The sequence below is a fragment of the Paenibacillus hemerocallicola genome (assembly GCF_006265175.1).
In the GTDB taxonomy this organism is placed as follows: Bacteria; Bacillota; Bacilli; order Paenibacillales; family NBRC-103111; genus Paenibacillus_AB; species Paenibacillus_AB hemerocallicola.
Window position 1 is genome coordinate 16,158 of the sequence record NZ_VDCQ01000039.1, and the last position, 57,671, is coordinate 73,828.

The 57,671-nt window shown below is 55.9% G+C and carries 44 protein-coding genes (1 of these 44 only partly in view); 31 read left to right on the top strand and 13 right to left on the bottom strand.

Features of this window, described 5'->3' with window-relative positions; genetic code table 11:
* Positions 1-64: 64 nt before the first annotated feature.
* Positions 65-1,465: an extracellular solute-binding protein gene (locus FE784_RS24080; protein WP_139604811.1), complete on the top strand. Its 1,401-nt coding sequence runs from the start codon at positions 65-67 to the stop codon at positions 1,463-1,465.
* Between the two features lie 294 nt (positions 1,466-1,759).
* The gene (locus FE784_RS24085; RefSeq protein WP_176706475.1) at positions 1,760-3,361 is read left to right on the top strand and encodes an extracellular solute-binding protein; all 1,602 of its coding nucleotides are present in this window, start codon (positions 1,760-1,762) and stop codon (positions 3,359-3,361) included.
* Positions 3,362-3,390: 29 nt separating this feature from the next.
* Here the strand turns inward: FE784_RS24085 and FE784_RS24090 are convergent, their stop codons facing one another.
* Entirely contained in the window at positions 3,391-5,658 is a 2,268-nt protein-coding gene (locus FE784_RS24090) for a helix-turn-helix transcriptional regulator (RefSeq protein ID WP_139604813.1), read from the bottom strand.
* Positions 5,659-5,801: 143 nt separating this feature from the next.
* Here FE784_RS24090 and FE784_RS24095 point away from each other — a divergent pair, with 143 nt between their 5' ends.
* From FE784_RS24095 to FE784_RS24140, 10 genes are all read left to right on the top strand, one after another.
* On the top strand, positions 5,802-7,139 hold the full coding sequence (locus tag FE784_RS24095; protein ID WP_139604814.1) for an ABC transporter substrate-binding protein: 1,338 nt from the start codon (positions 5,802-5,804) through the stop codon (positions 7,137-7,139).
* Between the two features lie 101 nt (positions 7,140-7,240).
* Complete coding sequence (locus FE784_RS24100; RefSeq protein WP_176706476.1) at positions 7,241-9,184, top strand: alpha/beta hydrolase family protein; 1,944 nt, start codon at positions 7,241-7,243, stop codon at positions 9,182-9,184.
* A 97-nt stretch (positions 9,185-9,281) separates the two neighbouring features.
* On the top strand, positions 9,282-11,147 hold the full coding sequence (locus FE784_RS24105; protein WP_139604816.1) for a DUF4838 domain-containing protein: 1,866 nt from the start codon (positions 9,282-9,284) through the stop codon (positions 11,145-11,147).
* Between the two features lie 1,053 nt (positions 11,148-12,200).
* The gene (locus FE784_RS24110; protein WP_139604817.1) at positions 12,201-13,817 is read left to right on the top strand and encodes an extracellular solute-binding protein; all 1,617 of its coding nucleotides are present in this window, start codon (positions 12,201-12,203) and stop codon (positions 13,815-13,817) included.
* A 100-nt stretch (positions 13,818-13,917) separates the two neighbouring features.
* Entirely contained in the window at positions 13,918-14,883 is a 966-nt protein-coding gene (locus FE784_RS24115; protein ID WP_139604818.1) for an ABC transporter permease, read from the top strand.
* Positions 14,877-15,752 (top strand): carbohydrate ABC transporter permease, encoded by an 876-nt coding sequence (locus FE784_RS24120; RefSeq protein WP_139604819.1) that lies wholly within the window; start codon positions 14,877-14,879, stop codon positions 15,750-15,752. The genes FE784_RS24115 and FE784_RS24120 overlap by 7 nt, the downstream gene beginning before the upstream one ends.
* 220 nt (positions 15,753-15,972) lie before the next feature.
* The gene (locus FE784_RS24125) at positions 15,973-18,255 is read left to right on the top strand and encodes a helix-turn-helix transcriptional regulator (RefSeq protein ID WP_139604820.1); all 2,283 of its coding nucleotides are present in this window, start codon (positions 15,973-15,975) and stop codon (positions 18,253-18,255) included.
* A gap of 67 nt (positions 18,256-18,322) precedes the next feature.
* Positions 18,323-18,529: a hypothetical protein gene (locus tag FE784_RS24130; RefSeq protein ID WP_139604821.1), complete on the top strand. Its 207-nt coding sequence runs from the start codon at positions 18,323-18,325 to the stop codon at positions 18,527-18,529.
* Between the two features lie 484 nt (positions 18,530-19,013).
* Positions 19,014-20,294, top strand: a complete 1,281-nt coding sequence (locus FE784_RS24135) for an FAD-dependent oxidoreductase (RefSeq protein ID WP_139604822.1) — start codon at positions 19,014-19,016, stop codon at positions 20,292-20,294.
* A 37-nt stretch (positions 20,295-20,331) separates the two neighbouring features.
* On the top strand, positions 20,332-21,648 hold the full coding sequence (locus FE784_RS24140) for an ABC transporter substrate-binding protein (protein WP_139604823.1): 1,317 nt from the start codon (positions 20,332-20,334) through the stop codon (positions 21,646-21,648).
* A gap of 8 nt (positions 21,649-21,656) precedes the next feature.
* Here the strand turns inward: FE784_RS24140 and FE784_RS24145 are convergent, their stop codons facing one another.
* A complete protein-coding gene (locus FE784_RS24145; protein ID WP_176706477.1) occupies positions 21,657-22,646 on the bottom strand; it encodes an AraC family transcriptional regulator in 990 nt (329 codons plus the stop codon).
* Between the two features lie 594 nt (positions 22,647-23,240).
* On the opposite strand from FE784_RS24145, the gene FE784_RS24150 reads away from it, so the two are divergent.
* Positions 23,241-26,027: an FIMAH domain-containing protein gene (locus FE784_RS24150; protein ID WP_139604825.1), complete on the top strand. Its 2,787-nt coding sequence runs from the start codon at positions 23,241-23,243 to the stop codon at positions 26,025-26,027.
* An 84-nt stretch (positions 26,028-26,111) separates the two neighbouring features.
* On the top strand, positions 26,112-26,840 hold the full coding sequence (locus tag FE784_RS24155) for a Fic family protein (protein ID WP_139604826.1): 729 nt from the start codon (positions 26,112-26,114) through the stop codon (positions 26,838-26,840).
* Between the two features lie 82 nt (positions 26,841-26,922).
* Here the strand turns inward: FE784_RS24155 and FE784_RS41620 are convergent, their stop codons facing one another.
* The gene (locus FE784_RS41620; RefSeq protein WP_139604827.1) at positions 26,923-27,300 is read right to left on the bottom strand and encodes a hypothetical protein; all 378 of its coding nucleotides are present in this window, start codon (positions 27,298-27,300) and stop codon (positions 26,923-26,925) included.
* Positions 27,301-27,460: 160 nt separating this feature from the next.
* On the opposite strand from FE784_RS41620, the gene FE784_RS24165 reads away from it, so the two are divergent.
* From FE784_RS24165 to cstA, 3 genes are all read left to right on the top strand, one after another.
* A complete protein-coding gene (locus FE784_RS24165) occupies positions 27,461-29,251 on the top strand; it encodes a sensor histidine kinase (RefSeq protein ID WP_139604860.1) in 1,791 nt (596 codons plus the stop codon).
* Positions 29,226-29,978 (top strand): LytR/AlgR family response regulator transcription factor, encoded by a 753-nt coding sequence (locus FE784_RS24170; protein ID WP_139604828.1) that lies wholly within the window; start codon positions 29,226-29,228, stop codon positions 29,976-29,978. The genes FE784_RS24165 and FE784_RS24170 overlap by 26 nt, the downstream gene beginning before the upstream one ends.
* A gap of 148 nt (positions 29,979-30,126) precedes the next feature.
* Entirely contained in the window at positions 30,127-31,920 is a 1,794-nt protein-coding gene (cstA, locus tag FE784_RS24175) for a carbon starvation protein CstA (protein WP_139604829.1), read from the top strand.
* Positions 31,921-32,328: 408 nt separating this feature from the next.
* Here the strand turns inward: cstA and FE784_RS24180 are convergent, their stop codons facing one another.
* Positions 32,329-33,180 carry an AraC family transcriptional regulator gene (locus tag FE784_RS24180; RefSeq protein WP_218103804.1) on the bottom strand — a complete coding sequence of 284 codons (852 nt, stop codon included), beginning with the start codon at positions 33,178-33,180 and terminating at the stop codon, positions 32,329-32,331.
* Positions 33,181-33,355: 175 nt separating this feature from the next.
* Between FE784_RS24180 and FE784_RS24185 the strand changes: the two genes are divergently transcribed.
* Positions 33,356-34,603 carry a DegT/DnrJ/EryC1/StrS family aminotransferase gene (locus FE784_RS24185; protein ID WP_139604831.1) on the top strand — a complete coding sequence of 416 codons (1,248 nt, stop codon included), beginning with the start codon at positions 33,356-33,358 and terminating at the stop codon, positions 34,601-34,603.
* Between the two features lie 116 nt (positions 34,604-34,719).
* On the opposite strand, the gene FE784_RS24190 is transcribed toward FE784_RS24185, so the two are convergent.
* Both FE784_RS24190 and FE784_RS24195 read right to left on the bottom strand, forming a co-directional pair.
* On the bottom strand, positions 34,720-35,493 hold the full coding sequence (locus FE784_RS24190; RefSeq protein WP_139604832.1) for an IclR family transcriptional regulator: 774 nt from the start codon (positions 35,491-35,493) through the stop codon (positions 34,720-34,722).
* Between the two features lie 305 nt (positions 35,494-35,798).
* Complete coding sequence (locus FE784_RS24195; RefSeq protein ID WP_139604833.1) at positions 35,799-37,031, bottom strand: aminopeptidase; 1,233 nt, start codon at positions 37,029-37,031, stop codon at positions 35,799-35,801.
* A 315-nt stretch (positions 37,032-37,346) separates the two neighbouring features.
* Here FE784_RS24195 and FE784_RS24200 point away from each other — a divergent pair, with 315 nt between their 5' ends.
* From FE784_RS24200 to FE784_RS24215, 4 genes are all read left to right on the top strand, one after another.
* Positions 37,347-38,213, top strand: a complete 867-nt coding sequence (locus FE784_RS24200; protein WP_139604834.1) for a helix-turn-helix transcriptional regulator — start codon at positions 37,347-37,349, stop codon at positions 38,211-38,213.
* 163 nt (positions 38,214-38,376) lie between these two features.
* Positions 38,377-39,729, top strand: coding sequence for an ABC transporter substrate-binding protein (locus tag FE784_RS24205; protein WP_139604835.1), 1,353 nt, complete (start codon positions 38,377-38,379; stop codon positions 39,727-39,729).
* A gap of 23 nt (positions 39,730-39,752) precedes the next feature.
* Complete coding sequence (locus tag FE784_RS24210) at positions 39,753-40,907, top strand: DUF2264 domain-containing protein (protein ID WP_139604836.1); 1,155 nt, start codon at positions 39,753-39,755, stop codon at positions 40,905-40,907.
* A gap of 8 nt (positions 40,908-40,915) precedes the next feature.
* On the top strand, positions 40,916-42,247 hold the full coding sequence (locus FE784_RS24215; protein WP_176706479.1) for a sulfatase-like hydrolase/transferase: 1,332 nt from the start codon (positions 40,916-40,918) through the stop codon (positions 42,245-42,247).
* Between the two features lie 90 nt (positions 42,248-42,337).
* Here FE784_RS24215 and FE784_RS41095 read toward each other — a convergent pair whose 3' ends face one another.
* A complete protein-coding gene (locus FE784_RS41095) occupies positions 42,338-42,484 on the bottom strand; it encodes a hypothetical protein (RefSeq protein ID WP_176706480.1) in 147 nt (48 codons plus the stop codon).
* Positions 42,485-42,590: 106 nt separating this feature from the next.
* Positions 42,591-43,517 (bottom strand): proline dehydrogenase family protein, encoded by a 927-nt coding sequence (locus FE784_RS24220; protein WP_139604838.1) that lies wholly within the window; start codon positions 43,515-43,517, stop codon positions 42,591-42,593.
* Between the two features lie 140 nt (positions 43,518-43,657).
* On the opposite strand from FE784_RS24220, the gene pruA reads away from it, so the two are divergent.
* Together pruA and rpoN are read left to right on the top strand one after the other, a co-directional pair.
* On the top strand, positions 43,658-45,205 hold the full coding sequence (gene pruA, locus FE784_RS24225) for an L-glutamate gamma-semialdehyde dehydrogenase (RefSeq protein ID WP_139604839.1): 1,548 nt from the start codon (positions 43,658-43,660) through the stop codon (positions 45,203-45,205).
* Between the two features lie 80 nt (positions 45,206-45,285).
* Positions 45,286-46,590, top strand: a complete 1,305-nt coding sequence (gene rpoN / locus FE784_RS24230; protein WP_176706481.1) for an RNA polymerase factor sigma-54 — start codon at positions 45,286-45,288, stop codon at positions 46,588-46,590.
* 480 nt (positions 46,591-47,070) lie between these two features.
* Here the strand turns inward: rpoN and FE784_RS24235 are convergent, their stop codons facing one another.
* Positions 47,071-48,450, bottom strand: coding sequence for an extracellular solute-binding protein (locus FE784_RS24235; RefSeq protein ID WP_139604841.1), 1,380 nt, complete (start codon positions 48,448-48,450; stop codon positions 47,071-47,073).
* A 163-nt stretch (positions 48,451-48,613) separates the two neighbouring features.
* On the opposite strand from FE784_RS24235, the gene FE784_RS24240 reads away from it, so the two are divergent.
* Positions 48,614-49,645 carry a zinc-dependent alcohol dehydrogenase gene (locus FE784_RS24240; protein ID WP_139604842.1) on the top strand — a complete coding sequence of 344 codons (1,032 nt, stop codon included), beginning with the start codon at positions 48,614-48,616 and terminating at the stop codon, positions 49,643-49,645.
* A 171-nt stretch (positions 49,646-49,816) separates the two neighbouring features.
* On the opposite strand, the gene gerQ is transcribed toward FE784_RS24240, so the two are convergent.
* Complete coding sequence (gerQ, locus tag FE784_RS24245; protein WP_425465564.1) at positions 49,817-50,347, bottom strand: spore coat protein GerQ; 531 nt, start codon at positions 50,345-50,347, stop codon at positions 49,817-49,819.
* A gap of 226 nt (positions 50,348-50,573) precedes the next feature.
* Here gerQ and cyoE point away from each other — a divergent pair, with 226 nt between their 5' ends.
* The 3 genes from cyoE to FE784_RS24260 all read left to right on the top strand — a co-directional run bounded on the left by cyoE (position 50,574) and on the right by FE784_RS24260 (position 53,262).
* A complete protein-coding gene (gene cyoE / locus FE784_RS24250; RefSeq protein WP_139604843.1) occupies positions 50,574-51,515 on the top strand; it encodes a heme o synthase in 942 nt (313 codons plus the stop codon).
* Between the two features lie 161 nt (positions 51,516-51,676).
* Positions 51,677-52,291, top strand: coding sequence for an SCO family protein (locus FE784_RS24255; protein ID WP_176706482.1), 615 nt, complete (start codon positions 51,677-51,679; stop codon positions 52,289-52,291).
* Positions 52,292-52,338: 47 nt separating this feature from the next.
* On the top strand, positions 52,339-53,262 hold the full coding sequence (locus FE784_RS24260) for an AEC family transporter (protein WP_139604845.1): 924 nt from the start codon (positions 52,339-52,341) through the stop codon (positions 53,260-53,262).
* A gap of 70 nt (positions 53,263-53,332) precedes the next feature.
* Here FE784_RS24260 and FE784_RS24265 read toward each other — a convergent pair whose 3' ends face one another.
* The 3 genes from FE784_RS24265 to FE784_RS24270 all read right to left on the bottom strand — a co-directional run bounded on the left by FE784_RS24265 (position 53,333) and on the right by FE784_RS24270 (position 55,476).
* A complete protein-coding gene (locus FE784_RS24265; RefSeq protein ID WP_139604846.1) occupies positions 53,333-53,683 on the bottom strand; it encodes a toprim domain-containing protein in 351 nt (116 codons plus the stop codon).
* A gap of 392 nt (positions 53,684-54,075) precedes the next feature.
* Positions 54,076-54,177: a sporulation protein YjcZ gene (locus FE784_RS41625; RefSeq protein ID WP_218103805.1), complete on the bottom strand. Its 102-nt coding sequence runs from the start codon at positions 54,175-54,177 to the stop codon at positions 54,076-54,078.
* A 111-nt stretch (positions 54,178-54,288) separates the two neighbouring features.
* On the bottom strand, positions 54,289-55,476 hold the full coding sequence (locus FE784_RS24270) for an MFS transporter (RefSeq protein WP_139604847.1): 1,188 nt from the start codon (positions 55,474-55,476) through the stop codon (positions 54,289-54,291).
* A 248-nt stretch (positions 55,477-55,724) separates the two neighbouring features.
* On the opposite strand from FE784_RS24270, the gene FE784_RS24275 reads away from it, so the two are divergent.
* The 3 genes from FE784_RS24275 to FE784_RS24285 all read left to right on the top strand — a co-directional run.
* Positions 55,725-56,156: a hypothetical protein gene (locus FE784_RS24275; RefSeq protein ID WP_139604848.1), complete on the top strand. Its 432-nt coding sequence runs from the start codon at positions 55,725-55,727 to the stop codon at positions 56,154-56,156.
* Positions 56,157-56,201: 45 nt separating this feature from the next.
* Complete coding sequence (locus FE784_RS24280; RefSeq protein WP_139604849.1) at positions 56,202-57,350, top strand: transglutaminase-like domain-containing protein; 1,149 nt, start codon at positions 56,202-56,204, stop codon at positions 57,348-57,350.
* A gap of 179 nt (positions 57,351-57,529) precedes the next feature.
* On the top strand, positions 57,530-57,671 hold the beginning of the coding sequence (locus FE784_RS24285) for an HAD-IA family hydrolase (RefSeq protein ID WP_139604850.1). It continues 563 nt past the right edge of the window; only the first 142 of its 705 coding nucleotides appear in the window; the start codon lies at positions 57,530-57,532; its stop codon lies beyond the right edge, outside the window.

Sequence of the window (57,671 nt, forward strand, 5' to 3'; positions counted from 1 at the left end):
ATTAAAACCTTTAGTTCAACTTATATAGAACATAGATTGAGACATCGGGCGGAAGGGTCATGCTATGGAAAAGTCGGAAAGAGCGAGCCGCAAAACGTTCCAGCTCAGGCTCGAAGCGATGGTGGAGGCGATTCGCGGCGATATTGCAAGCGGCTCGTTAAAGAAGGGGGACTTCCTTCCTTCGGAGAAGGTATATGCCGGTTCGTATCGATTAAGCAACAACACGGTGCGCAAAGGACTCGACGAGCTGGTGGCCGAAGGGCTGATCGAGAAAGTGCCGAGAGTCGGCAACAAAGTCGTCGGCCGCGAGTCTGAGCGGATGACCGTTCTGAGATTCGGCTGCCACGTATCGCTGCTTCAGGAAGCGGCGATGAAGACGCTGGTGGCCGAATTTCACAAGCGGAATCCGGATATCCGCATCGAGCTGATCGCCATGTCGCCGGAATTGAATTCGTATTCTTCGGTAAAGAAGCGGATCGACGAAGCGTCGTTGGACGTCTTTACGATGAACTATAACGGCTTCGACAGCTTCAGGGAAAACGAAGGATTCGGGCAGTTGGAGTCGTTCGAGTCCGATTCGCGCATTTACCCGTTCTTGAACGAGGCGTTTACGCACGACGGGCGGCTAAAGCTGATGCCTCTCGTATTCACTCCTCTCATCTTGTGCTACAACAAAGATCATTTTCGGGAAACGGGCTTGATGGAGCCGGACAGCGGCTGGCGCTGGGATACTTTGTTCGAGGCGGCGGACCGGCTGACCGTGGAGCGGGAGCGATTCGGCTTTTATTTCCATTTTCCGTCCAGCAACCGCTGGCCGGTGTTGTTCATGCAAAGCGGCCTTCGTTTCGAACGCAACGGAGACGGCGGATTCGTCGCGGACGAACGGAAATTGAAAGAGGCGTTGATGGCGTGCCGGACAATCTATTTGCGGAACCGGTTCCCGATGTTTTTGTCGGAGGAGGACAGCGACGCCGAGGAACTGTTCTTCAATGGGAAAGTCTCGATGATTTTGACCACCTATCTGGGACTGAACCGTCACGAACGCCGGGCGGAGTTCGAGTACGATATTGCCCCGCTGCCGTATCTGAACGAGCCGAAAACGCTGCTCATGCCGGTCGGGCTGGCGATAAGCGCCCATGGCCGAGAGAAGGAGAGCGCACGACGGTTCGTCGATTATCTCGTCTCCCACGAGGCGCAGATGCTCATTCGCCGGAAGACGTTGAGCATACCGAGCGAGAAGCCCGCCGCGGAGTGGACCGGAGAGGAGAGCATGTACCGTCCGTACCGGTTCCACATGTACCGTGAAATTATTCCCAGCTTTCGGTCGTTCCGGGAATTGAACATGCCCGTGGCACGGCTCGGATCGTTGTACAAGGAAGCGAAGCTGTACTGGTCCGGACTGGAGACGGAGGAGGAGGCCGTTCGGAGGCTGGCGCAGCTTCTGGCCGCTCCCGCCAAGCCATAGGCAACGGCCGAATCGCCAATATGCCGACCGTTCGTTTATATGCGGATCGTTGGAAAAAGCGACATTGCGACGATAATGCAACGAAAATGCGATATACAGCCGTTCCGGGGCCGGTTACATTTGATGTAGCCGGCCAAAGTCCGTTTGCGGGACGATAAGGACAGCCGCACTGGAGGAGAAGCCAGGCAAAGACGTTCGAGGAAAGGAGGAAAAAGAAGTCGCGAACCGTCCCGGGTTGTTGTACGATAAGGACAAATGAATCCGGGCGAACGACAGCCCGAGGGGGCTTTAAGGATGAGAAGAAAAAGGCTGATTGCTACCGCTGCAATCGTGGTCGGCATAAACTTGATTTTGTGCGGCTGCGAGAAGGAGTCGGACGCCGCCCTTGCCGGGTCCCCGCCCGCGCCGGACGACAGGCCTGCGCTCCGGATCGCGACCATCGACAATTACTTCGCCGCCAATAGCTACAAGGACGATTTGCCCGTATGGCGGGAGGTCGAGAAGCGGACCGGCGTCAAAATCGTCTGGGAAGTGCTTCCCAGGGAACAGTTTGGAGACGGGATGAGGCTGAGACTGTCGAAGGACACGGATTTGCCGGACATTTTCTATATTCCGGACAACGATCCCGTGAAATTGGCGGGCAAGGGGACGATCCTCCCTCTGGACGAGCTGATCTCTGCGAATGCTCCCAACATAGCAGGCTTTTTGCGGGAGCATCCGGACATCGACAAGAAGCTCCGGTTGGCGGACGGCAAACTGTATGCGCTTGCATCCGTGGTGACCGGCGTCGCCTACACCGATCCGTACGGGCTGATGCTCCGCAAAGATTGGCTCGATCGGCTCGGGCTTCGGGAACCGGCCACTTTGGACGAATGGTATGCCGTTTTGAAAGCGTTTAAGGAAAACGACCCGAACGGAAACGGGCTGCGGGACGAAATTCCGCTGCTGCCGGACATCGGCCTGAAAGGGTTGAAATTGTTCGGAAGCGCCGTCGGCGGACATTTTTTTTACAGCGACGGCTTTTATCCGGATGCCGGTGGCAACGTGAAGTACGAATGGCTCTCGCCGGAAGCGAAGGAGCTGGTGGAGTGGTGGCGCAAATTGTATAGCGAAGGGTTGCTGGCGTCCGATTTTTTGACGAAAACCGCGGATTCGTTTCTGTCCGAGGTGGCGGGGGGCCGCGTTGGCGCGCTTAACGGCTTCCTGAATTTGCGTCCGAAATACGAGTCGGGCAATCGCCAAGCCGGCGATTCGCGAGCCGAGTGGGTCATGACCGTACCGCCCGGAGGCGCGGGACGCAGCGGATTTTATGAAATATACGGGCCTGTCAGCTCGTGGTTCGGCATATCCCGGAGCAGTCCGAATCCGGAGCTGGCGATTCGTTGGCTCGATTTCATCTATGCAAGCGAGGAGGGCAGCCGGCTGGTCAATTTCGGAGTCGAAGGGTTGAGCTACACGATGGCGGACGGCAGACCGCAGTTTACCGAATATGCGGCCCGCAATCCCGACGGACTGGACTTGACCCGGCTGCTGCGATCGCTCGGGGCGATGCCGACGCTGCCGTGGATTCGCGCGGATAAAGGTCCGTTGTCGCTCCAGCCGCAGGCGATGCTCGACTCCGATCCGGTCGGGGCGGCGCAGGCCGCCAAAGTAAGGCCCTATTTGATCGGCGCAATTCAACTGGCGCTCCCCACTCCCGAGGAGAAGGATACGGAAGAGCTGTACGGCGCTCCGCTTCGCGCCTATGTCGAGACGACCTTGGCCCGCTACATTACCGGAGCGGAGGAGATCGACTGGGACCGGTTCGGCCGCACCGTCGCTTCGCTCGGACTGGATCGCGTACTGCAGGCGAAGCAGCGGCAGTATGATCGCTATAGAGGCGCTCCGTCTCCCTAAAGAGGCGATACGGCCGATGCGTGGACGATTTACCCTCGGCCGTTCATATGCTGCAGCGCCGTCCGGCGGTATTCTCCCGGCGTTACTCCGCATATTTTCTTGAACATGCGGATAAACGAATTGACGTTCCGATAGCCGATTTCCGCGGCCACTTCGCCTATGCGGATGTCCTCCCCGGAGCTGAGCAGGTCCTTGGCTTTGCTCATCCGGAGCGCGTTCAAATAGTCGGTGAAGGTCATGCCGGTTTTGTCCCGGAAATAGGTGGACAAATAACTGCGCGACATTTGCAGCTGGTCGGCGACCGTCTCCAGCGAAAGATCTTCGCGATAATGGGTGACGATATAGTCCAGCACGAAGTCTTTGACCGGATCCTGGCGCGCTTTTTTCTCCCGGACCAGCATGCAGACGTCCTCGATCATAAGAGTCAGCAGCCGCTCCAGCTGGCCGATCCCGGTGCACTTCCCGATATGGTCGGAGGGCGTGTGCCGTTCCATAAACGGCTTCGCATCCAATTGATAGAAGAGCAGCGATTTCTCGATTTTCGCCACGATTTCTTGGGCGAACAAAGCGAACCGATGGGCGCTGGCGTCCTTCTCCTCGAGACGGCGCATGCATTTGCCGAGCAGCTCCAGGGCGCGGTCCCTTTCCCCGGCCTGCAGTTGGATCGAAAGCTCCCGGTCGTCCGCGGGCACGATGAGCAGATCGGGTGCCGATGCAGAGAGCTTCGTGACGATCTGCGTTTCCGCGACCAGACGCCGCTCCAGGAGCATGGCGCACGCTTCCTCATAGGCGGAGGCGAGCTCGCCCGGCCGGCACGACTGCGGATGTACGGCTATCGTCAGAAGGAAAAGCTCTTTATCCCGGCCAGCTACTTCCTTAAGACGGTCCAATGCGGTCAAGATGCCGGCGGAGGAAGCTTCGCCGCTCAATAGGGAAAGCACTTGGTCGTGTTCCACCTGCAGCGTGGTCGATTCGGCAAAGCTTTCGCCGAGCTGCAGGGCGATCAGCTCGCGGATATAGTAGGACGCCTTCTCGCGTTCCGCGGCGGGCAGCCCGTCGAAGCGGTCCGTGAACGCGAGCCGGAACAAGATCAGCCGGAACGGTTTATCGGTATCGATCAGCTCGTTCAGGCTTTGCTGGTGCATCTTCTTCACCTTGCTCAAGTAGCCGTACGATTTGAGCAGGTCGTTCTTGTGATCGAGGTCGGTACGGATTTCCCGCTCGGAGCGCACGATGGCGTCTATTTTGTCGCTGATCCAATCCAGCTCGCGAATGTTGCTCCTCGATAATTGCGGAGAGCCGGGCTTCTGGAAGCCGGAAATCATTTTGCGGATCGGACGGTTGAATTTGAAGCTGAGCGCGACCGATAACACGAAGCCGATAAGGAGCGCACTCCCCAGCACGGAAGCGAGCACGGCGTTTAATCGCGATACTTGGGCGGTTATATTGGAGATCGGCACGATATTGACATAAGTGAAGCCGGTGTCGGCGCCTTTTCTGTAAAACAAATAGTTGTCGTCGATCTTCGCGTGGCCTTCTCCGGATTGGAAAGATAACGCCAGCATGTCGGTGTCCCATAGAGCTCCGTTTTGGAACAAAGGCTTTCCGTTCCGGTCCAGAATAAGAAAATGGTCGTTCGGGGCGACATGGAATCGATCGAACAGCAATCCCGCGTCGAGAAACGAAAGGATCGCATACGGTCCGGCTTTAACCGCTATCGGGAACAGCGTTCCTTTGTCGGAGACGCCGTTGACGGGCACATCGGAATAAAATCGGGCCGCCGGGTAGAAGCGGAAGGCGGAGGCGTTGTTCGACAGCTCCCGTGCCCAGAAGTCCGCATCGTAACGAGCGCTGGCGTATTGCTTGAAGAAAAGCTCCGATATGCCGCCGGTTCCGTTTTTCTCGAGAAAGTAGGGGCGGTCCGGAGCGTAGATCACGATGTTGTTCAGAAATAATAGCGGATTGCCGGTCAAGGTCCGAATTTGCTCTATCGTCTGGGCGGCGACGGTGTAGTCGTAAGCATCCGCGCTTTTGCCCAAGGCCGTGACGGGCCGGCTCATGCCGAGCTGCATCAGATTGAACTCGATCAGGTTGAAATGCTTCTCGTAGCTGTCGACCGATTTGGCCAAGCCCAGCATATTGTAGCTGACGATATCTTGATGGACGTTCGTTTTGAAGAAGGCAAACGAAAACAGATTGAAGGAGAGCAGCAGGACGATCAGCAGCAGGAAGGAAGAAAGCAGTCTGACAAATAAGGAATTCCACCTAATCGACAACGGAAGGCAGCGGTTCATCATGATCGTTTCCTCCTAAATGGTTTCAAGCGATGCAGTAATCGATTTCCATTCCATTTTATTATAGGGTCGCGCGTTTTGCCGGTCAACGGCGGAATTGGGCCGGCCCGAAATTATTCGACGACAAACGATAAGGGGTGCCAGCAATGAACAGCAAACTGTGGAAGACGGCGATCGGCTGTCTGGTAGGAGCAAGTCTGATGACGGCCTGTGGCGGCAATACGGGCAACGAAGGCCAAGCGAGCGGAGGCAAAGAGACGGCGAAAGCGCCTGCCGGAGAACAGGCAAGCAAAGAGCCGGTGGAGCTCGTCATCCAGGATCAGGGCGGGGCGTCCGAGGAAGTATTCAATCAATCGTACGGCTCCTTCATCAGGAAAAAATTTCCGAACTATACGATCAAATATATTCAATCGACGAAAGGCACGACGCTGCAAGACCTCATCGTGGCCGGGCAGCATGTGGACATTATCATCGCGGGCATTAACGGCATGCCGGACCCGTTGTTCGGACTGGATATGAAGTTCGACATGACGGAGCTTGCCAAGAAGCACGGCGTCGATCTGGCCAAGTTCGATTCCACGCTGATCGACGGGATCAAGACGATGGGCGACGGGAATTTGTATTTTTTGCCGGTGACCAATTTGGTGCAAGTGATGTTTTACAACAAAGGCATCTTCGACAAGTTCGGCGTTCCGTATCCGAAGGACGGCATGACATGGGACGAAACGGGCGAGCTGAACCGGAAGATGACCCGCAGCGAAGGCGGCGTATCGTACATGGGGTATTCGGCGTCGCCGGCGCACATTCTCAACATGAATCAGTACTCGATACCGCTGTACGATCCGAAGACGAAGAAGCCTATGCTGTCGGACGAACGGTGGGGCAAGGCTTTCGAGACGTATTTCCTGAACAATGCGACTGCGGGCTACAAGGAATGGGCGACGGCGAAGAAAAAGCTGCCGTATTATACGGAGATGACAGCCTCGCAGGAGCTGGCGATGATGGTGTTCAACTCGCAGTTTCCGTTCGACGGTCCTCAGTACGTGAAGGACATCAATTGGGACCTTGTCTCGCTGCCCGTGCTCAAAGACAAGCCGAAGCTCGGATCGCAGGCGAATCCGAAAACGTTCGCGATCACGAAGACGGCGAAAAACAAAGATGCCGCGATGGAAGTGATCAAGTATATGACGTCGGCCGAAATGCAGCTGGATTTCTCCAAGCAAGGCTATATGACCGTCCTGAACGACGACGGCATCAAGAAGGCGATCGGCTCGGAGAGCCAGCACAAAGGGAAAAACTGGAGCGCCGTCTATTACAACAACTTCGCCCCGATGGCGTACAAGAGCATTTACGACACGAAAATATTGTCGTTTCTGACGCCGAACGTGCTGAAGGTCGTAACGGGCGAAACGGATTTGAACAGCGCGATCCGCAGCGCGCAGGAGCAGGCGGAGAAATATTTGGAGAGCGAAATGAAGAAGTAAGCGAAGGGTGGCCCGGATATGAAGCGAAATATGCTCTAGACAACGACAATAGCGATAACGTCATAAGGTGAGCCGCGTTCATGCTACCGGGAGGGGATACGATGAAAGCAGCCGATTTGGAACATTACAAGCTGGACATCTACGATGTGAAGGATCAACTGAAGCGGCATATTTACGACCGATCGGCGGAAGCTATCGCCGCGGGAGACCGGGCCAGGGACGAGATAACGGACGTCGGGCAGCTGGAGCGGCGCAAAAGCTTGATGAGGAGCGAGTTTATCAAATCGCTTGGCGGTCTTCCGCCGAGCGATACCCCGCTCCATCCGCAAATTACCAGCATTTTGCGGGGCGACGGCTATACGATCGAGAAGGTGATGTTCGAGTCGCGGCCGAACCATTGGGTGACGGCGAACTTGTACATGCCCGATGGCATTTCCGCCCCGACGGCCGCGGTGCTGCACTTGTGCGGGCACAACCCGCTGGCCAAGCATGCCGACCTGTATCAGACCGTCTCGCAGCACCTTGTCCGCGCAGGGTTGATCGTGCTTACGACGGACCCGATCGGTCAAGGGGAGCGGCTAAGCTATTACGATCGCGACACGGCGAAAACCGATGTCGCCGCCTCCACGCGGGAGCACGAATACGCCGGCAGGCAAAGCTTGCCGCTCGGCGACAATATTGCCCGCTACTTTGTCCACGATGCGCTGCGCGCGGTCGATTATTTATGCTCCCGCCCGGAAGTCGATCCGGCGAAAATCGGCGTAACCGGCTGTTCCGGCGGAGGGACGCAGACTGGCATGATGATGCTGTGCGATCCCCGCATCGCCGCCGCCGCGCCGGCCGCCTTCATCATGAACCGGGAGTCGTACATGCATGCGGGCCAAGCGCAGGATGCGGAGCAAATATGGCCGGGGCTGACGAAGATCGGCTTCGATCACGAAGACATACTGATGGCGATGGCTCCGCGTCCTACGCTCGTATTGGCGGCCGAATACGATTTCTTCCCGATCGAAGGAACTCGCAGAACGGTAGAGAGAACGAAACGGTTCTGGGACATGTACGGCGGAGGAGCTCGTCTGGAATATTTCGAAGACGCGTGCGTACACGGTTATTCGCCTCCGATGGCGAAAGCGGCGGCCGTCTTTTTCAGCAGGCATCTGCTGGGCAAACTGCCCGACTGCTCGTGGGAGGGCATACAGCCGATCGCGCCGGAGCTGCTATGGTGCACGGCCAGCGGACAAGTGCGGGGCGACCGGGACGATGCGAGCGCGGTATACGAGGCGAACTGCGATCGGCTCGCCCGACTGGACGAAGCTGCATCCGAAGTGCCGGATTCGGCAAGAAAAGAGCGGGCGCTCGCTTGGCTGCGAGACCGGGTATACGACGGGCGCAAGCCGTGCCGCCTTAATCCGCGCCGGATTGCACTCGGCAAGCTGGGCGATGCTTTAACGGTTGAAAGCGTATTATGGTGGAGCCAGACGTCGCTGTTCAATCACGGTTTTATGTTCCGCTCGAGCGGAAGCGAGAGTAGCGAGTCGCCGGTCACGATCGCTCTTTGGGCGCGCGGCACTGCAAGCATCGAGCCGCATCTCGGCTGGATTCGCGAAACGTGCGGCACCGGTCGGGCCGTATTCGTCATAGACGTAACCGGCGACGGTGCGGTTGAGCCGAACAGCGTTACGACCAACGGCATGCACGATTTTTTCGGTACGCTTCATAAGTTTGCGGCCGATCTGTTTTGGCTCGACGACAGCCTGGCTGCGCTGCGAACGTTCGACGTCGTGCGAGCTCTCGATATCGTCGAATGGCTGAGCCGCGGAACGAACGGCGATATTCGGCTGTATACGGACGGGCGATTCGGCTTGTACGGACAATTGGCGGGACTATTGGATGACCGGCTGAAGCAAGTCGACGTTGTAAACGGCATCGGCAGCATCGCGGAGCTGGTACGCTCGCGCCATTACGAAACGTTGGATAGCGAAGGCATCATGATGCCCGGCATGCTGCGATATTTCGATTTGCCGGATTTACTTCGTTGGTATTAGAAATAGAGTTCGGAGGGATGCGAAATTGAGAAAAGCCGCGCGTGTCGCTATCTTAATATCGGTATTCCTCCTGTCATGCATCGGAGGCGCGATCGTATTGAAGGAACGAGAAAGCAACGGGTATTTGGTGTATAAAGGGGAGCCCAGGGCGGTCCTCGTCCGGCAGAACGGCGCGATCGGCAAAGAAGCTACGGACGAGCTGCGCGCCCGGATTCGCAAATCGACGGGAGCCGATCTGCCCATAGTCGACGCGGAGCGGCTGGAAAGCCTTCATTTGCCCGAATCGCATGTGCTTATCCTGATCGGACCCGGTCCGATGACGGAGGCGCTGGGCATTCGGGGAAGCGACCTGGAGAAGGAGGCTTACCGTGTCGCCGCGATCGGCAACCGGCTCGTACTGACGGGAGCGAGCAACGACGCCATTTTGTACGCGGTCAGCTACTTTCTCGACGAATACGTCGGTGTCCGCTATTTGTGGCCGGGCGAGCTCGGTACGTATGTTCCCAAGCGGGACACGATCGCGCTGCCCGTCGTCGACGCGACCCGACGGCCCGAGGCGGAGCAGCGGCGATTGAGGGCAACCGATACGAGGCCCGAGGTGGAGCGCTGGATGGGCGTCCATATGATGGGGAGCCGCAGCCGGTTTGCCTTCGGACACGCGTTCACGGGCTGGTACGACAAATACGGCAAGGAGCACCCGGACTATTTCGCCCAGCCGCCGGCCGGTCAGCAGCAGGTTCGATCCGACCGGGTCAAGCTGGACTTGAGCAACGAAGCGGTAGACGAGGCGATCATACGCGAATGGCAAGCGGCGGGTGCGCCGGACAATTGGAACGTCTCCCCCAATGACGGGAGCGGCTTCTGCGTCAGCGCCGGCTGTCTCGCGATGGATGAGCCGGCCGGGCAATCGATTGACGCGATCTGGGGAGCCGAGGGGAACTTGACCGCGCGTTACGTCAAGTTCTGGAACCGATTGCTGGCGAAGATGCGCGCCGTAAACCCGGAGGTGACCCTCTCGACCTATGCGTACAGCTCCTACAAGGAGCCCCCTCCTTCCCATCTCAAGCTGAAGGCGGGCATGGTGATCGGTTTCGTCCACACCTTCCAGGCATACGAGCAATGGCAAGGCTGGTACGATACCGGGGCGAAGCTGTTTCTGCGGCCGAACTGGTGGCATTCGGGGGCGATCGCTCCGAACTTGATGCTGCATGCGACCGGCGATTATTTCAAGTTTGCCCAGCGGAACGGCATGATCGGATTCGACTTCGACAGCATTATGGGATACTGGGGGACGCAAGGACTCAATTATTACTTGATAGCTCGCCTCTCCGTGCGTCCGGAGCTTTCCGTGGACGACGTCATAGCCGAATACGCCTCCGCGTTCGGCAAAGCGGGACCGGTCATCCGGGACTATATCCGGTATTGGGAAAGCTTCTCCGAGGAAACGGCCTACAACGTATCCGCGGGCAACGGTGTATCGATCGACCCGAACGGCCGGTTCGAAACAACAGTCAGGCAATACGGCCTCCCCGGCTCGCCATTGAACAGCGGATGGTACACGCTTCCGTATTTGTATACGGATCAAGTGCTGAACGAGGCTTATGCCATTCTCGACCGGGCGGACCGGGCTGCGGCGAACGGGGAAGACGACGCGAGGGAGCGCATCGCCTTTTTGCGCGATGGGTTGCGCCATCTGGAGCTGACCCGCGAGGTTGTCCGGTATGGCTACGAGAAGTCGCGTCCGGCCGGAGCGACGGCGGAGCAATTTCAAAGCATGAGCGAAGAGCTCGACCGATACCGGAAACAGATTTCCGAGAGGCATGTCATTTGGTACGACGCGTTGAAGGCATCCGAGAAGCAGAGAAGTATTCCGACCGAACGGAGCCGTACGACAGGCTGGGACAAAGGCGTGCCGGGAGGTCCGAGCGGCGCGGAGCTGGACGAGGCTTTCCGGGGCTTGTGAGCGTGATGTGACAATTGGAAGCCGATCATACCGCAATGACAAAAAAGCTTCGATTCCGAAGCCTGGGCTGTTGAGAAAGTCAAAAAATGAGAACGGTACCGTCTGTAAGGGGTTGGGGAAATGTAGGTAAAGCGGAGCGTCTGACTTTAAAATCGGGTTGTAACCGCTAATTATCATCCAAAATAACTCGATTTTAACGGAAGTGTAGTGCATTCCCCTACCCTTACCCCTACCCCCTTGCCTTCCTCGCTTCCTCTTTTTGTATACTTTCTCAACAACCTGAGCCGCGATTTACGCGGCTTTTTTTCTACGACAATATAATCCACTTACAACCTGGAGGCGTTTTGATGGACATGACATGACATGATATTGTCCGTGAATAGAGGAACTACATTCCGTTAGGGTCCCGAATTTCGTGACTCGCTTGAAGATAACGGAACAGGCTTCCTCTATATCGAGCTTTCGGGGTGAAAAGATTCGTGAAGAGCGGAATAGCGGAACGGTTTTCCTTTATTTTGCAATCAACACGAGGGCTTTGGTCAATAGCACACGCCGGTTCCGCTATTTGTTGGACTTCGCACCGCTCAGCTCCCAGCGCGCTGTGTTTCGCTGCATGACGTCGGTCTGTCTACCGCATGCGGCGCGCTCCCGCAAGTCGCCGCCCGCAGAGGCAGCGAGCTTTCACCGAAAATGCTCTATACCCCTTATCCACACCTGAACGCGAGTGCCGACGTAGTTTTTTTGCAATATATAGAACTTGCAAGGTTCGGGCTCCCCGCAAAACACCCGGATAAGCATCGGAGCAAAAGCCCCGCTTTGTGGGGTTGTTTTGCGTTCCGCCGACCCCGCCCTTTTGCTCATTTTCTACCGCTTTAGCATTTTCTACATGCGGGAAATCCGTTGTGCAGCAACGTTTTACGGGGATCGGGGTGGAAAAGGAAGAGAAATGCAACCGAAGTGAAAACGCTTTATTTACGAAGGGGGAACGGCTTTCTATACTAGGGTCTGAGCACGGAACTGACATGGCAAACGATATACAAGGAGGAAAAAGAAATGGGTCAAAGGAAGGTCAAATCGATATTGTTATCGCTTACCGTGTTGTCGGTAGTCGCAGCCGGATGCGGCGGAGGGTCGGGCGACGGCAAAAGCGGCAGCGCGGGAACGAACGGCACCCCGGAAGGAACGAAGGCGCCGGCGGCAGCCAACTATGGAGATACGGGAGGGCTCAAGCTGCCGCTCGTAGACAAGCCGACGACGCTTACGTGGATGCTGGTCAGCGACAACCCGAACCTGGGCGATTCGATGGTCGTGAAGGAAATCGAGAAACGGACCGGGATCAAGCTGGAGATCCAGGCGTACTCGTCGCAGACGTATAAAGATAAAATGAAGGTCGTCGTGGCCTCGGGCAAGCTTCCGGACATTTTCCACGGCTTGTCGATCCCGGAAATCAACAAAATGGGTGCACAAGGCGCGTTGACTCCGATCAATTCTTATTTGAACGAGCTTCCGAACTTCAAGAAGCTGTATGTCGACAATGCGGAAAACAACTGGGTGATGAAATCGTGGTCGGATGACAAAAACAATTTGTATTCGTGGCCGATCTACGGCTTGAACCGCGACGTCAATCACGGCTTCCTGTACCGGAAAGACATCTTCGACAAGCACGGCATCAAGGAATGGACGAATACGGACGAATTCTACGCGGCGCTCAAAAAGCTGAAGGAAGCTTACCCGCAGTCGTATCCGTACGCCTCCAAGACGAAGGAAAACATTTTCAAGGATTGGGCTTACGGATGGGGTATCGGCGGAGCGGACTACCCGGCTTACTACGACGAGAAGGCAAAAACCTGGAAGCAGGTCTACACGTCGGCCGAATACAAAGCCCAGCTCGATTTCATGAAAAAGCTGTACGAAGAAGGTTTGCTGGACCCCGAATTCATTACCGATACGGACGCCTCCTGGACGGCGAAAATGACGACGAACAACAAATCGTTCGTTACGTTCGATTGGATCGGCCGACTCGATTCGTTCGCCAGCCAAGTGAAGTCGCAGACGCCGGACTACAATCTGCGTTACGCCAACCCGGTCGGGCCTACCGGCAACATCCGTACGCTTCCGAAAATTTCCAACTTCGGCACCGTCGTGCCTAACGGCAAAAACAAGGAAATCGCCCTCAAGCTGCTCGATTACTTGACCAGCCCGTCCGGCTCCTCGCTCGTTACGATGGGCATCGAAGGGGAAACGTACAAGTTGGAGAACGGCAAGCCGGTTTACCCCGAGCTGAAGGACGTGGCGACCGTGGATATCAAGGCGCTGGAAACGAAATACGGCATGTGGCTGGAAGGCATGTATCTCCGTCCCGACAAGCGTAGCGTATACTTCAGCTATACGGAGAAAGAAAAGGAAGCCCAAGACAAAATCAACGGCGCGAAAAAATATGAGCCGGCCGATCCGATTTTGAAATTTACGGACGACGAGACGAAGACGATCGCCGATCTGAGAACCGCGCTCGATAAAGCCGCGAACGAATTTGCCACGAAATATGTGATGAAAAAAGAATTCGGTCAGGCGCAATGGACCGAATGGGTGCAAAACGCAGAGAAGCTGGGCGCGAGCAAATTTATCGACGCTTATAACGCGGCGCAAAAACGGTTCGACCAGCAAAAGTAAAAGATAGCCATATCGTTTCGGTACTCGGCACCCGGGCGGAAAACTCCCGGGTGTCCCGCATCGAAACCGAAGTGCGCTTTATTGAGATAGGAGGTAGCCCATGCATACGTCGCAACCCGAGCTTACCGAAGGGCGAAAGCAGCGCGTTCCCGGCTCCCGTCTCGTTTCGACCTTGCGTCATATGAAGCGGGACAGGCAGCTGTTGATCCTGTTTCTACCCTGTATCATTTTCTTCGTATTATTCCGTTACGGTCCCATTTACGGCCTCGTCATCGCGTTCAAGGACTACAACGTGTATCAGGGAATTCTGGGCAGCGAATGGGTCGGCTTCGAGCATTTCCGCCGTTTCTTCGAGAGCCCGGACTTTTGGCTCCTTTTTAAGAATACGTTTCTGCTAGGCTTGTTTACGCTAATGTGGGCGTTTCCGTTTCCGATTATTTTCGCCGTCATGCTTAACGAGGTACGGGGAATCCAATTCAAGAAAACGGTGCAAACGTTCAGCTATTTGCCGTCCTTCCTGTCGGTCGTCATCGTCAGCAGCATGATTATCGATTTTTTGTCGCCGACGCATGGGCTCGTCAACGAGTTGCTCAAAGCGGTCGGGCTGGAATCGAAATATTTTCTTGCCGCGCCCGAATGGTTCCGGACGATCTATGTTTCTACGGAAGTATGGCAGCATATGGGCTTCGAGGCGATCATTTATTTGGCCGCCATCGCGAGCATCGATCCCACCCTGTATGAAGCGGCCAAGGTGGACGGGGCCAGCCGGTTCCAGATGATGCGGTATATTACGATACCGAGCATCATGCCGACGATTCTGATCATGTTCATCATCAAGTCCGGCTCCATGTTCCGCATCGGTTACGAGAAGGTGCTCCTGCTCTACAACCCGATGACGTACGAGGTCGCCGACGTATTCTCCACCTATGTGTACCGGAAAGGCTTGCTCGAGACGAATTACAGCTATGCGGCCGCTGTCGGTCTGTTCGAATCGCTCATCGCTCTCGTCATGCTGCTCATCACGAACGTCATCAGCAAAAAAGCGGGAGGGAAAGGGCTATGGTAAAAGGCGGCGCATTACGTCAACGGTTTACTCTCTTCGATGCGGTGCTGGCCGTCATCTTATCATTGGTCGCGATCGCGACCGTTTATCCGGTCCTGTACATCGTGGCGGTTTCGTTCAGCGATACGGCCTACATCGTGCAGAACAAAGTGTTTTTGTGGCCGAAAGGATTCAATCTGGAGGCATATAAGCAAATATTGGAAAATCCGAGAATTCCGAGAGCTTACTGGAATACGATCCTATATACCGGCTTGGGGACGTTCATCAACCTGCTGATGACGGCGATTGCGGCGTATCCGTTGTCGAGACCGGGGTTTTTCGGCCGGAAGTTTTTTATGATCGCGATCGTCCTGACGATGTTTCTGAACGGGGGAATTATTCCCGCCTATTTGATTGTACAGAAGCTTCATATGATCGATACGATTTGGGCGATCGTGCTGCCGAATGCGATCTGGACGGTCGAGCTGCTTATTCTGAAAAGCTTCTACGAGTCCATGTCCGGCTCCCTTCGCGAATCGGCGCTGATCGACGGCGCATCCGAATACCGGATTTTGTTCCAAATCGTCATTCCGCTGTCGAAGCCGGCTCTTGCCTCCATCGGCTTGTTCTACTTCATGGGCCATTGGAACAGCTTCTTCATTCCGATGATTTATTTGAACGACGCGAAGCTGTATCCGCTGCAGGTCGTACTTCGCGATATGCTGTTTTTCGATTCGGCGAAGGAGACGAGTCTGATCGACAAGTCGACGATAACGCCGCAATCGATGAAAAACGCCACAATATTCGTTTCGATGATTCCGGTGCTGTTGATTTATCCGTTTGCCCAGAAATATTTTGCCAAAGGAATTATGCTTGGCTCCGAGAAGGGATAGTGTCCGCTTTTGTCGAATTATAGGGTTCGACATCATTTCTGAACGATTCAGAATGTTAAAGTTCGCTAAAGCAACACAGCTTCTAGGCAATACTTCGTTAAAGCGATCGACGACAGTCTGAACCAAGAAAAACTACCGCTGAACCGCGGTCGCTCATCCTCGTAATACGTCGATAGACGTTTTTCTTATTGATCTCACGGTCTCGGGTGGGGGTGGGGCGATGGTGCCCAAGATGAGGATGATTGCCAACAAAGGGCTGCTGCAAATCTTTTTTGCGCTCCTTTTGGTGGCAATCATTATGTTTGTATCCAACTATATGGTTTATCGCAATTCGATTTCGGGCATTTACAACCAGGTCAGCGAAAACAACAAGCTTGTCGTGAAAAACATGATCCGCACCTTCGACGACAGCTTCAAAAATATTAACGATATTATTTACACGATCCAGCTGCTCTCCTACAACGCGTGGAAAACGGGCGACGGAAACGTAGACATGTCCGATGCGTACATGACCTACTCGAATCTCCGGTCGCTCGCGTCTTCCAGCGAGTATATCGAGGAAGTGATCGTGTTTCATAACGGCTCGGACCTCGCCATTACGACTTCCGGTACGATCCAGCTGCCGGAGCTGCTGCGCAAAAAATACGTCAATCCTTCTTATAATTCCGAGTTTTGGAAAACGCTTGCCAAAACCAAACATCCGCTGAAGGTGTTTCCGGCCGAGGCCTACACCGACGATTCGCCGGTCGGTGTGTCGCGGAAGCTTATTCCGATTATCGGCAGCAACCAAATCTCCGAATTGAACGTGCTCGTTTTTTTGAACTATGATAAAATGCTGCGCCACGTCAACCAGGAGTCCATGATGAAGGGAACGTCGCTGATCGTCATGGACCAGAACCGGAACATGATCCTGAATACGGAGGACAAATGGAATCTGGTCGACATGCTGTACGATCTCAATCTCGGGACGAATCAGGAAGAGACGCTGAAAAACAAAGATTTCGAATACAACGTCTTCAAGTCGGACTATAACGGGTTTATGTATATTAACAAAACGCCGTACCAATTCGCCGATATGGAGTCGGTGTCCGGCGTCAACCGCCAGATCATGATGATCGCCATCGCCTGCGCCGTCCTTCTGTCCGCGCTGTTGAGCCTGTATTTGTACAGACCGGTGCGAACCCTCGTCAAGCTGATCGGCATTCGCGACGCCAAGGGGGCCGACTATCGGCAAATCCGGTCGGGCATCGCGAGAATGCAGGAAGAGAACGAGTCGTTCAAAACGCAGGTCGACGTGTTCCGCGCGGAAATGCGCAAAGCTGTGTTCCAGAACTCCCTTCTCGGCATCTCCTCGCCGAAGGAGACGGAGCAGCGGATGCAGCGTTATTTTCCGGAGTTTGCGCAAAGCGGTTATTTCGTCTTGGCCGAATTTCGTTTGCGGGAGAAAAACGAAGACGAGAAAGGCTCATCCGTATGGCTTGAAGAAATGGCCGTTTCGATTCATGGCGGTTTGCAGGGTACGGGGGAAACCGTGTCCGTATTTCCGACCGGGTACGGCAAATGCTATGTCCATATCGGCATTAGACGGGCCGCCGATCGCGAGCCGATCGTCAAGCAACTGCGCGCCTTCGTCAGGCAGGTCAAGGAAGAGGCGTGGAGCGGCCTGTCGTCGACGGTAGCGGTGAGCAGGGCATTTGCGGCCGAACCGGCCAATTGCCATAAAGCTTATCGGGATTTGACCGATTGCTTCGAGTACCGGAACATCGATTCGGACGATGCCGTCATCGACTTTCAGACGATTCGGTATACGTGGAAGGTGTACGCTCCTCTGGACGATATCGAGAAGGCGTCCCGTTTCCTCGTTATCGGCAACGTCGAGGAGTGCGTCAGCATCGTCCGGGATATTTTCGCCAAAAACGAAGAGCGGCACATTCACCGGTACCAGCTCGTATCCGTGGCCAAGACGATGCTCTATGACATGCTGAAGCATTTGGACGCAAGCGACGTGGAGCCGAAGCATATTGTCGCGCTGGAAGCGTCGTTCCATGTGGAAACGGAAGCGGCTACCGGATCGGACGATATCCGCGATGCGTTGATCCGTTCCATCCGCGCGATCGGCGAAACGGGCGGCAAAGCGGGTCAGAAGAGCAAGCTGGACCCGTCGTCGATAGCCCGTTATATCGCAACCCATTACTACAAAGACCTTCATTTGGATCATATGGCGGAGAAGCTTGAGACGTCCCCGAAATATTTTTCCAACTATTTCAAGAAAACGTTCGGCATCAATTTTATCGAATATTTGAACAAAGTTCGGCTGGCGAAGGCGAGCGAGCTGCTGAAGACGACGGAGCAAACGGTTGCCGAGATCGGCGAGAAGACCGGTTACCAAAATTCGTCCACGTTCACGAGCACCTTCAAAAAATATTACGGCATTTCGCCGAGCGATTACCGAAAAAACAGTCCTCCCGAAGCGCCGCCTTCGGAGGGCGGAATAAATAAATAAAGACGAGAAAGAGCCCCTGCCTGTTTCAGCTATTGGATTTGTCCAATACGATCGGCGCCGTATTTTTGTGGGAGCAAAAAGCGGATTTGGAGCATTTGCTTCAGAGGTTCCGGAAGAACAAGGGATTGAACAAGGAATCGAACGAGGTCTCGAGCAGGGACTTGTCCGGACGGCACAAAACTTGATCAACGAGGGCATGACCAACGCCTTCATTGTAAAGGTAACGGGATTGTCGGAAACGACGATCGAGCGGTTGAGGAACAATTTGCATTAAAACTAGAAAATTACAAAACGCACTTGGCCCATGCACGGGGCGGGTGCGTTTTTTGCGCAGCAGATGAGAAAAGTGTGTCTCGACAAAAAGAAGGCTAGAGATAGCGGCTATTGTCAGTTCTTATTGACGTTTGAATTCTTTCACGCACGCAGATAGGTGACGGCAGCAGCTCTTATTATACGACATTCTGCGCTCTTGTGAGGAAACAGTACCAATAACAGCCTCAAATCGCTCTTATTTTGCCGAAATCGCTAATATGGCCCTTTATAAGAGCGACAAACCACCCCTATTGTGCATATCGCTATCCGTCGGCACCTTCTCTCTGTCAACAAGCCAACATCGATCCTGCGCCGGATCGTTTTTCACAGCCCCATCAATTTTTGCATCTTCAACATGCCATTTATTCGCTAGAGCCGATCGTTTCTGCGCCTTACAATGGAATCGCGAGGTGTTGTTCGTTGGCAAAAAGAAAGGGGAGAGAACGATGCAGATGATTCAGGAGCCGGGACGCGCGCTGCCCGTAAGCGAACAGTGGGATGTTATGGTGTGCGGAGGCGGACCGGCCGGCGTAGCCGCGGCGATTGCTGCGGCAAGAGGCGGAGCCAAGACGTGCTTGGTGGAAGTTCACGGATGTTTGGGCGGAATATGGACGGCGGGTTCGCTCAGTTATATTTTGGATGGACGAGGCAAGGATGGTGTGCTGACGGAATTGTTGTCACGGCTTGATCGGTTGAACGCGCGGGAAGGCTATGTATGCGACGTCGAGTCGACAAAGCTTGTTCTGGAGCAAATGTGTGCGGAGGCAGGGGTGCGTATCCGGCTGCATACCCGCGTCGTGGCGGCGCTTTCGGACGAGAACAAGCGACTCACCCACGTCATTACGGAGTCCAAGTCGGGGCGCGAAGCGTGGGCGGCGGGCGTATTCGTGGATGCGACGGGGGATGGCGATTTGGCAGCCCGAGCGGGCTGCTCGTTCGCGATCGGAGAAGAGGGCACGGGAGCGACTCAGCCGATGAGCCTGATCGCTCTTGTGGCGGGATTGGACCCGGAGACATGCGGACATTTGACGAAAATCGAGAAACAGTCGCGCCTCAATTTGTTGGCGGAAATACGCAGAGGCGGGTTGGAGCCTTCCTATGACTCCCCGGGGTTGTGGCATATACGCAACGACTTGTACATCCTGATGGCGAACCACGAGTACAGGGCTTCCGCCTTAAGCGCGCTGGATATTACGCAGGCTACCGTAAACGCGCGGCAAGAGCTGCATCGGATCATCGATGCGCTTCGTTCGCTCGGAGGCATATGGAGCCATCTGCGGCTCGTCTCGACGGGAGCCCAGATCGGGGTGAGGGAAGGCCGGCGTATCCAAGGCAGGTACGAGGTGACGGTCGACGACGTACTGATGGGGAAAAAGCATGAGGACGCCGTCTGCCGGGTCCGCTTCGGCATCGACGTGCATTTGCCGGACCCGCAGCGGCAGGATGCTTTTCGCGAGCATCGCGCCCGGTATGCGGGTAAAGCGCAGGCATACGATATCCCGCTGCGCGCCTTGATCGCCCGGGACGTGGACGGCCTGCTTATGGCCGGGCGCTGCATCAGCGGCGATTTTCTGGCGCATGCCAGCTATCGCGTGACCGGCAATGCCGTCGCCCTGGGCCAGGCCGCCGGAACACTTGCAGCCGCGTCTGCCCTGCAAGACACCTTGCCCCAAGACGTTCCGTGGGAAGAGGTGAAGCCTATGCTCGATATGTATTCCCAGGTTTGAACGCAATGTTTATTCTATTTGAAGGGGGAGCGAATAGATGACAAGTAAATACATGATCAGGTTATTTCTCGCGACGGCGGCCCTTGCGGTCGTCGCTGCCGCCTGCAGCGGCAATGAAAAGGCCGGAATGGCCGGGGATAGCGGGGCCAAGCCGCCCGAGCCGGTGGAGCTCGTATTTTACTCGTGCGGCAATACGAGCGAAGCTTCGTTCAATATGCTGTACGGGGACGCGATCCGGCAAAAATATCCCCATTTCAAGCTGACTTACATTTCCGGCTTGAGCGCGTCGAAGGCGAATGAGCTTATTCCGAAAATGCTCGCCTCGAATACGGTCGATATCAATTTTGATTCGATCGGCAATATCCCGGCCTGCCTGCTGAAGTTCGAGCTGCAGAAAGATATGGGCGACCTGGTCGCGAAGACGAAGATGGATCTGAACCGGTTCGAGCCCACGGCGATCCAGGGCATACGGGAATTGGCGCAAGGCGGCGGCTTGTATGGGATTCCCGTCTTTAATAATACGCGGGTGCTTTATTACAACAAGGATTTGTTCGACAAGTTCGGAGTGCCTTACCCGACGGACAATATGTCATGGGACGAAGCGATCGCGCTCGGCAAGCGGATGACCCGGACGGACGGAGGCGTATCCTATTTGGGACTCGCCGCGAGCGAGGTTCACCAGATCAGATTGAATGCGCTTTCCATACCGATTGTCAATCCGTCGACCGGCAAGCCGACGATCAATACCGACGAGCGGTGGCGGACGGTTTTGACGAAAGGTTTTTATGAGCCGAACGACGATCAGACCGCCCGGCAAGTTATCGCCAAGGCTTTTACGGGAACGGGGCAATTTACGAAGGACAAAATCGTGGCGATGATGCCCGGGCTCGCCAATCAGGCTGCCGATCAGGCCGACCAGTTCGCCGAGGTAAACTGGGATATGGTGACCGAGCCGTACTACAAGGAGAGGCCCGGTTATTCCAGCCAAGTGTACCCGACCTACTTCAGCGTCACCTCGCAGAGCAAGCATAGGGACGAGGCGATGCAGGCCATCTCCGTGCTCGCGTCGGAGGAGCACCAGCTGTTCCTGTCCCGGATGGGGCAAATCCCGGTGCTCGAAAACGAAACGATCAAAAAGGCGCTCGGACAGGAATCGAAATTCAAGGATAAAAACTGGAAAGCCGTATTTCTCCACAAGCCGGCCCCGATTCCGTACAAGAGCAAGCATGACATCGATCTGGAAGTCATCTATCGCAAGCAAATACTAGCCTATTCCCAAGGCAAGGTCGATCTGAACACCTTGCTGCGCAGTGCGGAAGAGGAAGCGGTCAAATATTTGGAAGCGAACAAGTAGCCTTTTGTCTAGGTTAAGGCGAATTGCGAAAGAGATAGCGCTTTATCATCCGAATCGCCGTTATCGTCCGGGAGAGCCGCAAGCTCGCCCGGGCGGGCGGGGTTCGGATTTTTCCGTTTGTCGGCAGCTCTATATTCCGTAGGCGTACAGCCCGCGATCGCGCGGAAGGACCGGCTGAATTGGGACGATGAATGGAAGCCGAGCACAAGGGCTATTTCGGTTACGGACAGCTCCGGACTTATGCGAAGCAGCTTTTTGCTCGCCAATACGCGCTGAAGCAGCACGTATTGATAGAAGGTCATGCCTTTCTCGCGCTTAAACGAGCGGATCAGCTGCTCGGGGCTGATCGAGAACAGCTTAGCCACGGTAGGCAAGGACAAATCCTCATGCAGATGGGTCGCGATATAGTCGCAGCATCGGATTACGTAATGGGGAAGCTCCCGCTCATTCCGCGATTCGCGGTCATGGCGTTCCACCCAGCGATTGAGCAGCACGGAGATGCCGAGCAGATGGGAGAGGGCCATCGTCTCCCAGCCGCTTGCGCGCCGGTTCAGTTCCTCGCACATTTGACCGGATAACGATTTGATTTGCAGGAAAAGTCCCGATTCGGGCCGAAGCCGGTACAGTCCCGGATCCGCTGCCCAGGCGAAATCGAGCGCATTCGACTCCCCCAGCTGCAGCCGGTTGCGAAGCGTCCTGTCATCGAAGCAGATGACGGTTCGTCTGTAGGGCACGGAGAGATCCGGGTAAATTTGATGGGGCACATGTCCGGGAATAACGAACAAGCAGTCCGGAGATTGAACGAACGTCCGGTCGCCGATTACGACGATGGCTCTGCCATGGTGACAAATATCGATTTCGAAGCCGGGCTGTACGTGAAGCTTCCGGTGCGCATTCAGATTGTCCTGGCGCGAGTACACCGGCAAATCGTGCAAAAATCGGGCGACCTCGCGATTCCACAGCGGCGAATCGTTCAGCAGCGACGCATCTATTTTCATCAAAGGGAAGCTCCTTCCCATGAACGGATGTGAAACGCTTACATGCTACTATTATAACGGAAACTCGCTTCGGGTACATATTCCCGTTCAAGGTTGGAGCGTATTTTTTGCGATGATTGAACAGGAGGGCTTGTTGGCGCATGTTCGAAAACAGTCGATTGAAGCAATTGTGATTCCTTTCTTTGTATATATGAAAACCACATTTTCTTGCGATAAATAGTTTTCGATCTGTTTCATCGGATCGAAGGCGGTAGTCAATGCTTATAAACATTGATATTTATGGCTTTTTCGATTCATTTATTATAAAGTGTGTAAAAATGGAAATAAACCAGTTGACATAAATTAAAGCGCTTTCTACAATGTAGATGTACATCAATTGGGAACCAGTCGGTGCGGCGACACTATTTCATATGGACGAGGGGGTGAAATGAAGCGGTAATATCAGACGACGTTGGGCGAAGCGATACCGACACGGCCCATCGAATCAAGAGAAGCTTTGGCTGCAAGCCCGCAACATGCGCAGCGGAGCAAGATCCGGTCAGTCAGCGAGAGACGGCATCCTTACTTAATTCCACTAAGGAAAGGCGTGTTTCCATGTCCCCTACGACCAGTGTCCAAAAAATGTTGATCTGCTGCCTCGGCATGCTGATCTGCCTCGCTGCGGTTTTCGGCCCGTACCGAATCGGATCGGCCAATCCCGCAACGATCCCGGTAACGAATGCAGGCTTCGAACAGCCTGTCGTTGGAGGATCGATTCCAGGCTGGAAGCAAACGTACGGAGTCGGCGTATCGACCGTTACGTATGGAGTTACCAACGCGGCGAAAGCAAGCGGAGCCTACAGCATCCGGCTGGATGACGCTTCTGCGACTGCGTCGCTCGGCGTAGACAGCGACAAGTTCCCCATCGTGGCGGGGACCGCCTACTCCGCCTCGGCGATGTTCCAGGTAGAGCGCGGAACGTTGTCGATTTATTTGCAATTTTTCAATGAAGCCGGCGTACGCGTGGCGAATACTTCGGCCAGCGTCGATCCATCACCCGGATTCGTGAAGGGAAGCGTATCCGGAATCGCTCCGGCCGATGCGGTTACCGCATCTGTCCTGCTCTACTCAGCGTCGACGGTGCAAGGAGCCGGTTATATCGATGATGTCGAGGTGGAGGTGATCGAGATCGGTACTTTCGAAAACTTGGGACAGCCTATTACGAACTTCATTAACCAGGACGCCGCATTCGGCCGCGAGTCGGGCAAGGATGTTGCTTACACGGTAGTGAAGGGGGCCAATGACAGCACCGTATTCGCCGTAATCGACCTGAGTACGGCGAAAGTCGTCAAGACGATCCCGATGCCCGGCGTGACGGGGGCATGGGGCGTCAAAGCTGCCAGCGACGGAAAAATATATGCGGGCACCCACTACGACGGCCATTTATATCAATATACGCCCGGCGACAGCAGCTTGGTCGATTTGGGCCAATTGGGCGCCGAGACGCATATATGGGCGCTAGTAGCCGGAGCGGACGGAAAAATATACGCGGGCACTTACCCGAATGCCCATGTGTTCGAATACGATCCGGCGACGAGCCAGGTACGCGACCTCGGCCGGGTGCATCCGACCGAGAAATACGTCCATGCCCTCGCTTACGATTCGGACCGCAACGTACTGTATGCGGGCGTCGGCGGGTCGACGGCGGGCATCGTCAAGCTCGACTTGACGAACGGCGGCAGCCGGGAAATTTTGCAGCAGCTGCTCCCGCAAGCTTATGCGAATTACGATTTCGCCTTCAATATGGGCTATGCGCTGGGCAAGCTGTTCGTCAGACTGAACAAGCCGGATCATCTGCTCATCGTGGACGCGGCGACGGAAACCGTCGAATACTATAACCCGAACGGTCTCGGCATGGGGTCGAGAGTACTCGCGACAATGCCGGGAGACGACCATAAGATTTATTTCGGCGGCGCCATCTTGCGCTCGTACGATATAGCGACCCGAACGTTCGCCGTGGAATTTCCGGATTCTCAGACGAGGGCGTTCAATTTCTTCGACGGCCAGTTCGTCCAATTGAACGATCCCGCGTGGCCGGGCTATACGTTTATCGGCTTCAGCGAAAAAGGGCAAATTATGAAATTCAACAAGCAGACGGGAATGCTGGCTACTTCCAAGGTGGATAATTTCGGTTCGCCGATTCTAATTCAAAGCCTGCATACCGGCTACGACGGCAACGTGTACATCGGCGGATATTTGGGCGCTACCGGCTTCACTTCGTACCGGCCGTCGGACGGCACGTTTACGGAAGTGCAGCAGTTCGGCCAGGTCGAGTCTGTAGAAAGTGTAAACGGCAAGCTGTATATCGGCACCTACGGCAACGCGAGAGTATACGAGTACGATCCGGCAGCGCCTTGGACGTCCACCAATCCGCGGCGGGTGGCCGAGCTTGTGAGCCACGGTCAGGACCGTCCGTTCGCGATGGTCGGCGTAAATTCGCTTTCCAAGCTTTACGTCGGTTCGGTACCCGATTACGGTTCGCTTAGCGGGGCGTTGACGGTATATGATGTACCGACGCGGCAGACGCAAGTGCACAAGGACATCGTGCACAATCAGGGCGTCGTCTCTTTGACCTACAAGGATGGTCTCGTATACGGCGGAACTACGATATACGGGGGCTTGGGCACTAGCGGGCCGTCGGAGACGGAAGGCAAGCTGTTCGTATTCGATACGGCGACGAACGCCAAAGTATTCGAAATCGTCCCGGTTCCCGGGCGCAAAGTAGTAAGCGGCCTGCTGGCCGGACCGGACGGCATGATCTGGGGCGTGGCGGAGGATACGATATTCAAATTCGATCCGCAAACCCGGCAAATCGTCTACAAATCCGCGAAGCTCGGTCGTTACGGGACCGGAACGGTATGGGTCGACGCTTTTCTGGAGCTCGGGAAGGATGGCAATGTATACGGGACGAACCGGCAAAAAACGTTGTTCATGATCAAGCCGGATACGATGGATTTCATCAAAATCAAAAGCGGGGCGGGCAACTATTTGTCTCAGGACGCCTTCGGCAACCTTTATATGGCTAACGATGCCGATCTGTGGAAGTATACGCTGCCTGCCGACGATCAGGAGGCGAGCCTGGATTCGATGCAAGCGTCGATCGCTTCTTATGAAGCTTCGGGCGAAATCAACGCGACGTTCGCCGGAGAGCTCCGGTACAGGCTGAACATTATCGGTATATTGTCGGGCCAAGGAGCGGCGCAGCAGGCGGTGGCGTATCTTCAAGATTTTATAGCCCATATCGGGGATCAAGCCGTGTTGCAGCAAGGACTGTTGTCGCAATCGGCGTCCGATGCGCTGAGCTCGGAAGCTGCCGACCTGATCGGGCAATGGACGTCTTGATTCGCATGTCGGAATTTCTCCCGCGAGATGTATAATCGTAATGGCGATGGTAAAATGAGGGAAAGTGAACTAGGGGGGAGACGCATGCTCGAACAAATCGACCACAAGAAGAGCATGTTGGATCGGAAAAGACCTTTGCCGGTTCATACCCTCCGAAGCATTCGCGAGCATCTCATCGTCAGTTGGCCATACCACTCCAATGCAATTGAGGGAAACACGCTGACCTTATCCGAGACGAAGGTTGCTCTTGAAGGAATCACGGTCGGCGGCAAGACCATACAGGAGCATTTGGAGGCAATCAACCATAAGGAAGCGATTCTGTACGTGGAGGAAATCGTCCAGAGGCGCGAGCCGCTATCGGAGTGGCAGATCAAAAATATTCATCGTCTTATTCTGAAAGGGATTCATGATGAATATTCCGGAATCTATCGCAGAGAAAACGTCCTGATCAGCGGAGCCAGGCACATCCCGCCGGACGCTCTGCAGATTCCTTTATTGATGGAACAATTCGTAAGCCGGATAGAGAAGGAGTCGGCCGATCTGCACCCCGTCGCAGGTGCCTCAATCATTCATAGCGATTTCGTAAAGATTCACCCGTTTATTGAGGGAAACGGCAGAACGGCCCGGTTAATGCTTAACTTCGAACTGATGAAAAACGGGTATCCTCCGATCGTCATCGAGAAGGAGCAGAGAGCGGAGTATTATTCGGCATTGGATGAGGCTCACACGACAGGAGATCTTACCTCCTTCACGGAGCTCGTCCGAGATACGCTGGACCGGACGCTTGACCGATATTTAAAGCTTATAGGGTGATAAATTCTGCTTGATTTCCCGGGTGCGCTTCCTCGGGAGATCAGGCAGTTTTTTCTAAGACTGCATCATTCGCATACAGTCTTCATGCAAAAAACTTTCTGCACCGCTCGAAGCTGCCAATGCGCGGCGTTTCGCTGCATGCGGCACGGCGGTCGGTCGACCAGATGCGTACAAAACATGCATGTACCGCATGATCGGTGAAAGGCTGGCTGCCCTCGCCGACGCTTGCGGGACTCGAATCCGACATAGCGGATCTGGAGTACGCTATTGCCTCGAGTTCCCCTCTTGTTTGCAAAATAAAGGAAAACCGTTCCGCTATTCCGCTGTTCGCTCCCCATGTTCTCCCTGAAAGATCGAAATAACGTAAGCCTGTTCCGTTATCTTCGAGCATGCAGCGGAAATTGGGGTAATAGCGGAATATAGTTCCTCTATGTACGGCAGCACGTTGCTCCTGCTTCATCAAGAGGCCTCCAGGCCAGGATGTATGAGGAATACGCTGTCGTACTTTTTTGAGTTCCTTTTGACACAGGCGGACCGGGGTACTTAAAAATCATAAGGACGAGTATAATGGACGAGTATAAGGAGTGACGAGTTTTTTTCAAAAAGAAGGTGAGAACAACATGGTCGGCTTGCTGCCTCTCATGCTGGAACGGGTCGGCATTTTGCTCATCGTGGCGATTTTGCTGTCCCGGCTGAAGTCGTTCCGGAATATCGTCTACCACGAGCATGGCTATAAGGAAAAAACAAGATTGATTCTTATATTCGGGGCGTTCGGCGTCATCAGCAATTATACAGGCGTCGAGATCCGCGGCGGCAGCTGGATATCGCCACAAGCTTGGCAGACTTGGATCGGCACGGACGGGGCTATCGCCAATACGCGCATTATGGGCGTCGTTATCGGCGGATTGCTCGGCGGCCCTCTTGTGGGGACGGGCGTCGGGATCATCGCCGGCTTTCACCGGTTTACGCTCGGAGGTTTTACGGCTCTATCATGCGGCTTGTCCAGCGTGCTGGCCGGCATCGTAACCGGCTATATCGGCAAGCGGATCCGGATATGGGAGAAAAGGGCGCTCTGGCAAGCCGTCGCGATCGGCATTTTCATGGAATGCGCGCAGATGGGCATCATTTTGCTCGCCGCCCGTCCGTTCGAGGCGGCTCTGGCGCTCGTGGAAGTGATCGCGCTGCCGATGATCGCGGTCAACGGTTTCGGCACGCTGCTGTTTATGCTGATCATTCAATCGATTCTTCGCGAAGAATCGCGAACACGGGCGCTTCAAACGCAGCAGGCGTTCTCGATTGCGGATGAGACGCTGCCCTTCTTCCGGCAAGGGCTGAATCCGGAATCGTGCCGGGAAGCGGCCGAGGTCATCTTGAAATGGACGAACGCCGACGCGATCTCGATCACGGATCGGCATAGGGTGATGGCCCATATCGGTGAAGGTGCGGACCATCATATTCCGCTCCAGAGCATATCGACGCTGCTCACCCGGCAAGTGCTGGAGTCCGGCAAGACCGGGGAAGCCGCATCGCGCGGGCAAATCCAATGCAGCAGGCCGGACTGCGTGCTGCAGGCGGCGATCGTGCTGCCGCTCAAAGTGAAAGAGGAGACGGTCGGCACGCTCAAGCTGTATTTCAAGCGGCCGAGCAAGCTGGACCGGGCCGAAAGGCAGCTCGCCGAAGGCCTCGGCAAGCTGTTCTCCACGCAGCTCGAGCTCGCCGAGGCGGAGAAGCAGCGCAAGCTGCTGAAGGATGCCGAAATCAAGGCGCTGCAGGCTCAGGTGCATCCGCATTTTCTGTTTAACGCCTTCAATACGATATCCTCCTTATGCCGGACCGATCCGGAGAAGGCGCGGACGCTGCTTATTCAGCTTAGCGTGTTTTTTCGCAGCAATTTGCAGGGAGCCCGGCAAATCGTCATCCCGCTGTACAAAGAGCTGGAGCACGTCAAGGCGTATCTCGCCATCGAGAAGGCGCGCTTTCCGGATAAATATACGCTCGATATGGATATCGATCCGGCACTGGAGCCGATCGGAGTGCCGCCCTTTACTTTGCAGCCGCTCGTCGAGAATGCGCTGAAATACGCTTTTCCCGCCCGGTCGCACGCCGGACGGGCGCAAATCGTACTCCGCGCTTACCGCGAGGGGGACCGTCTCGTCCTTGTCGCCGAGGACAACGGCAGAGGAATACCCGCCGAGCTTCTTGCCGCGCTCGGCAGCAGGACGGTCGAGTCGCTGGAAGGCACCGGAACCGCGCTGTACAATATCCGCAAAAGAATAGACGAGATATACGGAGCCAAAGGAGAGTTTCGCATCGAAAGCCGTCCCGGGACGGGTACGACCGTAACGATTCGGCTGCCGATCCATCATTCGCAATGGGAGGATTCACATGCTGAAAGCTTTAATCGTGGATGACGAGCCGATCTCGCGGGACGAGCTTGCGTATTTGCTTCGCCGTACGGGGCAGGTCGACGTCGTCGGCGAAGCGGACCGGCTGGAGCGAGCCGTCGAATTGATTCGCGAGCTGCAGCCGGACGTCGTCTTCCTGGATATCCAGCTCGCGGACGAAAGCGGGATGGATATCGCCAGACTGCTGGCGGAAGAGGGCGGGGAGTTGCGTCCGGAAATCGTATTCGCCACCGCGTACGACGAGTATGCCCTGCAGGCGTTCGAGCTGAATGCGAGCGATTACGTGCTGAAGCCGTTCGAGGAAATACGGATCAGGCGGACGGTCGAGAAAATCGCCAGAAATATCGAGCGGCGGGAAAGCCGGACCGTCCCGGAGCCGTCTCGTGCTGCGAAGCAGCCGGATAGGGTGGAACGACTGCCGATATCGGTAGACGACCGTATTATGCTTATACCGGTCGAGCGGATTTTGTACGTCGGCTTCGAGGAAGGCAAGACGGTTATCGCGACAGACGACCGCGTGTACAAGGTCGGCGATCCGCTGACGACACTGGAGCGCAAGCTGCAGAACAGCTCGTTTCTGCGCGTGCACCGCGCTTATGTAGTCAATCTGGCCTGCGTCGTGGAGATCCAGCCGTGGTTTCATTCCACATGCAATCTCATTATGCGGGGCGGCGCTTCCATACCGGTAAGCCGCACCTATCTGAAAGATTTGAAGCAGCAGCTCGGCTTTTGAGCGGTGCGAGTCGCCCCGCATTCGGTGCGTTTCAGCACCGCTTTTGTGCAAGTTAAGCCCTTTCCCGTGCATTGTGGCGTGAAAACCGCCATCCGTCGTTTACAAAATCTATAATCGGATTTACATAAGCGAAAAGGGGTGCACGACAATGAATGCGATTTCAATCGTAATCGGCTCCATCTGTATTCTCATGATCGCCTACCGGTTGTACGGTACGTTTATGGCTGCCAAGGTGTTGAAGCTGAACGATGCCAACCAGACGCCGGCCCATGCGATAAATGACGGCAAAGATTATGTGCCTACCAATAAATGGGTGACGTTCGGCCATCATTTCGCGGCGATTGCCGCGGCGGGTCCGCTCGTCGGACCGATATTGGCCGCCCAGTTCGGTTACTTGCCAGGTCTGCTCTGGCTCCTGATCGGAGCGGTCATCGGCGGCGCGGTTCACGATATGGTCGTGCTGTTCGCCTCGATGCGCAAGGAGGGCAAATCGCTCTCCGAGGTGGCGAAGGAAGAGCTCGGCCCGGTGGCCGGCTTTTGTACCGGACTCGCCATGCTGTTCATCATTACGATTACGATGGCCGGGCTATCCATGGTCGTCCTGCACGCGCTGGAGAACAATCCGTGGGGCACGTTCGCCGTCGGCATTACGATCCCGATCGCCATGGGCGTAGGGCTGCTGTACCGGAAAACCGGCAATTTGAAGCTCGCTTCGACGCTCGGCTTCATTCTCCTCATGATCGGCGTGTTTGCGGGTCCTTCCATTCAAGGCACGGCACTCGGGGAGCTGCTTACGCTCGACACGCGCACGCTCGGCTTCATCCTGCCGATTTACGCGTTTTTCGCCGCAGCGCTGCCGGTGTGGCTCCTGCTTGCGCCACGCGATTATTTGAGCAGCTTTATGAAAATCGGTGTCTTCATCGCGCTCATTATCGGCGTTTTCATTATTAATCCGGCGATCCAATTCCCGGCGTTCACGCAATTCGTAGGCGGCGGAGGGCCGATCATGGCCGGTCCGGTATGGCCGTTCATTTCGATCACGATTGCTTGCGGAGCGATTTCCGGCTTTCATGCCTTCGTAGGCTCGGGAACGACGCCGAAAATGATCAACCGCTGGAGCGACATTAAAGCGGTCGGCTTCGGTGCGATGCTGGTCGAATGCGTCGTGGGCATTATGGCGCTGATTGCCGCCACGGCTTTGCAGCCGGCCGATTACTTCGCGATCAACTCGTCGCCGAAAGTGTTCGAGACGCTGGGGATGAATGTGGTCCATCTGCCCGAATTGGCCGAGAAAATCGGACTTGACCTCGAAGGAAGAACGGGCGGGGCCGTAACGCTGGCGGTGGGGATGACTTACATTTTCACGAAAATTCCGTGGTTCAGTCATTTGTCCTCCTATTTCTTCCAGTTCGTGATCATGTTCGAGGCGGTTTTCATCTTGACGGCTATCGACGCCGGCACGCGCGTTTCGCGATATTTGATCCAGGATTTCTTCGGGGAGCTGTACAAGCCGCTGAAGCGGGCGGATTGGATGCCGGGCACGATATTTGCCAGCGCGCTGGCCTGCTTCCTGTGGGGGTATTTGCTTCTGTCCGGCGATATCGGCTCGATCTGGGCGTTGTTTGGCGTATCGAATCAGCTGATGGCTTCCATCGGGCTGATCGTGGGCGCGACCGTCATTCTGAAAATCGCCGATAGGCGGTGGTACGTGCTCACTTGTCTGATTCCGCTTGCCTACTTGTTCGTAACGGTCATGTATGCGGGCTATTGGATGATCGCGAACGTATACCTGAATCCGGTCAATGCGGGCTATAGCGTGCTGAATGCCGTCTTGTCCGTTATTATGCTGGTGCTCGGCGTCGTCATTCTGATAGCCGCTCTCAAGAAGTGGATCGAATTATGGAATGCCCCGACGATCCGATTGCGTACGAAGGCGGCTTGACGACAGGCATTTCAAGCCGAAAGAACCGTATTCATGACCGGTGCTTGTAGTAGGACGCCGGAACGTGAATGCGGTTCTTTATTGTGTGGACGGTCTGATAGACGTGACGGTACGGACAACGATATGGAAATCACCGGTTAGATCGAGGATAAATCGGCCTCGAAATGGAAAACATCTGGTTGTTGAGAAAGCCCAAAAGAGAACAGTACCGTCTGAAAGGGGTTGGGGAAATGTAAGTAAAGGGGTGTGGCTGACTTTATAATCGGATTATAACCGCCAATATTCATCCAAATAACTCGATTTTAACGGAAGTGGAGTGCATTCCCCTACCCCTTGCCTTCTTTGCTTCCTCTTTTTGTATACTTTCCCGACAATCTGAAAACATGCAGTTAAATTCTTCTTTCCGGGCTAATCCGGTAGGCGCTCGCCCGTGCCGGCTTGCCGCTTCCGGTAGTCCGTAGCGCTCATGCCGGTCGTTTCTTTGAACACCCGGGTAAACGAGCGCAAGGAGGAGAAACCGACGTCGTAAGCGATTTCCGCGACGGACATGTCGGTGGCGGTCAGCAGGCTGGAGGCGCGTCGGATGCGCAGCTGGTGCAAATATTCGAGAAAGTTTTTGCCGAGCAGCCGCTTGAATGCATTGCGCACGACGAAGACGCTGACCCCGAACTTGCCGGCCACTTCTTCGAGCGATATCATTTCCTCCATAAAGTGCGTGTTGACGTATTTCACGTAGTCCCACTCCTCCGGGTGCAGGTCGGCGGTTTGGCCGAGCGATGCGAACCCCGGGTGGTGGCGGAAAAACAAATAAATCGTTTCCAGCAGCTTGATCCGCATAAAGCCCTGCTTCCCGATCGTATCGGCGCCAAACTCCGCGTTCAAGGCGTACATGACCGACTTGATCGTTTCGAACGGCTCGGCCGGCATGTCGTAAAAGGGCGTCATTTCGTCGGACAGCTTGACGAGCCAAGGACCGACCTCGGCGAATTCGGGCTGGAACATCAGGTTCATATCGAACATGCAGCAAAATTTGTACAACGGCTGCCCCGCATCAAGCTTCAACGCATGCAGGTGGTACGGCGGCAGCAGGCAAATGCTGCCCGGCTTCAGCCGATGCTCCACGCCGTTGACGATCTCCGTTCCTTGCCCGCCCGTCACGAGCGAAATTTCCGCGAACTCGTGATGATGGTTCGGGTACCCGTGGCCTACGGGATAATGGGTAATAAACAGCGGAAGCTCGCCTTTTTTGAACTTGTTCAACCGAAGGCTGTCCTGAAATACAGGGAAAGTTGTCATACGCGTCGTCCCTCGCCACGATCGTTCGAATGATCCCATTGTAACAATTTTTGTCCTATTTTCCTATACAAAATGGCGCGTAGCCGGATAGCGCGGCTCATATAATGGAGGCAAGACAAGGGTAAAGGGGATATATGCGATGAGCCAAGAGACGTTAGCGATTCACGGCGGGCCGAAGACGAAGACGACTCCGTTCGGTACGGGCAAACGATTCGGATTCGACGAAGCGAAGGAGCTCCTGGAAGCTCTCGAGCAAAATACGCTGTTTTATCATTTCGGCAAAAAAGTGAAAAAATTTCTGAGCGATTTCAACGAGCTTTACGGCGTGAAATACAGCGTGGCGACTACGTCCGGTACGGCTTCGATCCACGTGGCGCTCGGCGCGGCCGGCGTCACGGTAGGGGACGAGGTCATCACGAGCCCGATCACCGACCAAGGGACCTTGATCGGCATCCTGTATCAAAATGCGATTCCGGTATTCGCCGATCTCGACCCGAATACGTACAACATGGACCCGAAATCGATCGAAGCGCGCATAACGCCGCGCACGAAGGCGATTCTCGTCGTTCATCTGGCGGGCAATCCGGCGGACATGGACGCCATTATGGAAATCGCGCGCAAGCATAACGTGAAAGTAATCGAAGATTGCGCTCAGAGCTATTTGACCAAATACAAAGGCCGGCTTGCCGGCACGATCGGCGATTACGGCTGTTTCAGCACGAACGATTTCAAGCATATTTCGACCGGTGACGGCGGCATTGTTACGGTCAACTCCGGCGACGAGCAGGATTACTTGACGACGCACGCTTTTGCCGACAAAAACTTCAAGCGGTTCGGCGATACGGTGCAGAAGGAGCTTCACTACGTGGCTCCGAACTACCGGATGACCGAGCTGCAGGGCGCAGTCGGCATCGCGCAGCTGAAGAAGCTGCCGTGGATTTGCGAGCAGCGCCACAAGTTCGGCGATCGGATCAGCGAAGGCATCGCCGGTCTCCCGGGCATCGAGCCGCATAAGGTGGAGGCAGGCAATTACGGTACGTACTGGTTCTACATGCTGCGCGTCGACGAATCGAAGCTGACTTGCTCGCGCAAGGAATTCAGCGCGGCGCTGGCTGCGGAAGGCATCCCGAATTCGGCCGGCTATATCGCCTCCGTCATGTATATGCAGCCGCTGTTCCAGAAGCGGCAAGCTTACCTCGGCAGCCATTTTCCGTTCGACATTACGGGTATTACGTACGAGGAAGGACTGTGCCCGAATGCGGAGGCGATTCTCGAGACGGCCATCCGCTTCGGAGTAAGCGAGTTCTACACCGAACAGGACGTGGAAGACATCGTTACGGCGATCCGCAAGGTGGCCAATCATTTCGCCAAGGTGCCTGCGCTGTAAACGAAACGAAGCAAGCCCGCAGAGCCGGTTCACCGGTTGTGCGGGCTTGTTCTGCCTTTCGTTCGTTTCGCCGGACGTATCTCGGTTTCGTTTCCCGGTCTCATGCTGCCGGTGCGTCAATTCCCCTTGGAGTATCCGAGACGCGTAGAAATGTTCAGGGCGGTCTGCTTGACCTTCTCTCCGACGATCGGAATATCGTGAATGGGCAGGTCGGCGCGGAGAGCGGTGACGCTGACCGATGCGACCGGCATGTTCTCGTGGTCGAGTATGGGCACGCCGATACAACGGATGCCGGACTCGCCTTCCTCGTCCTCGACGGCATACCCGAGGCTGCGTATTTTTGCCAACTCGGCTTTCAGCTCGTGCGGATTCGTGATCGTATTCTCGGTCTTCTCGGGCAATCCCTTCAGCTGGATAATCGCATCCAGCTCCTCGGCCGGAATATGCGCTGCCAGCGCTTTGCCTACGCCCGAGGCGTGGAGCGGAAGCCTTTGTCCGATATAGGTGGAAAATTTTACGAAGCCGCGCTTCTCCACCTTCTCTACGTACATCGCCTCGCCGTTGTCCAGAACGGCCAAATGAACCGTGAATCCGGTTTCAAGAAGCAGCTTTTCCATGTAAGGCTTGGCTACTTCGCGTATTTCGATTTTGTTTAAAATTCCTAAACCGATGTTTATGAATTTGTTGCCAAGCTTGTATTTGCCGTCCTCCGTTTTCGACAAGTACTGGTGCTTGTCCAATGTATTGAGAATAAAGAACACGCTCGTTTTCGGAATGTCCACCAGCTTGCACAGTTCGCTTACGCCGAGCGGGCTGTCGTGCTCGGACAGCGTCTCGATTATTGCAATCGCTTTCTCGAGCGCGGGGACGTTATATTTATTTGAAGACACGAATGAAGCACCTCATTTGGAAAACGTGGTTATTTTTATTAATTAAAATCAAAAACAGTATACCATCATTTGCCGCGTTTTTATATAGATAATGAGACTTTCATTCGGCTGAAGACGGCGTGGGAAAGCCGTCTGCCGGTTTCGCCGGTATCATAAACATCGTTTATGGGAAACGGCCGACTGCAGCCGCACGCTATGCCTCCGCTCCATGTAATAAAAAAACACCTTTCACCGGAGAAGAACGCTACTATCGTTCATCCGAAGAAAGGTGTTATTCGTTTGCTCGGATCGAGCGCTGCGATCCTTTAGAACGCCCAGTTGCCTTTAAGAAACACGGGCTCTCTCGCGCCGTCACCGGTTACGCCGTATATGTCCAGCTCCCCCGAGCCGATCATGAAGTCCGTATGGGCCATGCTGACGTTGAGGCCATTCTGCGTCAATTGCTCCGGCGACATATCGACGCCGCCTTCGATGCAGGCCGTATAAGCGCTGCCCACAGCCAGATGGCAGGAGGCGTTTTCGTCGAAGAGCGTTTTGTAAAACAAAATGTTGGAGTCCGAAATCGGCGAACGGTGCGGAACGAGCGCCACTTCACCGAGATACCGCGCTCCTTCGTCCGTTTCGAGCAAGCCCTTCAGCGTTTCCTCGCCTTGGGCGGCGGTTACGCTCACGACGCGGCCGTTCTCGAAGGTGAACGAGAAATCGTCAATGACGATGCCGCTGTAGCTCAAAGGCTTCGTGCTGGATACGGTGCCGTTCACGCCGGTTCTGAGCGGGGCCGTATACACTTCCTCCGTCGGCAAATTCGGGACGAACCATGTCCCTTGCTCGTTTTGCTTGCTTCCGCCGAGCCATATATGCCGTTTCGGCAGTTCGATCGTAAGGTCAGTTCCCGGACCGATATAATGCAGCATGCCGTATTGCTTGTCGTTCAAATAGGCGGCTCTCCGCTTCAACTGGCGGATGTGCTCCTCCCAGGTGCCGAGCGGATCGGGCCGATCGGCGCGAACCATCCGGAATATGGCGTCCCACAGCTTGGCGACCTGCTCTTCCTCGAGAAGTCCGGGAAACACTTTGGCGGCCCATGCCTTCGACGGCGTCGTCGCCAAATTCCAGCTGATTTTGAACGCTCGCGACAAGGCGCTGTAAGGGGCCATAGCCGTGCGGGTCGCTTTGTTCGCGTTTTTTATTTTTTGTTGCGATACGCCCTTCAGCAAGTCGGGGTCGGCAGATGTAATGGTGACGAAGGCGGCACCGTTATGCGCCAGCTCGATTTTCTCCGCGGCGGACCATTTCGGCTCCTCCAGAAACGATTCCTCCGACGCGAGATCGTACGAGATGCGGGAAACCTCATCGTCGCTCCAGCGGACTTTGACCGAATAAGCCCCGGCCTCGTAAGCTTTCTTCACGATGAGGCGGGCTAGCTCCGCAGCGTCGATCGACGCCTGCAGCATAAGCGTCTGGCCTTTTTGCACGTTTGCCCCGACCTTCACGATCAGCTCCGCGTAATTTTCCAGCTTTTGTTCAAAACTCAACATCTTCTATTCCTCCTGGTTCGTTTCATCGTGTTGTTCCGCCGTGTTGCGGCAAAGAGAGGAGAGTATCCGAGGCGCGGCTTCATATAGAGACATGAAGACGGAAGCCTCAGAGAGAGATTATACAGGTCGGTTTTTCGAGTGTAAATACGGCGAGACGATTTGGGATCTCCGCCTATTGTACCGCCCGGTTAAACTTTCGTATACGCGTTATAGCATCGTCGGCAGAGATGAAACTTCATCCTTGCGCTAGGGTTCTATAGTATACTGGATGCAGCACGGGGCGGGCGGGCCAAGCTTGGAGGGGGGAAGATCGACATGGACATTTATGTTCGGCTGCGGACGGGAACGTATACGATTCAGCCGGTCGCCGGCCGTTACGTCGAGAACCGGACCGGATTCATCAACCGGATGCACAGCCATCCGGTATACCATCTGATGTATATTGCCGGCGGAGAAGGAACATTCGATGTAAATCATTCGGTTACCCGCGCAGCTACGGGCATGCTGTACATGATCAGCCCGAACGAGCCCCATCGCTTTGAAGCGAGCCAGGACCGGCCTATGAGCAATTATGCGGCCACGTTCGTGCTGCGCGACGAGGACGGGAAGCCGGCGGACATTCCGTTCTTCGATTTGATCGAGGAATATGCCGGAACGCCCTTGCCGGCATCGGTGCGCCGCTCTCCCTGCAGTATTCCGACTTACCTTCAGCACGAGGTGGCGGAAGGGTTCCGGCAAGCGATCGAGCAGGGGGAGTCGCCTTCCCGCGACGTCGACACAAAGCTGCGCATCATCGGGTTGATTTTTCGCCTGGCCGATGTCATGAGCCGGATCGGAAGGGCTCAGTCCGGAAGGTCCCAAAGGAGCGCCGTGGCGAAACTGCTGCAATTCATCGAAACGAATTTGCACCGGCCGTTGACGCTGGAGGAGCTGGCCGATCATATCCACGTTACCCCGAACTATTTGTGCAGGATGTTCAAGCGGGAGACGGGCGCATCTCCCCGGCAATACGTACAAAGGCTGCGGATGGAAAAAGCGATGGAGCGGCTCGTCTATACCGAGGAGACCGTGTACGCGATCGCGGAGCAGCTGGGCTATGAGAACGCCTCCTATTTTTCCCGCGTTTTCCGCGCGGAGCAAGGCGTGCCGCCCTCCGTATTCCGGGCGCTGGAAAAAGGATAATTTTTTACGGTATTCGGACAGTTTTATCGCTTTATCGGCGGCTTGAAACTTTGCTATAGTAACAGTGCGGGCGCGCGCCGCGCAACAACTTCATGATCTGACCTTTCTCGGCCTTACCGGACAACCAGCAGGCTAGAAGCTGTGAGCAGAAGGCGGGGTTCAAATGGAAATGATTCATAAAGGTAAGCGGTTTCGCGCCGGCGGGGCGGGAGCGCTGTCGAAAGCTTCCTTGCTGGGGGCCGGTTTTGCGCTGCTGCTATTGACGGGCTGCGCCGGCAACGATCGCGATCCGGGCCAGGATGCGAAAGACGGTCCGGGCATTCCGGCTCAGCCGGTAACTTTATCGTTTTATCAATATTCCGCGAAAATGACCGACGAAGAGTTTCAACAATTGGTTGCGGCGCCCGTAAAACGGAAATATCCCCATATTACGCTCGAGCTGGTGCGGGAAGGCAAAGGCGCCTCTCCCCAGGAGCTGGTCACGGCGGGAAGCTTGCCGGATCTGATTTATACCGGCTCTGCAGGGGCCGTCACGATGCTCGATTTGAATGCCGTGCAGGATTTGAACGGGCTGATCAAGAAAAACGGTCTCGATACGGGCAAGTTCGATCCTACCGCCATGAGCTTCATTCAGGGGTATTCGCAGACGGGGCAGATGTTCGCGCTACCATATTCCCTTAACTTCTCCGCTTTGTTCTACAACAAAGACATTTTCGACAAATTCGGCGTTTCTTACCCTTCGGACGGCATGTCATGGGACGATGCGATCGGCTTGACGAAGAAGCTGACCCGGACGGGAGACGGCATCGTTTACAAGGGTCTCGATCTCGACGGCGGCTTTCAACGGCTGGGCGAGCAGCTGGCGCTGTCCGTCATCGAGCCGAAGAGCTTGCGGGCGGCACTCCGGACGGACGGCTGGAAGACGGCGCTCGACACGTTCAAGCGGATCAAAGAAATACCGGGCAATTCCGATGACAAAGCGGCCGTCCCGGCCTTCGAGCAGGAGCGGAATTTGGCCATGCTCGCGGGACTCGGGGCAAGGCTCGGAGAGCTCGAGGAGTTGCATGGCAAGGGCAATCCGTTGAACTGGGACATGGCCGCGATGCCCGCCTTCCGGGAAAAGCCCGACAACGCGTTCGGGATCAGCTTGTTCCTGCTCATGATCTCGTCGTCGAGCAAGCATAAGGATGAGGCGTTTCAGGTCGTCAAGCTGCTGCTGGAGGAGGACGTGCAGATCGCCCTCAATAAGCGGGGACGGCAGACCAGCTTGAAGGACCCGAAATACCGGCAATATTTCGCCGACGACCTGAAGGCTGCGGTCGGCAAAAATGTGGCCGCCATTTTCAAACGGAATCCGGCGCTGCTGCCCCCTTTGACCAAATTCGACAATATTGCCAAAAACGAAATTGCCAAGGCGGCCTCCAAGACGGCCCAAGGCATAAGCGACGCCAATACGGCAATGCGCGAAGCCGAGGAGCAGGCGAACCGGCTGATCGAGGCGGAGAAAAACAAATAAGGTTGTTTGTCCCGGAAGGAGCGATGTCAGTGAAGCCGTACGCGAACGATAGGGAATATTGGGTAGCGACTTTGATGCGCATAGCGGATCCCGTTTTGAACGCTTTGTCCGAACGCCGGTTGAAGGAAAAGATGCCGGTAGAGGGCAAGTCGGGCGACCGGGCGCATTATACGCATCTGGAGGCGCTGGGGCGCTTGCTGGCGGGAGCCGCTCCGTGGCTCGAGACCGGCCCGGCGGAAGGGGAGGAGGGGCGGCTGCGCGAGCGCGCCGCACGGCTGGCCCGGGAAGCGGTCGATGCCGGGACCGATCCTTCGTCGCCCGACTATATGAACTTCGGCGAAGGCTTCCAGCCCATTGTGGACGCGGCGTTTTTCGCGCAGGCGATTTTGCGTGCTCCGACGGAGCTGTGGACGAAGCTGGACGATCGCGTACGGACGAATGTGATCGCCGCATTGAAGGCAACCCGCACGCGCAAGCCGTTTGCCAGCAACTGGCTGTTGTTCGCGGCCATCATCGAGACGGCATTGTACCGGATGGGGGAGTCCGACTGGGATCCGATGCGCGTCGACTACGCGCTGAAGCAGCATGAGGCTTGGTATGTGGGGGACGGAACGTACGGAGACGGCCCGGAATACCATGCCGACTATTACAACAGCTTCGTCATTCAACCGATGCTGGTTGACGTGATCGGGTCGGTCGGCGATCGGTACGCCGATTGGAACGGGATGGCCGAGAAGATCCGCGGCCGTGCACGGCGTTTGGCCGTCATTCAGGAACGGTCGATTTCCCCGGAAGGGACGTTCCCGCCAATCGGACGGTCGCTCGCCTACCGGTTCGGCGCATTCCATGCGCTGGCCCAGACGTCTTTGTGCCGCGAGCTTCCCGCACCGCTGACGCCGGCGCAAGTGAGGTGCGCGCTTACGGCGGTCATCCGCAGAATGGTCGAAGCGCCCGGAACGTTTGACGCTGACGGTTGGCTGACAATCGGCTTTTGCGGTCATCAGCCGGAGATCGGCGAGACGTATATATCGACGGGAAGCCTGTACTTGTGCTCGGTCGCCTTTTTGCCGCTCGGGCTGCCGGCGGAAGATCCGTTCTGGCAGGGCGAAGCGGAATGGACGTCGCGGCGTGCATGGTCGGGCGGCCCTCTCGCGATCGATCATGCGTGGAAAGGATGAGGGAGAGGATGCGCCCGGACAAGCCGAACATTTTGTTTCTGATGAGCGACGAGCATAGAGCCGACGTGACCGGGTTCGAAGGTAATCCGGTCATCCGCACGCCGAATCTGGACCGTCTGGCGGCGACCGGCACCGTCTTCCGCAACGCCTACACGCCTTCTCCGATTTGCATCCCGGCCAGGCAAAGCATGATGGCCGGCCAGTTTCCGCGCACGACCGGCTGCGAGTCGTACGGACAAGATCTGCGACCGGGACATATGACCTTCTCCCGCAGGCTCGCCCAATACGGCTACCAGACGGTGGTCAGCGGCAAGCTGCATCATATGGGGACCGATCAAATGCAAGGCTGGACGAAGCGTCTGTATGGCGATATGGAAGTATCGCCGGCGTTTCTGGAGAGCAAGGAGCAGTCGGAATTCGACAAATATGCGCGGCCATCCCCGAAATGGAGCCAAGCCAAGGAAGTGATGCGCTCCGGGATCGGCAAAGGGCCGAGCGTCGCGCACGACCGGCTGACGGTGGAAGCCGCGCTCCAATTTATCGATGATTATTTCAACAGCACGTATTACGACCGCGAGAAAATCGAGCCGCTGCTGCTGAAAGTGAGCCTGCTGCAGCCGCACTATCCGTACTTGACCAGCGAGGAGAAGTTCACCTATTACTTGAACAGGGTGAAGACGTACTCGGGGGAGAGTCCGTTCGATCATCCGTTCCTTAGCCGGATGGAGGTTCGGCCGGGCACCGACGCATCGGAGCGCGAGCTTCGTCGGGCGACCGCCGCGTATTACGGCATGGTCGAGACAATCGACGAGCACTACGGCACGATCCTGAGGGCGCTTACGCATGCGGGGCAAAATCTGGACGACTGGATCATCGTGTATACGGCCGATCACGGCGAAATGCTCGGCCAGCACGGCATTTGGGAGAAACAGAAATTTTTCGAGGCCAGCGCAAGAGTGCCTTTGATCATACGCTACCCGGGAATGTTTCCGGAGGGGAAGATCGTCGGACAGAACGTCGGCTTGTGCGACCTGTTCGCGACGCTGTGCGAGCTCGCCGGAGTTCCCGTGCCAGGTGGCCTGGACAGCCGCAGCCTCGTTCCGCTGCTCGCGGGAGACGATGCGGCGTGGGACAACGAGGCGGTATCCCAGTTCCGCGGGCGCAATTTGATGATCAAGCGCGATCATCTGAAATATCACTATTACGGCCCCGATATGCCAGAAGTGCTGTTCGACCTGCAAAGAAACCCGGAGGAAACGGTCAATTTCATCGGGGAGCCGGAGTACCGCGAACGAATAGACCGGTTCCGCCGGCGGGCCGGGGAGCTCGGGTTCGGCTAGCCGTTTCGGTCGGGACTCCGCGAGTACTGAACCGGTTTTCACTTTTCACTATTGCTGAGCTTACTTTCGCAAAGAGTAGAATTCGGTTCATTAATCCGCCGGAGCGGCCAACCACCACGTCCAGCGGACCGGCCCATCGTGCAGCACGTCTTGACCGGGAAGCGCGGACAGGCGACCGATGCCGATTAACCTAACGCGGACCCATAAACGTTCCCTCTCCCAATCCCGATCCCACACTATCGCTACTCGCTCGACCGGCAACGGCGAAGCCGGTGGCGATTCCTTTTTTACTTATCGTCGCCTTGAAATCCCGGCCGCTTATGCGGATCCGGTGTTTTCCCGTTCAGGACCCGAACATATTTTTGAGTACCAGCCACAGGTTGGCCGGTTTCTCCGCCAGCCGGCGCGTATAGTACGGGTACCACATGGAGCCGTACGGAACGTAGCAGCGGACGCGGTAGCCTTCCCGGGCCAGCCGCTCCTGCTCGTTCATGCGCAGTCCGTACAGCATCTGGAATTCGAAAGCTTTCTTCGGGATGTTGCGTTCCTCGGCATATGCCTTCGTGTAGGCGATAATGCGATCGTCATGCGAGCCGATCGCCGTATACAGGCCGCTGTCCAGCGTCATGGCGATCAATTTCTTGAAATTGTCGGATACGTCCGACGTTTTCCGGTATGCGATGGAGACCGGCTCCTTGTAAGCGCCTTTGACGAGCCGCAGCCGGACGCGTCCCCGGATCAGTTCGGCGACGTCCTGTCCGCTCCGGTACAAGTACGCCTGGATTACGGTTCCCGTGTTCGTCATTCCTTCGGCATGAAGCCGGCGAACGATATCGATCGTCGCCTGGGTGTAGGGCGAATCCTCCATGTCCAGACGTACGAAATTGCCGTTTTCCTGGGCTTTCGCCGCCACCGCGCGAATATTATCGTAACAAGCCCGACGGTTTAAGGCCAGGCCCATTTGGGTCGGCTTCAACGAAACGTTGGAATGGACCTTGCTCCGGGCAATGGCCTCGATTAGCCGGATATATTCGTCCCTGTACCCTTTCGCCTCGCCCAAATGTTTGATTCCTTCCCCCAGGTGATCGAGCGTCGCCATAATTCCTTTCCGGTTGAGCGCCTCCACCTCGGCCAAGGCGCCTTGCAGCGTGTCGCTGGAGATGAACCGGCTGGCCAGTCTTTTGCCGTACTTGATCGACAATGTGCGGACGATTTTGTTGCCTGCGACGGTCAATAACGTTTTCCGGTATAATTCCGTGCCGATGCTCATGGGTCGAACTCCTTTCGAATGTCATGAGAGAGCGACTGAAGCTCATACATTTTAGGAAGAAGCGCGAAACATGCCGACGTTCGCCCGCATGCTTGCCGATCCAACGGCGAGATGCGGGTCATGATAAGGGGGAGCAGCCGATGAAAGCCGAATTTAAAAACGAACCGTTTACCGATTTCAACGACGCGGGCAACAATCTGGAGTATGACGCGGCGCTGCAGCGGGTCGCTGCCGAGCTGGGCGGCGACTATCCGCTGGTCATAGGCGGCGAGCGGATCCAGACGAATCGCAAATTCCAATCCGTCAATCCGGCGGCCAAAGAACAGGTCGTGGGGATCGTCTCGCAAGCCGATGCGTCATTGGCGGAAAAGGCGATTTCGACGGCGGCGACGGCGTTCGAATCGTGGAAGCTCACCGAGCCAGGCGAGCGGGCCCGGTATTTATACAAGGCGGCCGCGCTCGTACGCCGCAGAAAGCATGAGTTTTCCGCTTGGCTCACCTATGAAGCCGGCAAAACGAGGGCGGAGGCGGACGCCGATACGGCGGAAGCGATCGACTTCATGGAATTTTACGCCAGGGAAATGCAGCGTCTGGCCGAGCCGCAGCCGCTCACGCGGATTGACGGCGAGGACAACGAGCTGTACTATATTCCGCTTGGCGTAGGCATCGTCATCCCTCCATGGAACTTCCCGCTCGCCATTCTCGCCGGCATGACGACAGCCGCCCTAGTCGCCGGGAATACGGTCGTTCTGAAGCCGGCCAGCACGACGCCGGTCATCGCCGCCAAGTTCGCGGAGCTGCTCCGCGAGGCGGGCATCCCCGACGGCGTCGTCAATTATTTGCCCGGACCGGGGGGCGAAATCGGGGATTATTTGGTCGATCATCCGTTGACCCGCTTTATTTGCTTTACCGGCTCGCGCGATGTCGGTTTGCGCATTAACGAACGCGCGGCCAAAACCGCGCCCGGACAAAAATGGATCAAGCGCGTCATCGCCGAAATGGGGGGCAAAGATTCGATCGTGGTCGACTCCGATTGCGATACGGACTTGGCGGCGGAGGCAATCGTCGCTTCGGCGTTCGGCTTTTCCGGCCAGAAATGCTCGGCCTGCTCGCGCGCGATCGTACATGAGGATGTATATGACGAGGTATTGGCGAAAGTGACGGAACGCGCGAATAAATTGGTCATGGGCAGTCCGGCTGCGGCCGGGACGAACGTGGGACCGGTTATCGACGAGAAAGCGTATCGGAGCATCCGGCATTACGTGCAAATCGGCAAACGGGAAGGACGTCTCGTCCTTGGAGGCGGTACGGGGGATCCGGGCGGCTACTATATCGAGCCGACGATATTCGCCGACGTCGGGCCGGAGGCGCGGATCGCCCAGGAGGAAATATTCGGCCCGGTCGTCGCGTTCATGAAGGCGAAGTCGTTCGACGAGGCGCTCGAATGGGCCAACAATACCGATTACGGCTTGACGGGGGCGGTCATTTCCCGCAACCGGGCGCATTTGGAGCGAGCGAGACGCGAATTTTTTGCCGGCAATCTGTATTTCAACCGGAAGTGCACGGGAGCGCTGGTCGGCGCCCATCCGTTCGGAGGCTTCAACATGTCGGGCACCGACTCCAAGGCGGGGGGCCGCGACTACTTGCTGCTGTTCACGCAAGCGAAGCTCGTTTCGGAAAAAATGTAAGATAACTTCTGGAATTTAGCTCCCGCTTATCCGTTATAATGAGGCTATGGGAAAATAATGCGCAGGAAGGGGGAGAGCGGATGCACGGCTATCGGCTGGTGCAGGAGCAAAGACAGAAGCTCGCGATGACCGCCGAGCTGAAACAATCGATTCATATGCTGGCGTTGTCGGGCGACGAGCTGTCGCAATATTTGCGGGAGCAGGCGGCAGACAATCCGGTTCTGGATATCGAGGAGCGTCGGGACGGCTTCGTATGTGGGGAGAGAGTCGTATCGTCGGGCAGGCATGGGAATGGTTTCCCCGATGCGGCGGAAGCGGAAGAAACGCTGGAAAGAAAGCTGTTGGCCCAATTGCGCCTGCAGCCGCTCCCCCCGGCCTTATATAGAGCGGCTGCGTACATGGCCGGCAATTTGACCGATGCCGGTTATTTGGGCGTCGGCTTGGACGAAGTGAGCTCCGCCTGCGGAGTTGATCCGACGGTCGCGGAAGCCGCGCTCGGGCACTTGCAAGCGCTCGATCCCGCAGGCGTCGGTGCGCGGGATTTGCGGGAATGCTTGCTTATCCAGATGTCGCGGGATACCGCTTGCGACCGCTATGCCCGGGAAGTCGCCGACCGCTATTTGTCCGAGCTGGCCCATGGAAGGCTGGAGCAAATAGCGGCAGCACTCGGGATTACGCGAGCCCGGTTGACGGAGACGTGCGCTTATATCAGAACCCTCGAGCCGAGGCCTTGTTTCTCGCTAAGCGCCGCGGAGCCGGCTTATATCGTACCCGATGCGGCGATCGAAGGGGATGCGGACGACTTTGCGGTCAGAATGAACGAGGGGAGCGTCCCCAAGCTTTCGTTGAACGAGGAATATTGCCGCTTGACGAAGGGGAATGAAAGTTCGGAGCTGGGCTTGTTTTTGAGCGATCGGGTGAAATCCGCGAGGTGGGTCTTACGCAGTCTGCGGATGCGGGAGCAGACGCTTGCCAGAGTCATACGTACGATAATAGAGGAGCAGCCGCTTTTTCTGAAGGAGGGGGTTAAAGGCCTGAAGCCGATGAGCATGGCGGACGTGTCGGAGAAGCTGGGGGTGCACGAATCGACAGTGAGCCGGGCCGTACACGAAAAATATGTGCTTACCCCGAACGGCGTTTTTCCGCTGAAGTTTTTTTTCTCCGCCGGATTGGCGACTTCCGACGGCGGCCTCATCTCCGCAAGGACGGTGAAGCTGAGAATCGGGCAGCTGATCGAAGCGGAGAACAAAAGCAGACCATTGTCCGATCGACAAATCGCAGCGGCGCTGGCCGAGGAACGGATTAGGGTCTCGCGCAGAACGGTGGCCAAGTACCGCGACGAATTGAAAATTATGCCATCGTCCAGCCGGAAAATTATCGGATAAAACGAACGGAAGGGCTGCTCCTCAGGTTTAAGCTCCGGACCTGAGAGGGATGTCCTTTTTTTTCTGCGACAGCATAATTCGCGTACCCAAGGTGCATGTTTCGCTTGATCGGCGAAGGCTGGCCGCCTATGCCGGGCGCTTGCGAGACGCGAATGGGGAAAATAGCGGAACTCGCGTACGTTATGGTACCCGAATATTTGTATCGACAACAAAATAACGGAAAACCGTTCCTCTATTTCGCCGTTCACAACCATCTTCACTCCGAAAGCTGGAAATAACGGAAGTTTGTTCCGTTGTATTCGGGAGAGTAACGGAAATCGGGAAATTAACGGAAAAGCGTTCCGCTATACGAGGCAAAGTGTTGCACCGCTACGTCAATAAGTTTCCGAGAAGATTGTTCGCGGATCAGGAAGTCGTGCCTTTGCGGCTTACTCCGTGCAACCGGCTTCATCCCCGTATTGTCCTCGTCCGGCCGTTCTTTCATACGTGATCCTCGATCCGTCGGCACACGGTCTCCATATCCTCCAGACCGGCCCAGTACAGCTTAAGCTCCTCGGCCATCCGGTCCAGCTCGATGTAGGTTATGTTCATGTCCGAGTACTCGCGGAACGTGGAAGCGATATCGCGGTACAGAAAAAAACGCGAAGGCCGGTTCAACCCGTCTTCCTCTTCCCGCTCCGCCGCCCGCGTCAATGCCGGAACCGACATCGTCGTCCGGCGCAGCAGAAGCTGAGCCTCGTCGCTCAGGCAAAAATCGACGAACGTATGGGCGGCATCCTTTCGCTTGCCGTACTTGTTGACGCCGAGACCGATCGGAAGAAGCAGCGTCGCGGCTTGCCCGGAACGGGGGAGCGGAGAGATGTCGTAGTCCAGGTCCGTATTCCGTAGCGAATTCAGGCTGAAATAGCTCGTTACGATCATGGATACCTTTTGCTGCAAAAACAGCCGTTCGGCGTCGGCGTCCGTTTCCGACAAATAGGCGGATACCGCTTTGGATTCGGCGAGAAGCGCCGCTCCTATTGTCGCTGCTTCTTCGAACCGGCTCCGGTCGAAGGAAAGGCGACCGTCCGATCCACGCTCGAACCGGAGCCGGTTTTGCAGCAGAAAGAGCGGCCAGCGGTTGAGCGACAAATAATGCATATAGAAGCCGAGATGCCCCCGATTGTTGCCGGAAAGCCGCTTGGATGCCCGGGCGACGTCGTCCCATGTCCAGCCGCTGTCCGGCTCGGCCAAGCCGGCTTGCCGGAAATGCGATTTATTGTAGCAAAGCACAAGCGGCGAGAATACGAAAGGCTGGGCATACAAGGCATCGTCGTCGGTGAAGGAATCGAACAGGAACGGGTAAGCTCCTTCCGCTCGCTTCAACGGCTCCAGATAATCCGCAACCGGCCCGATTTCCCCGATCCGCTCGAACAGCTGGTTGTTGACGGTCAGGACGTCCACAGGCTCGGCTTTCATAAAATCGACCCATTCGATCGGCAGACGGATATGGGGAAGCGGCACCGGTTGGACGGCTATTGTCGGATGGGCGCGGTGGAAAAGGTCCAGCAGCGCGGTCATGTTGACCTGCTCGATCATCGATGTATAATAGCCGAGCCGGATCGTCGACGGAGAACCCGATTCCGCTCGAACGACGCGCGTTCCGACGCGCGGCACTTTCTCGATCAACCCTTGCTCGACTAGCTTGTCCAGTCCTTTGCGTACCGAGTTTTTGCTCAGGCGGAATTGTTCGATCAGCAGAAATTCGGACGGCAAAAAATCGCCCGGTCCATACCGGCCCGTGACAATGTCGTTTCGCAGCGTCGCAATCATGTCTTCAAGTCGGATCCGGAATGTAGTACGCTTCGGTTTCTCGGTCATGGATCTGAACCTCCGATTAGTGCGTTCGGCCAATGATGCGCGGTTGATGGGGATCGGTTCCCATTATAACGGGAATGCCGGCAAAAGAGAAGTTGACGCTCTTCGGATCCGGGCCTATAATTCAAATTATATATACAAGATATGAACCAGAGGAGCGGGCAACATGAAAGTAGTAACATCTAGCAGAGGCAACGTCCAAACGCAACATATTCCGGAACCCGAATGTTCCGACAACTACGTTATCGTAGAAAACGTATACTCGGCTATTAGCCCCGGCACGGAGATGCTGATGATCGACCGGAGCAAACAGATCGATCAAGCCGTCGTACTCGGCTACAGCTCGGCGGGAATTGTCCGTGAGGCAGGCGCCGGCGTGGACAAGCTGAGCGTCGGCCAGCGCGTAGCCTGCTACGGCGCGCCGTTCGTCCGCCATGCCGAGAAGATCGCCGTTCCGAAGCATTTGGCGGTGCCGCTGCCCGAGCATGTCGATTTTCGCGAAGCGGCGTTTGTCGCGCATGGGGCCATAGCTATCCATGCATTGAGGCAATCCGATTTGCGATTCGGGGAAACGGCGGTCGTCGTAGGGCTTGGCATTCTCGGACAGCTGCTGTGCCAGATTGCGAGCGCTGCCGGATTTCGCGTCATCGGCTTTGACCTGCTGCCGGAACGGTGTGACCAGTTGCGTGCAAGCGGAGCGGGCTGGGCGTGCTCCGGCGCGGATGAGCTCGCCGAAGCGATCAAGGAGCGTTCGGAGGGCGCCGGCGCCGACGCCGTGTTCATTTGCGCGGGCGGCAAGGCCGGCGGCCTGATCGATCAGGCGCTCGCTTGGCTGCGGGATCGCGGCAAAGTCGTAATCGTAGGCGATGTGAAGACCGAATTCGACCGCAACCGTTTGTTCGGCAAAGAAGCGCAGGTGCTCATCTCCCGAGCGGGAGGACCGGGACGTTACGATCCCGTCTACGAGGGCGGCGGCATCGATTATCCGATCGGCTATGTCCGTTGGACGGAAGGGCGCAATATGTCCGAATATGTGAGGCTGCTTGCCGAGGGAAAAGTTCGGATCGGTTCGATGATTACGAGCAGCGTGCCGATCGATGAGGCGGCTTCCGCTTACGAGCGGTTCATGTCCGACCCGAGGGGGCAGCTTGGCGTTTTGCTTTCCTATGAACGCATCCCCGCGGAGCTGGGGGTATAATCGAAGCAACGGCGTAAAAGCGATGCATCCGCAAGGAGGCATCGCTTTTGTTGAACTTTAAAAAAGCTTAACATCGCTAAAATGTCGAAGCGTACTCATGCAGCGTCTATGTTCGGAAACCTAATCGCTGTACTTGCGGGGATTTCGATACACCTTTAACCATTAACCGTATTAACGGATCGGGTACGAGTACTGCAGCGGCTCGTCGAAGGTGATATAATCCAGATTGACCATCAGAAGCAAAAAGCGCATGCCGGTTTTCGGATCGCTGATAATAATGTGGTCGCGCCCGGCGGCTTCCAGTATGCCCCTGAATATTTTCGCGTTCCACTCGCTGTTGTTCTCATACGTCATGTACAGAGTAGCCATCTTGCCCAGGTTCAGGCGAAGTATGTTTTCGATGTAAGATTCCTCGGTCGGCAGCATGCCGGGCAGCGTAGTCGGTCCGCCGCCGGCTCCCGGCATCGGATAGCCGGACGGGGGAAAGCCGGTCATCGGATAGCCGGGCGCGCCCGCTCCCGCTACGGATTGCTGCGGCGTCATTGGATAATAATAGTATTGCGAAGATTGAGGGGGTTGGGCCGCTTGAGCCGCATGCAACGTTTGGGGCGCTTGCGCGGCTTGCATCGCTTGCGGCGCCTGCATCGATTGCATCGATTGCGGCGCAGCCGAGCCCGGTTTGTAAGGATTCATGTTCATCATATAAGGATGAGCCTCCTTCAAAATGGATTGCCCGTTTCGCCTGGGCAATAGGCATTTACCTACAATACAGTGTATTGGGCGTATGTCGGAAACGTGACACCATTATCGACAAAATTATGAAATCGGATCCCGTTTGTTGTCAAAAGCGGTTAGGGTTGCTATGATATGTTGTGAACAACGCGACTTCGCGCGTTGGAAGGAAGCGTTCAGGAGGTTTGCCACAATTATGGACAAACAGCTCAGCATGGATGCGGCTGCCGTCGCCGACGCGACGGACGCGCAAGCCGTCGTGCGAAAAGCGACTTGGAAAGATTTCATCCACTTGGCCAAGCCGGGTATTTTGTTCTCCAACATCATTACCGCCTTCGGCGGTTATTGGGTTGCGTGGGGAAATTCGGGCGAGACGTTCGATCTGACATTGATGATTTTCGCCATGCTCGGAACGCTGCTCGTTATGGCTTCCGGATGCGTGTTAAACAATTATTTGGACCGCGATCTGGACACGAAAATGACCCGGACGCGCAAGCGCGCGCTGCCTACGGGCGTCGTCGATCCGCGAGTGGTATTCTGGTACGGGATCGCACTCGGCGCGGCGGGGCTAAGCGTGCTCTGCCTGCTGGTCAATCCGCTGAGCGCACTGCTCGGCGTCGTAGGGCTTCTCGTATACGTCTTCATTTACACCGCATGGCTGAAGCGGACCTCGCCGCTCAGCACGACGATCGGGGCCATTTCCGGCTCGATGCCTCCCGTTATCGGCTACTGCGCCGTTACGGGACAATTGGACATGGGCGCGTGGATTTTGTTCGGCATTTTATTTTTTTGGCAGCCGCCGCATTTTTGGGCGCTCGGCATGCGCCGCAAGGAAGAATACCGGGCGGCCGGCTTTCCGCTGCTTCCGGTCGTACACGGCAATGAAGTGACCAAAATGCACATGATCCGCTTTCTCGTCATGCTCGTACCGGTCTCGCTGTTGCTGTACGCTTATGGCTACGTAGGCGAAATATATCTCGTCGCGGCGATCGCGCTCGGTCTGGCTTGGACGTTTATCGGCCTTGCCGGGTTCAAGACGACGGATGATGATAATTGGGCGAAGAAAATGTTCGTGTTCTCGATCAACTACTTGCCTATTTTGTTTATCGTGATGATTATCGATACGATTCGCGTCTAATTTCAGTCGCATGCGGAAAGGAACAAGCTTTCATGGGCTTGTTCTTTTTTCTGAACGTCGCAGGGATGCGGCTGCGCACCGCCATTATCGCGGTTTTTGTATAAGTTATGTCAGTTAAATGATTTAATATTTTTAGTTGCAAGGAACAGGGGGAACGGTTCGTGAGCGTTTTTTGGCAAAAGCATTGGTTCAAAGTATTGATCGCAGTCGTGATCGTAGCTGCGGCGGCCGGATGGTACATCAAATCGCAGGGGGGCGGGGAGAAGCTTCCGGTGATCAAGAAGGCGGCCGACTTCAAGCTGGAGCATACGGACGGCAAGCAAACGGGGTTAAGCGACGATAATGGCAAGGTGCGGCTCGTTTACTTTTTCTGGTCGACCTGTCCGGACGTGTGCCAGCCGACGACGTTCGAGCTGTCGAAGGTGCAGCAGGAGCTGCAGAAGAGCAATTTGCTCGGCACCGACGCCGTCATCTATTCGATCAGCTTCGATCCGGACCGCGATACGGCCGAGCAGCTGAAGAAGTATTCGGCCCGCTTCGAGGCCGATCCGCAAGGCTGGAAATTTTTGCGCGGGGAATCGAAAACGGTTGTCGATTTGGCCAAACAATACGGCGTAAGCGTCCTGAAGGACAATAACGGCAACTTCGCGCATACGAATTCCGTCGCCTTGATCGACAGAGCCGGCAATCTGCGGAAATATTTTGTCGCTACCGACGGCAATTTGAGCTACAGGCTCGTGGCGGAAGCCGTCAAAAACTTGGCCAAGGAACAATAAGGAACGGTTGCGCAATACCAACTACGTGAAAATGAGGTAGCGCCGACGTGTCATACTTCGTCCACATTCTTCTGAACAATGTCGTGCCGCTTAGTCTGCTGATCGGGCTCGGCATCGTGCTGCAGCGGGCGTTTCAGCTGGATATCAAGACGCTGTCCAAGCTGAACTTTTATTTGTTCTCACCGGCGATCATGTTCCAGATGCTGTACCAGACGGAGCTTTCCCTGAAAGTCATGTCCCAGGTGCTGCTGTTTTTCGTCGTATTTTTCTTCGCCTTGATCGGCGTCGTCGAAATCGTCATGCGGGTGCGAGGGTATAAGGGCGGCATGCGGAGCGCGATGCGCAACAGCGTCATTTTCTACAATAGCGCGAACTATGCGATCCCGCTCAATCAGCTCGTGTTCGTCGGCGATCCGTTCACGCTGTCGATCCAGATCATCATTATGATGATGCAAAGCCTTATTCCGAACACGTATGGCGTATACTCCGTCAATGCGCACAGGCAGAAGCTGAAGGACACGATGAAGACGATATTGTCGATGCCGATCATTTACGTTATCCCTATCGCACTGTTTATGCGCGGCTTCCATATTCCCGTCCCGCACCCGATCTACATATCGATCGATTATATTGCAAAGGGTTTTATCGCTACGGCGCTGACGACGCTGGGCGTCCAGCTGGGCAGCATGAAGTGGGAGCTGAAGCTGCGCGACGTCGCCATATCGAACATTTTGCGCTTATGCGTAGGACCGCTGCTCGGATTCCTGATCGTGCTGGCGTTCGGATTCCAAGGCGACATGGCGAAGGCGCTCATTTTGTCCTGCGCGGTTCCGACTTCGCTCAGCAGCGTCCTGCTCGCCGTAGAATTCGACAACGAGCCCGAGTTTTCTTCGCAAGCCGTATTCTCTTCGACCGTGTTCAGCATTTTTACGGTTACGTTCGTCATTTATTTGATCCAGTTCGTCGGATAACGCACAAAAAAGAACCCGTTCGTCCGCTACTTCGGACGACAGGGTTCTTTTTTGGCTGCGTGCAGCCGGGCTACAGCGCGGGTCCGGGCTCCGGATACCGGATATATTCATCCAATCCGGCCTTCTCCAGCTGCTGGACGATGTATTCGTCCGGCGTTCCTTCCACCCCCGCATAGCCTCTGCGCGTATAAATTTGCTCCGCATCCGGAAAGGCGTCGCGCAGCACGCCGCGAATCCGTTTGCCGGAAGGGTCGTTGTCGGTGAACAAATAAACGTCCCGGTCCCCGATCTTTTTCTTGAGCTGCTCGAGCTTCTCCGAATTCAGCGTGCCGTACGTGCACAAAATCAATATTTCGTCTGCGAGCAGTCTGCGCAGGCGGCTTCTGTCGTTTTTTCCTTCTACAATGATCGCGATCGACATGTCGGCACCTCCGGTTCGACGTTCCGCTGCAGTTTGTCGTTTTCACCAGTATAGCCAATCGCCGATCCGACAAACAAGTCGGATTTCCCGGGAAATGTCGAAGTACTACCTGATAGAAAAAGAGAGCCGCTGCACGAGGCAACGGCTCTAACCTTGTTGGAAAGTCAAAAAGAGAGCTTGAAACCCCGAAAGGGGCAGGGGAGATGTGCGGAAAGCGAAGCGATTGACTTTTTAAATGAGTTGTAACCGCTAGAATCCAATTAGGCAACTCGATTTTATCGGATGTGGGGCGCATTCCCTACTTCATGCCTTCGGGCGCATCCTCTCTTTGCAGACTTTCTTCGGCAATTTCGGAGTCACTGGGAGATCTTCTTCATGCCGGCTGCGCATTATTACCAGCAGGAGCGCAGGATGATGACCAACAAAATGTAGAGCACGAGAATAATGCCCACGGAAGTGAAAACTCCGCCGATTCCGGGTTCGCAATGAGACATATCATTCACTCCTTCTTGGTAGACGATTTGTCGCTTTGACAATAACATCGTATTACCAAGCAGGGCGAATCGACTGTGCATCCGCCCGGAGCGGGCAAAATGGGCAAGCGTCTATTCGGCGACGGGCGGAGCGTCCGGCTTCCGGAATTTCCCCGGAGCGAGCAGCGTCAGCGCAAGCATCATGATGAGAAAGGCGATGAAGTAAGGGGAAACGGCATGCCGCAATTGACCGGCGACGACCGGCCCGATAAACGCGCCCATCGAGGACGAAATCGCCAGAAAAGAAAATACCCGGCCGTAACGGTTTGCGCTGGACACGCTGGCGAGCAATGTCGCCATGGCGGGGAAAACGACGCCCTTGGCCATACCGATCAGAAAGAGGGAGAACGAGAGCGGCGCGGGCCAATCGACCGCAAGTCCGAAAAACGCCAAGGCAAGCGCAAATGCGCCGAACATCGTGCGAATAAATGGCGAATATTTGTGCAGAAACAGCATGCTGAGCGTACAAAGCGCACCGAGGCTTACCATCGAGAACAGCAGCCCGGACGTGAGCAGCGACTGCTGGGACGCCTTCATTAGAGGCAGCTCGAAAAACAAAATGCCCTGCGAGCAGGCAAGCCCCAATGGAACCCCGTAGAATAGCCATGGAATACCGCCGCCTGCTTGCATGCCCCGACCGGAAGAAGGAAGCGTTATGCCATGATGCGAGTGCGAATGCTGCAATCCCGAATCCGTCTGAGCGGCGTTCGGCGCTTTCGTTTCCCGGACGAAGAAATAGGAGCCCGCCCCTATGGCGATCAATGCCCAGCCCAGCACGGCAAAGGCGGTCGTAAAGCCTACCTTCGCGACGAGCAGGGCGCCTGCCGCCGGAGATATGACGGATGCGAGCGTATGGACGAGCCCGTTGCCGGCCATCAGCTTGCCCTGCTGGGTGCGGGTGCTGCCCAATTTGGCGAGCATGGCCAGACAAGCCGGGGAGAGAAAAGCCAGAACGAAGCCGCTGATCGATCGGATCAGCAGCAGATGCCACGGGTCGTCGACCTTGGACTGGTAGAGGAGCAGCACCCCGGCCAGCATTAAGCTTAATGTGATGAACAGTTTACTGCCATAACGATCGACCCAATAGCCGGCGAGCAGGTTGCCGGGAAGGTGGGTCAACGAATACATGCCCATCATCCAGCCGATAAAGGTCGGGGCGGCCCCGAGCGAGATGGCGAACGGAGTGAGAATCGGGTATTGGGCGTGCAAATCGAAAAACGCGACGAACATGAACAAATAGAGCCATATGGCCGTTTTCATCGGAAGCCCCCTTTCGCATGCCTCACCAATACTTGTACGTGGCTGTCCGGGACGTTATGCATCCATGGACAAAATGTCACAATGGTTCGCCGACGCGGATTCATTTTCCGATATGGCGCGGGAGAGCGGGAAACCGCTTGAAGCTACGGTACGACGACGAAGGAGGCAGTTTTCGCGGAGCCGGATTGTATGATAAGCTAGAAGTTAGTTTCCGACCAATCGAACGCTTTTGAAAGGATGAACGTTTCATGGATCAGCTAATCGCTTTTTTGCAAGACCGTTGGCTAGTCGTCATCATAGCCATCATCGCGCTCTTCGTCGTAATCAAAATCGTCAAGACGGTGCTGAAATGGATTATCGTGCTTGCGATTGTCGCAGGACTGATCTATTACGGCTCGACCTACACCGACCAGCTGAAGGACATCGGGGAGAACGTGGCGGCAACCGCGAAGGAAGCGGTCAGCGATCTGAAAGAGAAGGCCGTTCAAGGATTGGCGGGAAAAGACGCCAAATACAAAGACAACGGGGACGGCACTTATACGGTAACATCGGGCGGTATCCGGCTGGACGGCAAGGCCGGATCGGACAAAGTGAAAATTACGATTGCCGGCGTATCGGCGGAGTTTTCGTTGGATGAAACCTTGAAGAAAGCGATCGAAACGGCGAAAACGAACGGTTAATCCGTTCCGTTTCCGTCGATGCTGGAACGGAGGGAGGAATGCCGCATGGATTCCGCATGGCTCGCGCAATCGTTTTCCGTCAACCTCGTTTCGGTCATTCTCGTATGCATCGTACTTGCATCCGTGCTTCAGGGCGCGGTAAGGGGAGCTTCCGGGTCCGCTCAGCGGTTTATGCTGTTTGCGGCAGAGGGCGTCGCTACGGTCGTCAGCGTAATTGTGGCGTGGAAGCTGTCCGACGTGCTGTCGCCCGCGCTGCAGTCGTGGCTTGTCTCCAAGCAAATCGGCATTCCGAATGAGGAAATCGGAATATTCCGTCAAATGTATTACACGTTCGTGACGGGGGTAAGGGATTTTCCGCTGCTCCGGATCGGAATCGTGTTCGTTCTCGTATATCTCGCATGCAAAACCGTGCTGGTGCGGATTTGGATGTTCGTCGCGTTCTCGACGGGGCTGCTGGGCAAAACTTCCGGCGAAGGCGGCCGTTCATGGATGAGCAGCGGCGTCGGGGGAGCGATCGGCGCTCTGATCGGCTGCGGAAGGGCGCTGCTGCTTATCGCTTGCCTATTCGTCTACACGGCGCTGTACCCGCAATCGTCATTTACGAAGTATGTGCAGGCATCGGATTTGTACATGCAGGGGGCGACACAGGTAATCGCTCCGGTCGGAGGCGAGCTGCTCGTGGATCGCCTGCCCGTATTCGCCAAGGCCGTCGGACAGGAATTCAACCAAATCCTGCAGCGTAAATACGAGGTGATCGACGCCCGCATCCCGAACGACATCGCGGAAGCGGCGAAGCAGGTTACGGCAGGCAAGGAAGGCGACGAGGCGAAGGCGAGGGCTTTGTACCAGTGGGTCGGAACCCGCGTGCAGTACGATTGGGACAAGGTCGAGCAGTATGAGCAGAAGCGGATATGGAAGGAGCAGAGCCCGGAGGACACGTTCTCGACGCGTATGGGCGTCTGCATCGACTACTCGCGTCTGTATGCCGTTATGGCCAGGTCCGTCGGCTTGGACGTGAAGGTGGTGACGGGGCTCGGCTATGACGGTCAGGGGGGGTACGGGCCGCACGCGTGGAACGAAGTGTATTTGGCAGAGGAGAGCAAGTGGGTTCCGCTCGATTCGACCTGGATGTCGAGCGGCGGCAACTGGTTCAATCCGCCGGGCTTCGACAAGACGCATATTCGCCAAGCGTAACGATTGGCAGGGGGAGACGTTGTCCGGGCGTTGCGCCTTGGAAGCGTCTTTTTCGACATTGTGGATAAATGGTGCGGGGTTATTTCGAGCGGGACAAAGCGTTTTGGCATACGGGGACGAAAATATGGTACACTGGAATAGTTATCATCATACGGAAATCAACAAGCAAGGAGTATGGCATGAACATATCGCTTCACGGCTTCAAAGCCGTTTTATTCGACGCGGGCGATACGCTGCTTACGATTCCGGGCGCCCGCGCCATTTTGCAGCGCTACTTGTCCGAACGCGAGCTTCATCGGGAGCAAGAGCCGATCGGCGTAT

Bases quoted from the DNA above. Each gene is read 5' to 3' on its own strand.
- FE784_RS24095 (WP_139604814.1), top strand. From the start codon at position 5,802: ATGAACAGCAAACTGTGGAAGACGGCGATCGGCTGTCTGGTAGGAGCA.
- FE784_RS24080 (WP_139604811.1), top strand. From the start codon at position 65: ATGGAAAAGTCGGAAAGAGCGAGCCGCAAAACGTTCCAGCTCAGGCTC.
- FE784_RS24170 (WP_139604828.1), top strand. From the start codon at position 29,226: ATGCTGAAAGCTTTAATCGTGGATGACGAGCCGATCTCGCGGGACGAG.
- FE784_RS24125 (WP_139604820.1), top strand. From the start codon at position 15,973: ATGGTGCCCAAGATGAGGATGATTGCCAACAAAGGGCTGCTGCAAATC.
- FE784_RS24090 (WP_139604813.1), bottom strand. From the start codon at position 5,658: ATGATGAACCGCTGCCTTCCGTTGTCGATTAGGTGGAATTCCTTATTT.
- FE784_RS24200 (WP_139604834.1), top strand. From the start codon at position 37,347: ATGGACATTTATGTTCGGCTGCGGACGGGAACGTATACGATTCAGCCG.
- FE784_RS24185 (WP_139604831.1), top strand. From the start codon at position 33,356: ATGAGCCAAGAGACGTTAGCGATTCACGGCGGGCCGAAGACGAAGACG.
- FE784_RS24240 (WP_139604842.1), top strand. From the start codon at position 48,614: ATGAAAGTAGTAACATCTAGCAGAGGCAACGTCCAAACGCAACATATT.
- gerQ (WP_425465564.1), bottom strand. From the start codon at position 50,347: ATGATGAACATGAATCCTTACAAACCGGGCTCGGCTGCGCCGCAATCG.
- FE784_RS24265 (WP_139604846.1), bottom strand. From the start codon at position 53,683: ATGTCGATCGCGATCATTGTAGAAGGAAAAAACGACAGAAGCCGCCTG.
- FE784_RS24115 (WP_139604818.1), top strand. From the start codon at position 13,918: ATGCATACGTCGCAACCCGAGCTTACCGAAGGGCGAAAGCAGCGCGTT.
- cyoE (WP_139604843.1), top strand. From the start codon at position 50,574: ATGGACAAACAGCTCAGCATGGATGCGGCTGCCGTCGCCGACGCGACG.
- FE784_RS24220 (WP_139604838.1), bottom strand. From the start codon at position 43,517: ATGAGCATCGGCACGGAATTATACCGGAAAACGTTATTGACCGTCGCA.
- FE784_RS41620 (WP_139604827.1), bottom strand. From the start codon at position 27,300: ATGAAGCAGGAGCAACGTGCTGCCGTACATAGAGGAACTATATTCCGC.
- FE784_RS24135 (WP_139604822.1), top strand. From the start codon at position 19,014: ATGCAGATGATTCAGGAGCCGGGACGCGCGCTGCCCGTAAGCGAACAG.
- FE784_RS24110 (WP_139604817.1), top strand. From the start codon at position 12,201: ATGGGTCAAAGGAAGGTCAAATCGATATTGTTATCGCTTACCGTGTTG.
- FE784_RS24140 (WP_139604823.1), top strand. From the start codon at position 20,332: ATGACAAGTAAATACATGATCAGGTTATTTCTCGCGACGGCGGCCCTT.
- FE784_RS24205 (WP_139604835.1), top strand. From the start codon at position 38,377: ATGGAAATGATTCATAAAGGTAAGCGGTTTCGCGCCGGCGGGGCGGGA.
- FE784_RS24280 (WP_139604849.1), top strand. From the start codon at position 56,202: ATGGATTCCGCATGGCTCGCGCAATCGTTTTCCGTCAACCTCGTTTCG.
- FE784_RS24270 (WP_139604847.1), bottom strand. From the start codon at position 55,476: ATGAAAACGGCCATATGGCTCTATTTGTTCATGTTCGTCGCGTTTTTC.
- FE784_RS41625 (WP_218103805.1), bottom strand. From the start codon at position 54,177: ATGTCTCATTGCGAACCCGGAATCGGCGGAGTTTTCACTTCCGTGGGC.
- cstA (WP_139604829.1), top strand. From the start codon at position 30,127: ATGAATGCGATTTCAATCGTAATCGGCTCCATCTGTATTCTCATGATC.
- FE784_RS24235 (WP_139604841.1), bottom strand. From the start codon at position 48,450: ATGACCGAGAAACCGAAGCGTACTACATTCCGGATCCGACTTGAAGAC.
- FE784_RS24150 (WP_139604825.1), top strand. From the start codon at position 23,241: ATGTCCCCTACGACCAGTGTCCAAAAAATGTTGATCTGCTGCCTCGGC.
- FE784_RS24195 (WP_139604833.1), bottom strand. From the start codon at position 37,031: ATGTTGAGTTTTGAACAAAAGCTGGAAAATTACGCGGAGCTGATCGTG.
- FE784_RS24085 (WP_176706475.1), top strand. From the start codon at position 1,760: ATGAGAAGAAAAAGGCTGATTGCTACCGCTGCAATCGTGGTCGGCATA.
- FE784_RS24100 (WP_176706476.1), top strand. From the start codon at position 7,241: ATGAAAGCAGCCGATTTGGAACATTACAAGCTGGACATCTACGATGTG.
- FE784_RS24120 (WP_139604819.1), top strand. From the start codon at position 14,877: ATGGTAAAAGGCGGCGCATTACGTCAACGGTTTACTCTCTTCGATGCG.
- rpoN (WP_176706481.1), top strand. From the start codon at position 45,286: ATGCACGGCTATCGGCTGGTGCAGGAGCAAAGACAGAAGCTCGCGATG.
- FE784_RS24215 (WP_176706479.1), top strand. From the start codon at position 40,916: ATGCGCCCGGACAAGCCGAACATTTTGTTTCTGATGAGCGACGAGCAT.
- FE784_RS24210 (WP_139604836.1), top strand. From the start codon at position 39,753: ATGTCAGTGAAGCCGTACGCGAACGATAGGGAATATTGGGTAGCGACT.
- FE784_RS24275 (WP_139604848.1), top strand. From the start codon at position 55,725: ATGGATCAGCTAATCGCTTTTTTGCAAGACCGTTGGCTAGTCGTCATC.
- pruA (WP_139604839.1), top strand. From the start codon at position 43,658: ATGAAAGCCGAATTTAAAAACGAACCGTTTACCGATTTCAACGACGCG.
- FE784_RS24155 (WP_139604826.1), top strand. From the start codon at position 26,112: ATGCTCGAACAAATCGACCACAAGAAGAGCATGTTGGATCGGAAAAGA.
- FE784_RS24145 (WP_176706477.1), bottom strand. From the start codon at position 22,646: ATGAAAATAGATGCGTCGCTGCTGAACGATTCGCCGCTGTGGAATCGC.
- FE784_RS24165 (WP_139604860.1), top strand. From the start codon at position 27,461: ATGGTCGGCTTGCTGCCTCTCATGCTGGAACGGGTCGGCATTTTGCTC.